The sequence below is a fragment of the Pradoshia sp. Z6_59 genome, assembly GCF_058267515.1.
In genome coordinates this window covers 57,672-115,342 of sequence record NZ_JBZCPP010000011.1, presented here as the reverse complement: position 1 = coordinate 115,342, position 57,671 = coordinate 57,672, and the positions used below count along the sequence as shown (strand labels likewise).

53 protein-coding genes, 1 pseudogene and 1 riboswitch are annotated in these 57,671 nt (G+C 38.7%); of the genes and pseudogenes, 6 read left to right on the top strand and 48 right to left on the bottom strand.

Annotated features, from left to right (window positions below; genetic code table 11):
- The first annotated feature begins 135 nt into the window (after positions 1-135).
- Entirely contained in the window at positions 136-1,083 is a 948-nt protein-coding gene (locus AC4D4B_RS12960; protein ID WP_491000116.1) for a cation diffusion facilitator family transporter, read from the top strand.
- Positions 1,084-1,249: 166 nt separating this feature from the next.
- A complete protein-coding gene (locus AC4D4B_RS12955; protein ID WP_491000115.1) occupies positions 1,250-1,576 on the top strand; it encodes a helix-turn-helix domain-containing protein in 327 nt (108 codons plus the stop codon).
- Between the two features lie 128 nt (positions 1,577-1,704).
- Here the strand turns inward: AC4D4B_RS12955 and AC4D4B_RS12950 are convergent, their stop codons facing one another.
- Positions 1,705-1,830, bottom strand: coding sequence for an anti-repressor SinI family protein (locus tag AC4D4B_RS12950; RefSeq protein WP_490995201.1), 126 nt, complete (start codon positions 1,828-1,830; stop codon positions 1,705-1,707).
- Positions 1,831-1,866: 36 nt separating this feature from the next.
- Positions 1,867-1,954, bottom strand: a riboswitch (cyclic di-GMP riboswitch).
- 626 nt (positions 1,955-2,580) lie between these two features.
- The gene (locus AC4D4B_RS12945; RefSeq protein ID WP_491000114.1) at positions 2,581-3,735 is read right to left on the bottom strand and encodes an FtsW/RodA/SpoVE family cell cycle protein; all 1,155 of its coding nucleotides are present in this window, start codon (positions 3,733-3,735) and stop codon (positions 2,581-2,583) included.
- A 269-nt stretch (positions 3,736-4,004) separates the two neighbouring features.
- Between AC4D4B_RS12945 and AC4D4B_RS12940 the strand changes: the two genes are divergently transcribed.
- The gene (locus tag AC4D4B_RS12940) at positions 4,005-4,616 is read left to right on the top strand and encodes a PH domain-containing protein (RefSeq protein ID WP_491000113.1); all 612 of its coding nucleotides are present in this window, start codon (positions 4,005-4,007) and stop codon (positions 4,614-4,616) included.
- 91 nt (positions 4,617-4,707) lie between these two features.
- On the opposite strand, the gene AC4D4B_RS12935 is transcribed toward AC4D4B_RS12940, so the two are convergent.
- From AC4D4B_RS12935 to AC4D4B_RS12840, 20 genes are all read right to left on the bottom strand, one after another.
- Positions 4,708-5,892: a PDZ domain-containing protein gene (locus AC4D4B_RS12935; protein WP_491000122.1), complete on the bottom strand. Its 1,185-nt coding sequence runs from the start codon at positions 5,890-5,892 to the stop codon at positions 4,708-4,710.
- Between the two features lie 367 nt (positions 5,893-6,259).
- Positions 6,260-7,696, bottom strand: coding sequence for a S41 family peptidase (locus AC4D4B_RS12930; RefSeq protein ID WP_491000112.1), 1,437 nt, complete (start codon positions 7,694-7,696; stop codon positions 6,260-6,262).
- Between the two features lie 106 nt (positions 7,697-7,802).
- Positions 7,803-7,928 (bottom strand): hypothetical protein, encoded by a 126-nt coding sequence (locus AC4D4B_RS12925; RefSeq protein ID WP_257469103.1) that lies wholly within the window; start codon positions 7,926-7,928, stop codon positions 7,803-7,805.
- A gap of 4 nt (positions 7,929-7,932) precedes the next feature.
- A complete protein-coding gene (locus tag AC4D4B_RS12920; RefSeq protein WP_491000111.1) occupies positions 7,933-9,039 on the bottom strand; it encodes an AimR family lysis-lysogeny pheromone receptor in 1,107 nt (368 codons plus the stop codon).
- 213 nt (positions 9,040-9,252) lie between these two features.
- Positions 9,253-10,509, bottom strand: a complete 1,257-nt coding sequence (locus AC4D4B_RS12915; protein WP_491000110.1) for a murein hydrolase activator EnvC family protein — start codon at positions 10,507-10,509, stop codon at positions 9,253-9,255.
- Between the two features lie 99 nt (positions 10,510-10,608).
- A complete protein-coding gene (gene ftsX / locus AC4D4B_RS12910; protein ID WP_490994922.1) occupies positions 10,609-11,502 on the bottom strand; it encodes a permease-like cell division protein FtsX in 894 nt (297 codons plus the stop codon).
- Positions 11,492-12,178 (bottom strand): cell division ATP-binding protein FtsE, encoded by a 687-nt coding sequence (gene ftsE, locus AC4D4B_RS12905; RefSeq protein WP_066106856.1) that lies wholly within the window; start codon positions 12,176-12,178, stop codon positions 11,492-11,494. The genes ftsX and ftsE overlap by 11 nt, the downstream gene beginning before the upstream one ends.
- A 337-nt stretch (positions 12,179-12,515) precedes the next feature.
- On the bottom strand, positions 12,516-12,857 hold the full coding sequence (locus AC4D4B_RS12900) for a c-type cytochrome (RefSeq protein WP_491000109.1): 342 nt from the start codon (positions 12,855-12,857) through the stop codon (positions 12,516-12,518).
- 55 nt (positions 12,858-12,912) lie between these two features.
- Positions 12,913-13,782 carry a YitT family protein gene (locus AC4D4B_RS12895; RefSeq protein ID WP_490994924.1) on the bottom strand — a complete coding sequence of 290 codons (870 nt, stop codon included), beginning with the start codon at positions 13,780-13,782 and terminating at the stop codon, positions 12,913-12,915.
- A 162-nt stretch (positions 13,783-13,944) separates the two neighbouring features.
- Entirely contained in the window at positions 13,945-14,895 is a 951-nt protein-coding gene (locus tag AC4D4B_RS12890) for an ABC transporter permease (RefSeq protein WP_491000108.1), read from the bottom strand.
- Entirely contained in the window at positions 14,892-15,821 is a 930-nt protein-coding gene (locus AC4D4B_RS12885; RefSeq protein ID WP_491000107.1) for an ABC transporter ATP-binding protein, read from the bottom strand. Before AC4D4B_RS12885 ends, AC4D4B_RS12890 begins: the two co-directional genes overlap by 4 nt.
- A 148-nt stretch (positions 15,822-15,969) precedes the next feature.
- A protein-coding gene (prfB, locus tag AC4D4B_RS12880; protein WP_455660673.1) for a peptide chain release factor 2 occupies positions 15,970-17,071 on the bottom strand; the annotation gives its coding sequence in 2 pieces (ribosomal slippage) (positions 15,970-16,998 and positions 17,000-17,071; 1,101 coding nt in all).
- Positions 17,072-17,228: 157 nt separating this feature from the next.
- Positions 17,229-19,733, bottom strand: coding sequence for a preprotein translocase subunit SecA (gene secA, locus AC4D4B_RS12875; RefSeq protein WP_490994927.1), 2,505 nt, complete (start codon positions 19,731-19,733; stop codon positions 17,229-17,231).
- A gap of 675 nt (positions 19,734-20,408) precedes the next feature.
- A complete protein-coding gene (gene hpf / locus AC4D4B_RS12870) occupies positions 20,409-20,957 on the bottom strand; it encodes a ribosome hibernation-promoting factor, HPF/YfiA family (RefSeq protein ID WP_066106072.1) in 549 nt (182 codons plus the stop codon).
- A 179-nt stretch (positions 20,958-21,136) separates the two neighbouring features.
- Complete coding sequence (gene fliT, locus AC4D4B_RS12865) at positions 21,137-21,490, bottom strand: flagellar protein FliT (RefSeq protein ID WP_491000106.1); 354 nt, start codon at positions 21,488-21,490, stop codon at positions 21,137-21,139.
- A 69-nt stretch (positions 21,491-21,559) separates the two neighbouring features.
- Positions 21,560-21,997, bottom strand: coding sequence for a YaaR family protein (locus tag AC4D4B_RS12860; protein ID WP_491000105.1), 438 nt, complete (start codon positions 21,995-21,997; stop codon positions 21,560-21,562).
- Positions 21,998-22,015: 18 nt separating this feature from the next.
- On the bottom strand, positions 22,016-22,840 hold the full coding sequence (locus tag AC4D4B_RS12855) for a flagellin N-terminal helical domain-containing protein (protein ID WP_490994930.1): 825 nt from the start codon (positions 22,838-22,840) through the stop codon (positions 22,016-22,018).
- A 20-nt stretch (positions 22,841-22,860) separates the two neighbouring features.
- On the bottom strand, positions 22,861-23,286 hold the full coding sequence (gene fliS, locus AC4D4B_RS12850; protein ID WP_491000104.1) for a flagellar export chaperone FliS: 426 nt from the start codon (positions 23,284-23,286) through the stop codon (positions 22,861-22,863).
- 42 nt (positions 23,287-23,328) lie between these two features.
- Positions 23,329-23,628 carry an EscU/YscU/HrcU family type III secretion system export apparatus switch protein gene (locus AC4D4B_RS12845; protein ID WP_491000103.1) on the bottom strand — a complete coding sequence of 100 codons (300 nt, stop codon included), beginning with the start codon at positions 23,626-23,628 and terminating at the stop codon, positions 23,329-23,331.
- On the bottom strand, positions 23,625-25,841 hold the full coding sequence (locus tag AC4D4B_RS12840; RefSeq protein ID WP_491000102.1) for a hypothetical protein: 2,217 nt from the start codon (positions 25,839-25,841) through the stop codon (positions 23,625-23,627). The genes AC4D4B_RS12845 and AC4D4B_RS12840 overlap by 4 nt, the downstream gene beginning before the upstream one ends.
- A gap of 236 nt (positions 25,842-26,077) precedes the next feature.
- Here AC4D4B_RS12840 and AC4D4B_RS12835 point away from each other — a divergent pair, with 236 nt between their 5' ends.
- Entirely contained in the window at positions 26,078-26,281 is a 204-nt protein-coding gene (locus tag AC4D4B_RS12835) for a hypothetical protein (RefSeq protein ID WP_139892176.1), read from the top strand.
- A 70-nt stretch (positions 26,282-26,351) separates the two neighbouring features.
- Here AC4D4B_RS12835 and fliS (AC4D4B_RS12830) read toward each other — a convergent pair whose 3' ends face one another.
- The 21 genes from fliS (AC4D4B_RS12830) to AC4D4B_RS12730 all read right to left on the bottom strand — a co-directional run bounded on the left by fliS (AC4D4B_RS12830) (position 26,352) and on the right by AC4D4B_RS12730 (position 44,217).
- Complete coding sequence (gene fliS, locus AC4D4B_RS12830) at positions 26,352-26,753, bottom strand: flagellar export chaperone FliS (protein ID WP_491000101.1); 402 nt, start codon at positions 26,751-26,753, stop codon at positions 26,352-26,354.
- A gap of 22 nt (positions 26,754-26,775) precedes the next feature.
- Positions 26,776-28,740, bottom strand: coding sequence for a flagellar filament capping protein FliD (gene fliD / locus AC4D4B_RS12825; protein ID WP_491000100.1), 1,965 nt, complete (start codon positions 28,738-28,740; stop codon positions 26,776-26,778).
- 12 nt (positions 28,741-28,752) lie between these two features.
- A complete protein-coding gene (gene flaG / locus AC4D4B_RS12820; protein ID WP_491000099.1) occupies positions 28,753-29,112 on the bottom strand; it encodes a flagellar protein FlaG in 360 nt (119 codons plus the stop codon).
- Positions 29,113-29,346: 234 nt separating this feature from the next.
- Positions 29,347-30,219, bottom strand: a complete 873-nt coding sequence (hag, locus tag AC4D4B_RS12815) for a flagellin Hag (RefSeq protein WP_491000098.1) — start codon at positions 30,217-30,219, stop codon at positions 29,347-29,349.
- A gap of 200 nt (positions 30,220-30,419) precedes the next feature.
- Positions 30,420-30,584, bottom strand: a complete 165-nt coding sequence (locus AC4D4B_RS12810; RefSeq protein WP_140461804.1) for a carbon storage regulator — start codon at positions 30,582-30,584, stop codon at positions 30,420-30,422.
- 306 nt (positions 30,585-30,890) lie between these two features.
- Entirely contained in the window at positions 30,891-31,718 is an 828-nt protein-coding gene (locus tag AC4D4B_RS12805) for a flagellin N-terminal helical domain-containing protein (RefSeq protein ID WP_491000097.1), read from the bottom strand.
- 124 nt (positions 31,719-31,842) lie between these two features.
- Positions 31,843-32,082, bottom strand: coding sequence for a carbon storage regulator CsrA (csrA, locus tag AC4D4B_RS12800; RefSeq protein ID WP_491000096.1), 240 nt, complete (start codon positions 32,080-32,082; stop codon positions 31,843-31,845).
- Positions 32,083-32,085: 3 nt separating this feature from the next.
- A complete protein-coding gene (fliW, locus tag AC4D4B_RS12795) occupies positions 32,086-32,526 on the bottom strand; it encodes a flagellar assembly protein FliW (protein ID WP_491000095.1) in 441 nt (146 codons plus the stop codon).
- A complete protein-coding gene (locus AC4D4B_RS12790; protein WP_490552636.1) occupies positions 32,523-32,645 on the bottom strand; it encodes a hypothetical protein in 123 nt (40 codons plus the stop codon). The genes fliW and AC4D4B_RS12790 overlap by 4 nt, the downstream gene beginning before the upstream one ends.
- 79 nt (positions 32,646-32,724) lie before the next feature.
- Positions 32,725-33,600 (bottom strand): flagellar hook-associated protein FlgL, encoded by an 876-nt coding sequence (gene flgL / locus AC4D4B_RS12785; protein ID WP_491000094.1) that lies wholly within the window; start codon positions 33,598-33,600, stop codon positions 32,725-32,727.
- Positions 33,601-33,610: 10 nt separating this feature from the next.
- Positions 33,611-35,215 carry a flagellar hook-associated protein FlgK gene (gene flgK, locus AC4D4B_RS12780; RefSeq protein ID WP_491000093.1) on the bottom strand — a complete coding sequence of 535 codons (1,605 nt, stop codon included), beginning with the start codon at positions 35,213-35,215 and terminating at the stop codon, positions 33,611-33,613.
- A gap of 21 nt (positions 35,216-35,236) precedes the next feature.
- Positions 35,237-35,731: a flagellar protein FlgN gene (locus AC4D4B_RS12775; protein ID WP_491000092.1), complete on the bottom strand. Its 495-nt coding sequence runs from the start codon at positions 35,729-35,731 to the stop codon at positions 35,237-35,239.
- Positions 35,732-35,791: 60 nt separating this feature from the next.
- Positions 35,792-36,055 carry a flagellar biosynthesis anti-sigma factor FlgM gene (flgM, locus tag AC4D4B_RS12770; RefSeq protein WP_490994944.1) on the bottom strand — a complete coding sequence of 88 codons (264 nt, stop codon included), beginning with the start codon at positions 36,053-36,055 and terminating at the stop codon, positions 35,792-35,794.
- A gap of 226 nt (positions 36,056-36,281) precedes the next feature.
- Positions 36,282-36,695 (bottom strand): TIGR03826 family flagellar region protein, encoded by a 414-nt coding sequence (locus AC4D4B_RS12765; RefSeq protein WP_491000091.1) that lies wholly within the window; start codon positions 36,693-36,695, stop codon positions 36,282-36,284.
- Between the two features lie 64 nt (positions 36,696-36,759).
- Positions 36,760-37,452 carry a ComFC family protein gene (locus AC4D4B_RS12760; protein WP_491000090.1) on the bottom strand — a complete coding sequence of 231 codons (693 nt, stop codon included), beginning with the start codon at positions 37,450-37,452 and terminating at the stop codon, positions 36,760-36,762.
- A 720-nt stretch (positions 37,453-38,172) separates the two neighbouring features.
- A complete protein-coding gene (locus AC4D4B_RS12755; protein WP_490994947.1) occupies positions 38,173-38,961 on the bottom strand; it encodes a DUF6270 domain-containing protein in 789 nt (262 codons plus the stop codon).
- A gap of 223 nt (positions 38,962-39,184) precedes the next feature.
- Entirely contained in the window at positions 39,185-40,567 is a 1,383-nt protein-coding gene (locus AC4D4B_RS12750) for an ATP-dependent helicase ComFA (protein ID WP_491000121.1), read from the bottom strand.
- A gap of 66 nt (positions 40,568-40,633) precedes the next feature.
- Entirely contained in the window at positions 40,634-41,482 is an 849-nt protein-coding gene (locus tag AC4D4B_RS12745; protein ID WP_490994948.1) for a DegV family protein, read from the bottom strand.
- Between the two features lie 113 nt (positions 41,483-41,595).
- A complete protein-coding gene (locus AC4D4B_RS12740; protein WP_491000089.1) occupies positions 41,596-42,096 on the bottom strand; it encodes a GNAT family N-acetyltransferase in 501 nt (166 codons plus the stop codon).
- Between the two features lie 160 nt (positions 42,097-42,256).
- The gene (locus AC4D4B_RS12735; protein ID WP_490994950.1) at positions 42,257-42,943 is read right to left on the bottom strand and encodes a response regulator; all 687 of its coding nucleotides are present in this window, start codon (positions 42,941-42,943) and stop codon (positions 42,257-42,259) included.
- A 119-nt stretch (positions 42,944-43,062) separates the two neighbouring features.
- Positions 43,063-44,217 (bottom strand): sensor histidine kinase, encoded by a 1,155-nt coding sequence (locus AC4D4B_RS12730; protein WP_490994951.1) that lies wholly within the window; start codon positions 44,215-44,217, stop codon positions 43,063-43,065.
- Positions 44,218-44,516: 299 nt separating this feature from the next.
- Here AC4D4B_RS12730 and AC4D4B_RS12725 point away from each other — a divergent pair, with 299 nt between their 5' ends.
- Positions 44,517-45,149, top strand: coding sequence for a YigZ family protein (locus AC4D4B_RS12725; protein WP_491000088.1), 633 nt, complete (start codon positions 44,517-44,519; stop codon positions 45,147-45,149).
- Positions 45,150-45,290: 141 nt separating this feature from the next.
- Entirely contained in the window at positions 45,291-47,738 is a 2,448-nt protein-coding gene (locus tag AC4D4B_RS12720; RefSeq protein ID WP_491000087.1) for a S8 family serine peptidase, read from the top strand.
- A 401-nt stretch (positions 47,739-48,139) separates the two neighbouring features.
- Here AC4D4B_RS12720 and tagH read toward each other — a convergent pair.
- The 5 genes and pseudogenes from tagH to AC4D4B_RS12695 form a co-directional block, all read right to left on the bottom strand.
- Positions 48,140-48,922: pseudogene (gene tagH, locus AC4D4B_RS12715) on the bottom strand (teichoic acids export ABC transporter ATP-binding subunit TagH); the annotation flags it as partial.
- A gap of 15 nt (positions 48,923-48,937) precedes the next feature.
- Positions 48,938-49,744 (bottom strand): ABC transporter permease, encoded by an 807-nt coding sequence (locus AC4D4B_RS12710; protein WP_490994955.1) that lies wholly within the window; start codon positions 49,742-49,744, stop codon positions 48,938-48,940.
- Between the two features lie 72 nt (positions 49,745-49,816).
- Positions 49,817-50,950, bottom strand: a complete 1,134-nt coding sequence (locus AC4D4B_RS12705) for a CDP-glycerol glycerophosphotransferase family protein (protein ID WP_491000086.1) — start codon at positions 50,948-50,950, stop codon at positions 49,817-49,819.
- A gap of 874 nt (positions 50,951-51,824) precedes the next feature.
- The gene (locus AC4D4B_RS12700) at positions 51,825-54,473 is read right to left on the bottom strand and encodes an SH3 domain-containing protein (RefSeq protein ID WP_491000085.1); all 2,649 of its coding nucleotides are present in this window, start codon (positions 54,471-54,473) and stop codon (positions 51,825-51,827) included.
- A gap of 309 nt (positions 54,474-54,782) precedes the next feature.
- On the bottom strand, positions 54,783-57,461 hold the full coding sequence (locus tag AC4D4B_RS12695; protein ID WP_491000084.1) for an SH3 domain-containing protein: 2,679 nt from the start codon (positions 57,459-57,461) through the stop codon (positions 54,783-54,785).
- Between the last annotated feature and the right edge of the window lie 210 nt (positions 57,462-57,671).

Here is a 57,671-nt window from a genome sequence, read left to right as displayed (position 1 = left end):
GGTATATATTTCATGATAGATATTCAATAAAGAGGGGGCATAACATATAGTATAGAATTTAATACGATTAAATAGTAAACAGAAAAAACAGGCTTATAAACATACTAGAAAACCCTGAGACTGGAGGAGTTTACAATGACTGATCATCATAAACATCACCATGGGCATCATCATAGTCACGGAGGCGAAGGCCATCACCACCATCATCATCATAATGCAAATAAAAAAGCTCTGGCAATTAGCTTTAGTTTAATATTCGCCTTCATGATTGTGGAAGTAATTGGAGGAATTTGGACCAACAGTCTTGCTCTCCTTTCCGATGCTGGACATATGCTCAGTGACGCTGCTGCTTTGGGATTAAGCTTATTTGCCTTTAAATTTTCAGAAAGAGCTGCTGATTACTCCAAAACCTATGGCTATAAGCGTTTCGAAATATTAGCTGCATTTATAAACGGCATGACTTTAATCATTATTTCCTTATTTATCTATTGGGAAGCAATTGAGCGTTTTAGAGTGCCGCCAGAGGTTAGCTCCAATATGCTTTGGATTGCTTTAATTGGATTGATCGTCAATTTAGCAGTTGCCTGGATCTTGATGAGAGGTGATACAGAGGAAAATCTGAATATGCGAGGAGCCTTTCTTCATGTATTAGGGGATTTACTTGGATCAGTGGGTGCAATCATTGCCGGAATCTTAATCATTCTGTACGGCTGGAAGTTGGCAGATCCGATTGCCAGCATGATTGTAGCAACTCTTGTCTTAATTAGTGGATGGCGTGTATTGAAGGACTCTTATCATATCCTAATGGAGGGGACTCCGACCGGCATCCAAATCGAGCAGGTTAGAAAAAGTCTAATGAGTATAGAGGGTGTTCTGGATGTGCATGATTTACATATTTGGACGATCACATCAGGTTTTCCTGCCCTGAGCTGCCATGTTGTCGTGGAGAAAAAAGTGGACCGTGATGAAATTCTTATTCAATTACAGAATTGGTTAAAGAACAATCATCAGATTGAACATTGTACATTTCAAATCGAAGGACAAATCATTCTGGAAAATAATTTACATGATACATGTAATTAATTTATTCTGCAACGAAAATCTAGCATCTGCAAGGTATTTGTCAACCTGTTTTCAAATCATTTAGAAAAAGCAATTGAATGTGAAGGTTCTAACTATTATAATAATTTTATCAGCTAAGGTAATGTTTACATATTTTGTAATCTTTTATCCGGAAAGGGAATCAAATATGATCGGTGATCGTGTTAAAAGAATTAGAAAAGAGAAAAAGATGTCTATGACGGAGCTAGCAGAGAAGGCGGGAGTAGCAAAGTCCTATTTAAGTTCACTCGAAAGAAATATACAGGTAAATCCCTCCATTCAATTCCTTGAAAAATTAGCAGCTGTACTAAATATCCCACTTGATGCTCTCTTACACGATGAACCGGACATGACCAACCTTGATGAGGACTGGGCAGAATTAATAAAAGAAGCAATGAATTCAGGGGTGTCCAAAGATCAGTTTAGAGAGTTTATTGAATTTAATAAATGGCGTATTAAAAAAGATGATGAATAGGAATTTAAAATGAATACTTGTTTTCCCCCAAAACACTTATATAGCTGTAAGTGTTTTTTCTTATTATGGAAGACAAACAAATACCCCGATCTTCAACTGAAACCGAGGCATTTTTTATTTATTCATTCTCATTCCTCTGCTTTTCCTTCTCTCTCTATAAAGTTCCTAATTTCCTCTTTGGTAAATCCCATTTGTCGGGCGATCAATATAAGATTTACCCACTCTTGATCCAATTCAGCTTTAACGGTACACATCAATTATATCTCCCCCCTAAAATACTCCTCTGTATTTCAGGCAGTCCAGCCATCATAGTAATATGAATACCTTAGATCTGTGACTTTGCGTCCTTATTTTTCAATAAGTTTGCCCTTTACTGACAGCTCTCCATAAGTATAATTGCTTACCAACTATTTTATTGCTACTTTTTGTAATTTTCAAACATTTTATTAGGTATATTTTCCTTCATTTTTCTACAAATATAGGTAAAAAGAATGATATATGCAAGTTCTAAGACATACTCATGTCGAAAACAAATGAAATTTGTCCTTTTCCCTCTGATATTTTTCATAATAGATTTGTTTATTTTGTGAATACTCTACGGCCCTTAACACCTGTTGTTTGGTTAAATCATTCCCACAGGAAGGACATAGCCATTCACCCATTTCACAGCTGCTATAAGAAGCTCGATGGCAGATATAGCAATTTTTACGATACATAAAGTCCTCCTTAAACGTTCGTTTTTAAGAACAATGACATTAAAAAAAATTGCATATAATTGATGTAATTAAGTCTCGAATAAGGACTAATGGTCTGAATCCTTAATATTATTTATTAATTATAATATCGTTCTTTTTTAAGAACATTTTACTATCTATTTATTTAACAGTCAAATAATTCCAGGACGAACTCTTATACTATTTATTTTTATAAATGAATCAATCTATATGGCACCCAGATGTCTGATTACGAAAAAATCCTCTCACAACAGAGAGGATTGACAATTATTATTTAGAAAACATATAGGTCTTTGTCTTTGCAGATATATTTAGCACAATACTTAAAGCAAGAAGAGTTCCCAATACAGAACTCCCTCCATAGCTTAGCAATGGCAAAGGGATGCCAGTAATCGGAACAAGTCCCATGACCATACCTATATTCTCAAAGATATGGAAGGTGAGCATAGAAACGATGCCTATGCAGATATACCGTTCATATTGTCCCTTATTTAATGTGGCAATTGCAATTATTTTATAAATCATCATGAAGTAAAGGGCAATGACCATACTGGCAACGATAAAGCCCCCCTCTTCTCCAATTACAGTAAAAATAAAATCCGAGTGAGCTTCCGGAACATACATAACACCATTGTTAAAGCCTCTACCTGAATCCATTCCTGATCCAATGGCAAGTATGGAATTTTTAAGCTGATAGCCTTCACTAAAATTAAATGGATCAACCCAAGCATGAATCCGATTTATTTGATATTCTCCTAAAAAGCTTAGTAATAGCTTTGTATGGTAGAGATAAATGTAAGCCAGCGTACCCACGGCAGATATCCCCATTAAGATCAAGGAGAAAATGATTTTCCAATTCACTCCGGACACAAAAATCATGCCTATTAAAATAGCTGCGATTACCATAGCCGTACCTGCATCAGGCTGCAAAAGAATCAATCCAAGGGGCGGAATTACAGCCAATCCTAATTTCAGCAATAAGATGAAATCAGATTTAAGAGATTTATTTCTCATAAATTTCTCATTATGGGAGACTATGATTTTTGCCAAAAAAAGAATGAGAAATACCTTCATAAACTCTGAAGGCTGCACAGAAAAACCCGGTAGTTGAAACCAGGATTTTGCCCCCTTTGTTTTCTCCGCGATACTTTCAGGAGCGACTAGAAGGAAAGCTAATATACTGACCCCGAAAAGATATAGATAGGTAGACATTCTCTTAATCTGGCTTGAATCAAAATAGTAAACAACCGATGTCAGGATTAGTCCTATACAAAAATAAATGGCCTGCTTTATTGCAAATGGATTTCCATACGGAAGATACTTCTGTGCACTATAAATATAGAAACAGCTGATGCCCATAAAAACAAAAATAATTAACAATAAGTCCAGATCAAAATAACTCTTACGAACCTTGTTTAAATTCATCAAATGACCCCTACTGTTTTTTCCATATTATAACATTCGCTCGGTGTGTATTACAAATATTACAAAAACCAATACTACTATTACAAAAAGAATTTATGATTAAACAAATGAACTTGGCAAAAAAATATGAATACTGATACTTCTCCCTAATCACATAAATTCTCAGGTTATCTTTGAAAATCTTTTAGAAATAGTTATAATGAGTCAAAGAAAGAGACAATAAGTTGGTCGGCAGAAGGATACAAAAAAGAATAGGTAAGAGGGCTGAAATGAATATTTATCAAACCATTTTTTATAAAATAGAAGATATGCTAATTAAATTATTTACAAAAAAAGAAAAATACGCCGAGGTTAAAGCTGAGGTTGAACAAAAGAGAATCGAAAAGAAACATGCTCGCCTTCAAAGGCAACAGGAAAAAGAGAGGCTAAAACGTGAACGAGAAGAACAGGAAAGAAGAGAAATTGAAGCCATCATCTCTAATTTAATGGAAAGTAACGTCCAAACATGTTCCCCTTATGAATATAATGAAATTAAGAGAAATAAAGTATTCTTTAAAACCCTTATCCAACGTGTTTTTGAACCTAATGAGAAGGCTTTGGCCTTCATTTTCTGTGAATATGATAAAAGCAGCAAGAAGGAAATCTTCGGATACTTAATTCCTACCAATAAAAGAATAATCTTTGTTAACAAGAGGTTCAGTGTAGTACAAAGATTCAGGTATCAGACCGTTAGAAACGTCAATTGGTTCAAGGATGGATTATTAGAAAGAGGATTAAAAATCCAATATGGTAAGCGTAGATTGGAATTTGATGAGATGTTTGATCAGGAACAGTTGATAAGAGTAGGAAATATGATTTTGAATAAGTCCAGGAATAGTTAAATAATATCATCACAATAAAACAGTGGTCACAATATAAGCCTGTGACCACTGTTTTATTCATTCTATTAAAATACCATTTAACTCGAAGCTTTTACCTCTTCAGTTCACTATCGACTGTCAAAATACCTAATTCATGATGGTCTCCCTCGTATAAGGCATTTTGAACAAGCCTGATTTGCTCATTCGTATCATAGACTTCCAGCTTACAATGAGCACGATTGATTTGTAAGGCTTCATAAAGTTGCTCAGAGTTGTAAACCTGTTGGCCATTCACACGGGTCAAACGCTCCCCTGCTTTTAACCCCATTCGCTCTGCCGGCGATTCCGGAAGGACACCCAGGATCATTAAGCCTTTTTTTCCTGAAGTGAAGAAAGCATTTGATTGATTTTCATTATTTTTATACACAAACTGTATGACTTCCCTGCCAATGATAGCAATAATGACAGCTGCCAAACTGACGATTGGGTACCACTTTCCAGCCACAGCCAGGGCTAATACCATAATTCCCAGGATCGCTACATGTTTTCCAAGCCTTCCAGCCACATTTCCCATCAAATTGCTTTTCGCTTTAAAGGAGAACCCTATAAAAAATGGCACCAGAATAGGACTCCAATCCGTTCCTCCAAAAGTAAAGACAGGCCAAAAATCGCCGCTAACATTCAACATACCATTAGGAATAAATAATAAAACCGGCACCAGCCAAACTCTTTTTGTTGTTTGCGTTCCAATATAGAGACCGCGTTTTCCTTTTTCAACTGAAGGAGAAACTTGAATAGCTCCCCTTTTCCGAATTAATACACCCTCTGTAATAATCAATAAACCTATTAAAACAGCTATTGAGGGATAAATCGCCTGCTCAAATACAAAATAACTATTATTCAGGATGCCCTCAAATCCAGTTCCATATAAAATATAGATGATAAGAAAGGCCAATCCAACTGTATAGGCCGGGGAAAGAAATCTAATTTGCATGCTTACACTAATCAGTAATGTGAAGATTCCTAAGATTACAATGAAATCAAACGGTACAGCTAAGCCGAGTAGCCCAGTGATGACCGAGAGTATGAGTCCCCATACTAAACTAGGAACAATATATTCCTTCATTTCAATCATAGAATCCTCTACACGGACATGAAACAGTTTTCTTTCCTGTTTGACCCTCATTGAGCCAAGTATATATGTAAGTATAAAACCCACATAGAAAAGCGGGTGTAAAAACAATTCACCTATTCCTTTAGCTATCTCAATTATCCACGTTTCCCACAAATTAATCACCAACCTCGCATACACTTACTTAATATTCTATCAAATCCCCCCCTCCTTTCCTATTAATTCTTTTCAAATTGTCACTATACTACAAAACTCACCAAGAACTTCTCTGATATCCTCCCAGTAGAAGAAACAAAAGAGTCGGTAACGAATTACGATAATATAGCAGTGTAAGCCTGTCGAAAATGATCCTGACCATTACATAGTGAAAGTTGGTTTTATCAGATTTTCTTTATATCGATTGGACAATGAACTTAGTTTATGGAATCAGCCATATAAAAAAGCGAAGACCCATAGCCCTCACTTTTTTATGCTATTCAATTAAAAACCAAGTCACTCCATATTTTCGGGAGGTATCCATAACACCCGAATACTATTGCTGGGCCAACCAACTTAATCCTGTTTGCAGCTGACGGTCATTTTTTTCATCCTTAATCTTATCCACAACTGCCTGCTGGAGCTTAGCTGCAACATCCTGATCAACACTCCCTGTAACCGGCAATTTATGCATCCGCTGAAAGGCTAGAACAGCCTTCTCTGTCTTACCGCTAAAATACCCATCTGTACGCCCTGGTGCATACCCCAATCCCTCTAACATCTGCTGCAGCGTCTTCACCTGTTTATTATTCATATCCTTCCGCAGGTCTTCCGTAACAACAAGGGGCTGTAAAGTATAGTAGCTATCTTGTTGGACAGACATCGTCGGATCAATACCCTTTTTATGAATCCATGTACCATCTGGTGTCAGCCATTTATAGAAAGTTAACTTAATGGTACTTCCATCTCCCATTGAAACCGGCTGCTGGACGGTCCCTTTTCCAAATGTTTTCTCACCAATCAATGGATAACCTTCTGCTTCCTGCATGGCACCGGCAAATATTTCTGAGGCTGAGGCGCTTCCCTTATTAATAAGCACAGCAATCGGGTACTCCTTCTCGCTTTTTAACGTAGAGAAAAATTTATTCTTTTTGCCATTCCTCTCTTGAATTTGAATATAAGGATGTTCATTCGTCACAAACACCTCCAGGATTTCCTGAACACTTGTTAACAGTCCCCCAGGATTTCCCCTTACATCAATCAAAAGTCCATCCACCTTATCCTCTTCCAGACCTTTTAGGTCATCCAGAAAATCCTCTGCAGTTTGTTCACTGAATGAGGTGATTTGGATATACCCAATTTTTTTATCCCTTACTTTTTTGACAGCCGTGTGAATCGTTTCAACCGGAATCTCATCCCGTTCCACTAAAAACGTGATTGGTTGTTCATTGCCGTTTCTTTTAATGTCTATCGTCACTTTAGTTCCAATCTTCCCACGAATCAAGGAAACCACATCATATAGCTCCAATCCCTTAACATCCTTACTATCAATACGGATAATCTCATCACCAGGTTTTATGCCGGATCGTTCAGCCGGGGAATTTTTAAATGGTGACACAATGATAAACTTCCCGTCCATAAAACTAATCTCAGCCCCAATCCCCTGAAACTTGGAATCCAATGTTTGTTGGAACTGAGAGGAGGTCTCTTCATCCATATATACCGAGTATGGATCATTGAGTTCCCCAAGCATCCCTTTAATAGCTCCTTCAGTCAGCTGCCCTTCATCTATACGCTCTACGTAATTAGACGTAATAATATCATATGCCTGTCGTACTTTTTCAAGCTGGGGCCAGGAATCAGCCTGATTCTCTTTTTGACTCTTCGATTCAAGCGTATTCTCCAACGTCTCATACTTCCACCACAAGCCAGCGATTGTAACAACTAATAGAAAGATGGCCACAGAAAATAACCAGTACCATTTATTTTTCATAGATTGCTCCTTTCATAGTTTTTAACAATTAAAAAAGCACTGCACGTATAAATGTGCAATGCTTAGTCCTACTATATACAGTATGAAAGGCTTGTACATAGTATGATTACTTATCTAATTTTTGACTGGCACCCGGAGCAATCGGTCCTGGATCTTTAGCAAATACTGCAGCACTGCCAAAAGCGCAAGTCAGTATGCATAACGTGATGACAAACCCAGCTATTCGCTTCATAAACCTATTCACCTCCCAATCTTGCTTTGTATCTATGTACATTCTCGGAGTTCAATAGTTGAAGATAAAAAAAGTTTGAGTTCGATGTAAAAACATCTCTGGCAACCTGCATTAATTTTTCATTATCAGTTGCGATACTATAAAAAAACAGTTGATAGGATGTTAAATACCCATTCTCTTTTTTCAGATTATCTAATATATGCAAAGCCTCTTCTAATCGTCCTGTTACAAGATAACGATGGGCTTTTTCTGCTTCATCCTTTGGTATTGAGTCTGTATCGACTCCCCAAAAAGAATTCAAAAACTCCATGGTATTTATTAAAAAATTCATCCTTTTGGATTGTATTTCGGCTGGCAGGGAACTCAAAGTCTCCATTGATTTTTTTAACCAGTATTTTGCCACCTGATAATTTTCAAACATAAAGGATTGACCCAATGTATGATAGAAAACGGAATAGATAACAGGAAAATACACTTCCAATTCGCGCCTTTCAATCACTTTCATGCATTTTTCTCTGCAGAGATCAATTTTATTCATATACAGATAGGTGAGAACTTCCATCTCAGCCAAACGGATTGAATATGATTCACGCAGGAAATCATTATCCATTAATTCTACCATTGGTACGATAACACGCCTGACTTTATGAAAAGGCTCATATAGGCCTGTCTCACTGATTCCATATAGATGAATAATTAATGAAAGAATAAGCGTTTCATTATTCGTATTCTTCACCTTAAAAATGGCATCAATTAAATCCGTACCAGTTAAAAGACCATCTCTTCGCTTACTTAGGATGGAATAGATAGAGATCCATGTTCTCATCTCGGGACTGTCGAATTCTCTCTCAGATTGAAGGAGGGATTCTACTTCTTTCGTATCCCCTTGCATCGTAAAGTATTCCATTAATATGTGAGGTTTTATAGCATCTCTGCAATTGATATAATATTCCTTCAGAAAATATTTCTGTTTTTCATAGTTATTAGGAAATAAATCATTCAGTGAAAATATAATACTATGTAAATCAATTTGTGCAGGATCATAGAGTTCTTTTTGTTTACTGATAAAATCTGTAAACTGTTGATCGTCCTTGATCAGAAAATCCTTCAAAATAACACCCTCCATGCCACACCTCACTATTTGTAAATTTTTATACTATAATACAAATTTTAGCAGGAGCTGTCTAAATAGTATACTTAAATTGTCCATCAAAATAGTGGGTAACCCGACATATTTCGGGTTTCTTTGCTAGCATATTCGCATTTATCCCACGAACAAAAAAACGCAGTTCAATATAGAACTGCGTTACGTGCATCTTTGATCTTACATACCAGTCAAATAATTCAATGGATCTACAGCATTCTTTTTAGAAGCAGTCCATTCACCTACGTATAATTCAAAATGTAAATGCTGTCCATATGAACGACCCGTATTCCCCATGATACCAATTTGTTGGCCCTTGCTTACTGTTTGACCCTCAGAAACATTTCTTGATCTCAAATGTGCATAGACTGTTGTATAAACTTGTCCATCTATATAGTGCGACAGGTAAATAACATTTCCATAGGAGCTTGAATAATTTGACCTTGTTACGACACCAGCTGCCGAAGCTACGACTGGAACTGTGCCTGACTTGGCAATATCAATCCCGTTATGATTTCTTCCCCATCTTCCGCCAAATCCGGAGGATACATATCCTGCAGCAGGACGCATAAATTTACCGGACGTAATGGCCGGTGCCGGTGCAGATACTGTATTACCATTTCCCCCGCCTGTGCTTGCAGAAACTTTTTTAGCTTCTTCTGCCTGACGGTCCTTTTCTTGTTGAATGGCTTTTTTCACAGCTTCTGCCTGACTCGCCAATAATTGCTTTTCCTCTTCCAGGCTTAGTTTTTCTTCCTCAATTTCAGCCTGTTCGGATTTCAGAATAGCCATTAATTTATTTTTTTCGACCTTCTGGCCATCGAGCTTTTCATTTATCGTTACAAGCTCTTGTTTCATTGCATTTAATTTACTGAGCTTATCTTCAACTTCTTCTTTTTTTGCAACCAAGTCAGCTTTATCATTTTCTTGTTCCGTTAAGATATCCTTATCCGCTTGCATAATAGTGGATACAGCACCTACACGTTCAACAAATTCACCAAAACTGCTGGCTCCAAAAACAACCTCTAAATAATTTACTCCTCCACCATTTTGCTGGTAGGAGCGAGCCCGTTCTTTCAAAATCTCATTACGAGTTTCAATTCTGGCCTCAATTTCTTTGATGCTTTCTTTTAAACTGGTAATTTTATCTTGTGTCGAAGTGATTTGGCTATTTTTCTCTTTAATTTTCTCTTGTGTTTCAGTTATCGATTTTTGTAATTTATTAAGTTCTGCTTTTACTTCAGCTTTTTGAGATTCGATCTGGTTGATCTTACCGTTTGCTTCTGAGATATCTGATTCAACCGCTGATTTCTTTTCTTGGATGTTATTCTTCTTTTGTTGTAAAGAATCAATGGATGCTGCTTGAACACTGCCTCCAAAAAGGCCAGCAAAACCCAGCACTAATGCCGTGTTTAATGCAACAATAGTCTTCTTCACGTGACTTTCCCCTTTCATACTAGGTAACACATTCTGTCTATTCTATGTAGGCCCCCTTATTCGGAGGGGGCATGATTGATACTATTAAACTTTGGATAGTTATATTTTCAAAAACTTACGAACTGACATTAAGCTTCCCCAAATACCAATCAAAGCTCCAAACAGGACAATCAATAGGGACACTTGATAAATAAATGGATTGTACGGAAGCAGGTTCATATAATCAATAGTTAAACCTGTTGCAAAATTATCGTAAAGGAACTTATAGCCTATAGCAATAATACCTATCGGGATAATAGATCCCATAATGCCGAGCCATAATCCTTCAAGGAAAAACGGCCAACGGATAAATCCGTTTGTGGCACCTACTAATCTCATAATCTCGATTTCACGTCTTCTTGCGAAGATGGTAATTTTAATCGTATTGGATATCAAGAACATAGCCGTAAACAGCAAGGCTGCGATTAAAACAATCCCTACATTCCGTGATGTATCGACTATTTTAAACATTTTTTCAACGAAGCCCTGTCCGTATTTGACAGTTTCAACATAATCCATTTTCCCTGCTTCTACCGCAACCTTTGCGACATCGCCAGGGCGATATGTTTTGATAATATATACATCGTTCAGAGGATTATCCTGCTCAAAGAGTTCAAAGGCACTTCCCTGATCACCCATATTTTCAATCAGGTTGTTTAATTCATCTTCTTTCGGGGAAAAAATAATAGAATCTACTTCCCCTAATTTTTCTAGATTACTCTCAAGTTGAATCCTTTGTTCTTCAGTAGCAGTGCGATCCACATGGACACGTACTTCAACATCACTCTCAATGCTGCTGGCAAAGTTATTTAAGTTCATCATAATAACAACAAATACACCAACTAAAGATAGTGTAACTGTTACGGCGCTGACAGAAGCAAATGTCATCCAGCCGTTTCTGCCAATGTTTTTGAAGCTTTCTTTTATATGTCGGAGGAAGGTTCTAAAGTTCATAGCCATATTCCCCCTTCTGTTCATCACGCACGATGTATCCATTCTCTATCGCAATAACTCTATGTTGCAGTGTATTAACAATCTCTTTATTATGGGTTGCCATCACAACCGTTGTACCGAGACTGTTGATTTCTTCAAAAATCTTCATGATCTCCCATGATGTTTCTGGATCCAGGTTACCAGTCGGCTCATCTGCAATTACCAGCTTAGGCGAGCGAACGATGGATCGGGCAATAGCTACCCTTTGTTGTTCTCCCCCGGACAATTCAGTCGGAATCATACGAACCTTATGCTTTAAACCAACCAAATCAAGTACGTCCATAACTTTTTGCTTAATGACCTGTGGTCTTTCCTCTGTTACTTCCAGAGCAAAAGCTACATTTTCATAGACTGTAAGATTATTTAACAGTTTATAATCCTGGAAGATTACCCCGATATCTCTTCTTAAAAGAGGTACCTTCGAGTTTTTGATATTGGCAATATTCCTGCCATTGATCATGATTGTACCACTTGTCGGTTTTTCTTCGCGGTACATCATCTTAATAAATGTAGACTTCCCTGCGCCACTTGGCCCAACAACGTAAACAAATTCTCCTGATTTGATTTTTACATTAAGGCCCTTGACTGCTGAAACGCCATTAGGATATGTCTTTTGAACATTAATCATTTCTATCATGTCGTTTTCACCTTTTCTACCTTCATGTTGTGTATAGTACCTCTATGCTTTATCGACAGGTGTCGTTATTTCTTGTTTTATGATGGAAAAATCCATCTTTTGTCACGATTTTATTATAACATCATAAAATGTCAGAAAAACCACGTTTATATTACATTTATATTTCAACTATATTACCTTTTTTGTCAGATACCGTTAATATAGTTTTAACAACCCTGTGGTTCATCGTACTCATGTTCCATTCTTAAAGAAAAGGTCATTTAACCTATTCAATTAAAGGACAAAGAGAAACCGGTAAGATGATCTCCTCCGGTTTGGTAAATTCTATTAAAATACTTCACTGCTTATTGCTAAGCCATTCAGCCACTTTTGTAGCATCATCCTCTGCAATCAAATCACCTGGCATGGCAGATGCTCCATCATTGATGATCGCTTCAATTTGCTGCACGGATAATTTTTCACCTACAGAAACCAACCCAGGACCGATCCGGCCTTCAAGTGTGTCTCCATGGCAATTTGAACATTTTTGTTCATAAATCTTTGCCGCTTCACTTCCATCATTTGCGATCGAAATGGGAGTCGATGAGGCTGTTTCATTTTTCTCAGTACCCGAATGAGTTGTACAACCAACAAGGGCAATGATAACAACTGCTATGCCAAAATGCAAATAGTTCTTCAAGGAAGTTCCCTCCCAATATTAGGAAAACATTTGTATGCCCTTATTTTAGCTGTATCTAGGCTTTTTTAAAACCCTCTCCAAGTACCTCAGCAGCATCCATAACGACGACAAATGCCTGATCATCAATACGTTGAACTACTTGTTTCAGTTTTGTGAAATCAGTTTGGTCAATTACACACATTAATACCGGACGTTCACTCTCTGTATAACCGCCATGGGCAGATATTCTTGTGACCCCGCGGTCCACTTCTTCCAATATAGCTCTTCTTACTTCCGTTTCATGATTGGTAATGATCATAACTGTTTTAGAGCGATTAATGCCAACTTGGACTAAATCAATAGTTTTACTCGTTACATATAACCCAATTAAAGCATAAAGGCCTTGCTCGATATCAAATACAAGACAAGCAGCCAATACGATCAAACCATCAATGGCAGCAACACAGGTTCCTAACGATAGCCCGGTGTATTTATTGACAATTTGTGCCGCTAAATCGGTACCACCTGTTGATGCTTTTCCAAGGAATACAATCCCAAGTCCCAACCCAACACCAATCCCGCCAAATAAAGCTCCCAATAAAGGATCCTGAGTCCATGGAGACCAGTCACTCGTCAGGAAAACTACGAACGGGAAAAAGATTGTCCCAACAGCCGTTTTGATTCCAAAATGTGTGCCGAGCAGTATAACCCCTGCTACAAAAAGCGGAATATTAAAGGCCCATTGTACAAAGGCCGGCTCCCATCCGAATACATTATACGTAATCGTACTGATTCCGCTGACCCCACCGGATGCAACTTTTGTCGGCAGTAAAAACATATTAAAGGAGATGGCCACAATGGCAGAGCCGATCAGAACATATAAATAATCCTTAATTAAATTAAAGTAAGGATGCGATTCCTTCTGTGCGTTTCTTTTTTTCTTCACGATTGCAAAAGCCTCCGTCTAAACATTTAATAAAGTATATTCATTCTATACGAAATTTCGACATGAAACAATGAAAGGCAACAGAAGATGAAAAAGTCAGACAATAAGCACACCCAAAAGGCAAAGAAAAAGGCACTCTTCTAAAGAGTACCTTCTCACCAATCAGATGGATATATCTTTCTTTTGGAAAACAAAAAACGTGATAGCCATAAACAGCAAGTAATAGACAGCCAATACACCGAGTGAGAAGCCTACCGTTGCTCCTTCAAACATAGGTGTCATTTCCATAATATATCGCCGCATGTCCAAATGCGGGAACAAAACAAATTTTAACCATCCGTATTTTTCAACAAGGGACGTGATTAAAAAATTTAACGTTGAAGAAGCAAACAGGATGAAAACAGACACCCCAACTGCGATTGCCTGGCTTTTAAACAAGGTACTCAGCATAAAAGCAATCGTCGTGATAATGAGGAAACCAGGTAACCAATAAACCACCATATCGATAAAATAGGAACCGACAAGGACTGTATTGTTTTCAAAACTCGTAGGATCAGCTACTTTCTCCGAAAAAGAACCATGATCAAAGAATAATAAACCTACCAGGTACCCTGCGACAAGTAAGGTGATAAGCATTAATCCTGCAAATAACAGGGAGGAAATATACTTCGATAAAAGGATTTTCCAACGGCGGTGCGGGCGGATTAATAATTGTTTAATCGTCCCATCAGAGAATTCAGCAGATACGGATGCACTGCATACAATCACCGCAAACAGCGTCACAAATGATGCAATCGAGGTCACCCACTCAGCCATAAATGTCCAGGTAGTCACCTTGTTTGGATCTACTCCGGCATCCAGTGTAGCTTGTGCTATTTCAATATCTTCAGCCGCATAGATTTTCGACTCTTCATCGCTATCCGGATCAGCAAGTATTTCCTTATTTGACTCAATGATTAATTCTTGCTCTTCCTGCCAATCTTCCTCGCTGGTAAAGAGTGTCTTGACAAGAGTAGCCGAACCAATCACGGCTATAATCAAAAAGCCTATAAAAATATACGAAGATACTTTAGAGAATATCTTCATCCATTCATTCCTGATTAATGAAATCATACACGCACCTCCTCTTGCTTCGTAATCTCAAAGAATCGATCTTCAAGCGTTTTCTTTACGACACTAATTTCATAAACATCTACTCCTGCTTCATTTAACTCGCGATTTACTTTGGCAACATCCTCGCGAGTTGCTTGGATGGTAATCACCTTTTCATCCTGTTTCACAATATCCAGAAGTGCAAAATGCTCTCTGATTATTTTGGCAGCTAACAGTACATTGCTTATGGAGAAGACTACTTCTCTTAAATCCTCTTCTTTTTCTTCAATACTATTATTCTCAATATGTATGAGCTTGCCTTTTTCAATAACTGCAAAACGATCGCACATTAATTGCATCTCTGATAATAAATGAGAGGAAATTAACACGCCTATTCCCTCATTTGCTAATTGGCGTAAATAATCACGGAATTCTCGTATACCTTGTGGATCTAATCCGTTGGTCGGTTCATCGAGGATCAATAACCTAGGACGATGTAAGACAGCCTGTGCAACACCCAGGCGCTGACGCATCCCCAATGAATATGTCTTTACTTTCTTATCCATCGCATGGTCAAGTTTTACTAAGCGAGCAACTTCATTTATGCGCTCTGCCGTAATCTTTTCTTTAGCCATTCGTGCATAGTGAATCATATTCTTTCGACCGGTCATATACTTGTAAAACTCTGGATTCTCTACAATCGCGCCTAAATCATGCATGGTACCTTCAAAATCCTTATCCAGATCATGGCCGTTAATCATAACCTGGCCATTCGAACGATTAATCAGACTGGCAATCATTCTAATAATCGTTGTCTTACCAGCACCGTTCGGACCAAGCAGCCCAAAAATTTCACCCTTTTTAACGCTAAAACTCACATCATTTACAATAACGGTGCTGCCAATCTTTTTCGTTAATGACTTTACTTCAAGAGCCGTATCATTCATGCCATCACTTCCTTTCAAAAATTCCACCTTTTAATAATATCGTATAAAATAGATAAAAGTTACAGAAATTACAAAATAATTAAATAATTTTAAAACAAAAAAGGACCAGCTAACTTTTTAGCTGATCCTTAAAAAAATTCTATATAAATTAGGATAATTTTGAACGTAAATAAGCATCGATGAACATATCTAAATCTCCATCCATGACAGCCTGAATATTCCCAGTTTCTGCATTTGTACGATGGTCCTTAACCATGGAATATGGATGGAATACATAGGAACGGATTTGACTTCCCCATCCAATTTCCTTTTGCTCTCCGCGAATTTCTGCCAATTCAGCTTCCTGTTGCTCAATTTCCAGCTGATAAAGCTTGGATTTCAGCATTTTCATAGCTGTTTCACGGTTCTTGATTTGGGAGCGCTCCGTTTGGCAGCTGACCACTGTATTGGTTGGTAAGTGCGTAATCCGAACAGCAGAATCTGTTGTATTGATATGCTGACCGCCGGCACCGCTCGCACGATACGTGTCAATTTTCAAATCCTCAGTGCGAATTTCGATATTAATCTCATCATTGAATTCAGGCATAACCTCACAGGATACGAAAGAGGTATGGCGACGGCCTGAGGAGTCAAACGGCGAGATACGTACTAGGCGGTGTACACCTTTTTCGGCTTTCAAATAACCATACGCATTGTGACCTCGAATGCCAAGAGTTACACTTTTAACGCCAGCTTCATCTCCAGGAAGATAATCAAGTGTTTCTACCTTGAAGCCTTTCTTTTCTGCCCATCTTGTATACATACGCAGCAGTAAGGAAGCCCAATCCTGAGATTCCGTTCCGCCTGCACCCGGATGAAGCTCTAAAATGGCATTATTCTTGTCATATTCTTCACTCAATAACAATTGAAGCTCAAATGCATTCAATCTCTCGGATAATTCCGTAAGCTCGCTCTCCAATTCTTCCTGGAGGTCTGCATCCGGCTCTTCCTTAATTAATTCAAAGGTTAAATCCAAATTCTCGTATGACTCATTTAATGCATTGAATTCGCCAACTTGATCCTTCAAGCCATTTGCTTCGTTAATAATTCCCTGTGCTTTCGCTTGGTCATTCCAAAATGATGGTTCGGACATGATTTCGTCCAATTCCATAATACGGGCTTCTTTTTCTTCTAAGTCAAAGAGACCCCCTAAAGTCCGCCAAACGCGTGGCTGTTTTTTCTAACTCATTACGAATTTCTGCTATTTCCATTTACGTTCACCTCATCTATTTTTACAAAGCTTGTTACTTACAATTAAAATCTCCTTTTCAGGAAAAAAGAGAGCCGGCCTATCTGAAGCCGTCCCTCTTTATTTAACATATCTTATTATACGCGTCAACGTCGTTTAAAGATACTGACATGTCTTATTTATCTTCCATGGCAATTCTTATATTTCTTGCCGCTTCCGCATGGACAAGGTGCATTACGCCCAACGGATTCTTCATTACGTTTTGGCTTTTTCTTAACTGTCTCTCCTTCATCACCCTTCGGATTAACAGCTTGTCCTTTCACAACCTCTTCACGCTCGAGATTATTGCGGATCTCAGCTTTCATGATGTATTTAGCCACATCATCCTCAATCGCAGAAACCATGGCTTCGAACATCGCAAAGCCTTCTTGCTGATATTCATTGAGCGGATTGATTTGAGCATAGGCACGTAAATGAATACCCTGTCTCAATTGTTCCATTGTATCAATGTGATCCATCCACTTGCTATCGACCGCACGCAGGACAATGACCTTTTCAAACTCACGCATTTGCTCAGAAGAAAGCTCTTCTTCCTTCTCATTATATTTTTCAATGATTTTGCCATAAATTAATTCAATTAATTCTTCCCCGTCAAGCTCTTTTAATTCCTCAGCATTAAAAGTACCTTCAGGCAGAAGATTGGCATAGACATAATCAAGCAAGCCTTCAATATTCCACTCTTCACTTTCCACATCAGGCGCAAAGGCATAGACATTGCGCTGCAGAGAGGAACGAATCATAGTCTCTACGATTTCACGCAGGTTCTCACTTGATAGTACATCAAAACGCTGCTTATAAATAATCTCACGTTGTTGACGAAGTACATCATCATATTCAAGCAATTGTTTACGGGCATCATAGTTATTACCTTCAACTCGTTTTTGCGCAGATTCAACTGCTTTGGATACCATTTTACTTTGAATCGGCTGGTCATCCTCCATACCGAGACGGGACATCATGCTCTTAATATTGTCAGATCCAAAACGGCGCATCAACTCATCTTCTAATGAAAGATAGAATTGTGTAACCCCAGGATCTCCCTGACGACCGGAACGTCCACGCAGCTGATTATCAATACGGCGGCTTTCATGACGCTCCGTACCGATGACCGCAAGACCCCCGACTTCCTTCACACCTTCACCAAGCTTGATATCTGTACCACGGCCCGCCATATTCGTAGCAATTGTTACGGCACCTGGCTGACCGGCATCAAGGATGATATTTCCTTCTCGTTCATGCTGCTTCGCATTCAGGACACTATGCGGAATTCCTTTTTTCTTCAATAATTCAGATACATATTCACTCGTTTCAATCGCTACTGTACCAACCAGGACTGGCTGACCCTTCGCATGGCGTTCAGCGATATCCTCAACGACCGCTTTGAATTTACCTTCCATAGAGCCAAAAATCAAATCTGCACGGTCATCACGCACGATGTCGCGGTTCGTTGGAATCGCAATAACATTCATATTATAAATATTACGGAATTCCTCTTCCTCAGTCTTCGCTGTACCAGTCATACCAGCAAGCTTTTCATACATACGGAAGTAGTTTTGGAACGTAATCGTCGCAAGTGTCATGCTTTCATTCTGGATATCGAGGTTTTCTTTCGCTTCGATCGCCTGATGCAAGCCATCGCTATAACGGCGACCTTTCATTAGACGTCCGGTAAATTGGTCAACGATGACAATCTCGCCATCCTGAACCACATAATCCACATCTAAATGCATGGAAACGTGCGCTTTTAACGCCTGGTTAATATGATGGTTCAAGGCAACATGGCTAATATCGAATAAGTTATCAATGCCGAATGCTTTCTCAGCACGGCTCATTCCTTCTTCAGTCAGCTGAACACCTTTTGTCTTTTCGTCATATGTGTAATCTCTTTCTTTTGATAACGTACGAACAAAAGCATTCGCCTGTATATATAGCTGAGTCGATTTTTGAGCGGAACCAGAGATAATCAATGGCGTACGTGCTTCATCAATCAGGATGGAGTCAACCTCATCTATTACAGCATAATGAAGCGGACGCTGTACCATCTGTTCCTTATACAGCACCATATTGTCACGTAAATAATCGAACCCAAACTCGTTATTTGTACCATAGGTAATATCGGCATTATACGCTTCCTGTTTCTCTTCACGACTCATACCAGTAAGGTTTAAACCGACTGAAAGTCCAAGGAAGTTAAATAATTGCCCCATCTCAGTGGCGTCACGGCTTGCTAAGTATTCATTGACTGTAATGACATGAACACCTTTACCAGTAATCGCATTTAGGTAAACAGGCATAGTGGAAGTCAATGTTTTACCTTCCCCTGTTTTCATCTCAGAAATATTACCTTCATGAAGGGCAATACCCCCCATTAATTGAACATGGAAAGGATATAAGCCAAGTACACGGCGTGATGCTTCTCTGACTACCGCAAATGCTTCAGGCAGTAGATCATCGAGTTTTTCTCCATTAGCATAACGTTCTTGAAATTCCACTGTTTTAGCAGACAGCTCTTCATCAGACAAAGCTTCCATGGCAGATGCCAAATCTTCTATTTTATTTGCAGCCTTATTCAGGCGTTTAAGCTCAGATTTATTAGGGTCAAACAATTTACTCAAAATCCCCATTAAGCAGTCTCTCCTCTTATTTGTACAGGGTTCATTAGCCCTAGAATGATATAGATTAATAATCGTTCATATTTTTAAATTTCACATTAATAGTAACACTTACAAATGGACAAAACAACAGAAGGAGTAAGTACACACATGATATTTTTGGGTTATTTTACCTCAAAATATACTTTATGCCATGTTCACACTCTTAAAATCTTAGAAGAGGAATCTAAATTGAACTTTTAAGAAATCAGGCATGGGAAATGTATTCGAATACGAGGGTGGAGTGGTAATGAAAGGAAAGATTGATCAAAAGCGGTTATTCTTTGTATAAAACAGCTTAATAACTCCAAACTATGAATAGACTCTCTGAAAGAGATTGAGTACATTATTGTGCAAATTTGGCTGTAATTGAGCGAAAAACGGGAACAATTGAGCGAAAATGAAATTATATGCGCGAATTACGAATTATTTGAGCGAATCAATAAATAATCGAGCGAAAGTCCACTTGATTGAGCGATATATTCGATGATTGAGCGAATATATGCATGATTGAGCGAGTTTCCTAGATTATAAGCAGAAAATACTTATAGAAGAACGATAGCAGCTGAACCATTTGCACACGCCATCCTCCAACTCTACGTAAAAAGGCAGCCCCCTTACAGGAGCTGCCCATTATCAAGTATAAAATTAGCTTTGTGCTTCAATTAAACCATATTTGCCATCTTTACGTTTGTAAACGATGTGAGTGCCGTCAGTTTCTGCATCAGTATAGATGAAGAAATTGTGTCCTAGCATGTCCATTTGAAGAATTGCTTCTTCGCTGTCCATTGGTTTAAGGTCAAAGCGTTTCACACGCACAACTTCTAATTTATCATCCTCTTCTTGCTCAACCCCGACTTCTCCAGCTGGGAATGTGAATAGCTCTTTACCGCTTTCGCGAGAACGACGGTTAACTTTTGTTTTATATTTACGAATTTGTCTTTCCAATTTATCGTTAATTAAATCGATACCTGCATACATATCTGTATTTGTTTCCTCTGCACGTAGCACTAGGTTAGGTAGCGGAATAGTGATTTCAACTTTTGTTGTTTTATCATTGTACACCTTCAGATTGACATGTACGTTTGCATCAGGTGTTTCTGTAAAGTATCTTTCCAATTTTCCGATTTTTTTCTCTACATATTCTCTGATTGCTGGAGTTACCTCAATGTTTTCACCACGAATGTTATAATTCATAAGTGAGTCCTCCTTTTCTACTCTATAACTATAATATTCTCTAATCCCTTTAAAAAATCCTGCCTATATCGACAATTTATTTAAGTTTAAATATTCAGGATTTTCAAGGAATTCATATATAGTATACCCTATTCAACAGAAAAAAAGCACTACTTCTCATGATAATTCATTTGAGGTAATCATTTCCTCTTATCGTAATAAACTCCATCTGTCAAAATCGCCTCATAGGGATTGGCATATTTTTGATTATGCTGCTTTTGCTTCCGTACCATTTTAAGGTTCCGAGCCACTTCCATTCTCCGTTTGGCCATTAATTTCGCCAGTTCTTCATTCAGCTTCACACATAACTCGCCAAGCTTTTTTTCCTCGTCAGTGAAAGGAGGCTGTATGTCTTTTTGCAGACTTTCCCGAATACGAATGATTTCATCCAACCTGGAAATAGCCATCTCGCGGTCTTTTTCCCAGCTCAAATCACTTAATACCTCTATCGCTTCCTTTGTCACCTGAAAATATTCCCGCAGTGCACTCATCATAAACCCGAGCTCCTCTGTCTCTCATTTAAAAAAGCCCTGACTTCTGTAAAAGCCAAGGCCAAACCCCCATTACGTATAAATATTAATGAGCATTCCTTGGATTTCGCCAATCATGCCTAATAAATGTATACGTTTATCTTCCTTATCCAGGACTGCATTTGTGAGGTCAACCAGCTTTTTATCCACTTCTTTGACAAGCTTATACACCTTTGCGGATCCACGATGATTAAAACCGCGATGCTCCTCTAATTGCAGCCCATTTTTTACGGCATCATCTAAAAATTCTTTTACAAGCTTCTTATATTTTCGTAAATGATCAATCGATTGAGTTTCACCGAGCCTTTTCCCCTGCTCCTCAATCTCCTGCATTTTCCGTGTCAATCGATCAAGAGTCAGATCATTGCGCCGTGTTCCCATAACCTCTTTAAAGGCAATGGAATCCTTCGCTATCTCTTCCTTAGAACTGATCTTTTGCAAACCAGTCCTGCCTACTCGTTGTACCTCCATGAGATCACCTCAACTTTGTTACTTCAATAATTGTAGCACACCCTGTGGAAGCTGGTTGGCTTGTGCTAACATGGCCTGCGCTGCCTGATTTAAAATGGTATTCTTTGTGAACTCAGTCATCTCAAGAGCCATGTCTACATCGCGAATCCGTGATTCTGCAGAGGTTACGTTTTCACTCATTGTTTGTAAATTCGTAATCGTATGCTCCAAACGATTCTGCATCGCACCTAAGTTGGAACGCTCTGCAGAAACGGCCGCGATTGCAGCATCAACTTTTGAAAGAGCAACATTGGCAGCATTTGCTGTTTTCACATTTAATGGTACATCGGCGGTTCCTAATCCAAGTTCTTCAGCATTCATTTTATTTATCGTTAACTCAATCGTTTGGCCTGCATTGGCTCCTATTTGAAAACTAAATTCTGATTGGCTTCCATCTAATAGCTTCGCACTATTAAACTCAGTCGTCTCACTCACACGATCAATTTCTGCTGTTAGCTGACTAAATTCCTCCTGGATTGCATCACGATCTTCATTCGTATACGTTCCATTCGCGCTTTGAACGGTTAATTCTCTCATACGCTGCAGCATTTCATGGACAGATGACAAAGATCCTTCTGCTGTTTGAATGAGAGAAACCCCATCAAGGGTATTTCGTTCCGCCATATTTAGACCGCGGATTTGTGAACGCATTTTCTCTGAAATAGCTAGTCCCGCTGCATCATCCGAAGCTTTATTAATACGAAGTCCGGATGATAGCTTTTCTAAGCTTTTATTTGTATTGGTTGTATTAGTTGATAGATTACGATAGGCATTCAAGGCAGATATATTATGATTAATTTTCATGGAAATGCTCCCTCATTCTATTAGAATTTTTTCCTCATCACGTTATTTTCATAGGCTGATACCATCTTAATTAACGAATCAGTCTTTGCATTATTTTTTAGTTGCATGGCATCATTCCAGGCTGTGGATAGAGTCTCAACGATTTTAATCAGGAATGAAATGCTATCCGTATTCTTAGTTAGATTTACCCGGATCAGCTCATCAGCGAGAAAATTATAGAGGGTATCCAAATTCTCCGTAATTAGGCCTGCTTCATACCGAAGTCCCACACCAAGACGATGAACGATATCACTGGCCCTTTGCAGGCTTTTATTAGCCTGGAACAAATCAGACTCATCTATTTGATCAATAGCTTCATATAAATTGGTTAATAATCCTTCATACAGCAAGGCCGTTAATTCCTGAGATGATTTTTGCACAATAAGTTCCTCTGTTAAAAATTCCATTCACAAAAACCTCCATATCCTCTTATTTACTATATCGACGGGCTAGTTATATTGTTTATCGAGCTCTTCTAATAAAAGGAGGATTTCAGCAATCACTGCATAAAGCTGCGGAGGAATCGAATCTCCAAGATCAATGTCTAAAAGATGGCTGACCAAAGACTCATCCTCCTGCAGATGAATATCATTTTTCTTAGCCGTTTCAATAATCCTTCTAGCTACTTCCCCAGTTCCCTGAGCAACTAGCTGCGGCGCCTCTCCATTTTGTTCATCGTATCTGATGACGGCTGCTGTCGGTCCATTCATTTTTTTACGGTTTATTTGATTGAAATATTGCTGTCTCATATCGTTATGTCATACCCCTTTTTCGTAAAGGCTGTTTGGGCTGTTGGACTTACCACTCGTTCTGAGTTCTTCGTTTCCACGGTCATCGGTTTAAATTGAACCGAGCCAATCGAATAACCAATTTCCTTGAACCGATCAAGCTCTGAATCCGATATCCGAGTCATCGATTGCTGCAAATCATCCTTATCACTTTTAAAGGTTAGAAATAAATTTCGATTGGTCGCCGTCAGCGAAATTCCAATCTCACCAAGACGCTTGGTCTCCATTACAAAATAAAGACTGCAGTTCTCCCAATCAATTTGATCCTTATCAGATTGAGAGTTTACAAAAACCTTCACATTCTCAACTTCCTTATGAAGTAAAAGCGGAATCTGCATAGCCAGATTTTGCATTCCGGATGAATCAGGCTTAGCTAGAAGCTGCTGACCGGTTAGATTTTGAACAGCCTGCTCCACCTGCTGAGCCAGCTTTGGATTAAGCTGGTCTGATTGCAAGATCGAAAGCAGAGAGGACTTTAAAGTTTGCGGCATTTCCGGCTGTTTTCCGTTCATAACAGATTTCGCCACCTCATGTTCATTCATCATCCCGAGTTTTCGTATCAGCTCCAACACATTCCGTCCCGACTGCTCAGGCTTTGCCGTTTGAGTAAATACATCTTCACCAACGTCACTCGTCATGCCTGCCACAAAATGCTTAACTTTAACATCAGATGGTTTAAACAAAAGCCCCTCTATAGATGCTTTAACTTCCTTCACAATCTGGTTCGCCTCAGGTAGCTTTCCACTCATAAGTAAAACCTTTGCCTCCTGCAATCTGCTGCTGGCCTGCAGGAGATTCTTCTCCGTCGACATATCGGTATACAGCATGAATTCACCCTTTAAAATAGCTTGATCTAACTGCTTAATGGTAGATTCCAAGACCTGCTTAACCTGGGGCTGTTTTTGCTCCATCATTTTGATAGACTGATCCAAATTTCTCGTAATCTCTCTTTTTATATGTTTAAAATCGATCGTAAGCTGGGAAAGCTTTTTACTAATTTCAGTAATAATTACATCTTTTGATGAGAGATTTAGCCCCTGTATGGTCTGATTGATTGCATTCTGCTCAGATTCGGATAATGAATTGGCCTGTTTTACATCTATTAATTGTGGATTTTCCTCCTGCAGGGTGGATAAAGCCGTCATCAGTTCTTTGCGTGCTGACAATTCTCTACCCTTGGTCACGAGCTCAGCAGCCTTCTCAACTGCTCCTGTTAAACGCTCTATACCTTCGAATAGTTTGGCAGATTCACCATTTAGAAATTCCGTTGCTTTCGCCAATACCATCGCCATGGAAGAATCCTTTTGAACACTTTTCATCAAATCCATTACTTCCTTGCCATGCACTGAAACCTCCATATTCACAGGATTGACCGCTCCCTTGCTTTTATCAATAATGGAAAGAGTTTGAAGTAAAGCTTCTTTACCAGTCTGCAGAGATTTTAAGATGGCACTTTTTTCAGCTTGAGAAAGATCCGGTGAATCCTTTATAAATTTCATCACCTGTTCAGTGATTTTGGCAGAATCCTGTTGGTGTAAAATGGCTGATTTTAAATCGCGGATTGTAGTTATCGGCACATGAATAGAAGGTGTAGAAACCCTCGAAATCCCTGGAAGCTCTTTGCCAATCTCACTAACCATCTTCCCAATCGATTCACCATGCAAGGCAGTGTGAATTGCTCTCAGCTCATGATTACGTACCTCTAACTGACGCTCCGCTAAAGCCGTAATGGTAGCTAATTTTTGCTCCACTGTCCCCGCCTCTGTATTCATAAAGCGCTGAATCGTCTGTAAGCTATCTTTAGAAAGCGGATACCCTTTTTCCTGCAGAATTTGCACTGCCTGACGTACGTCTTTATTAGATGGATTCACACCGGCAGCTTTCAAAATCTCTTCAACCTTGGTAGGCGCCTGACCATCTACTGCAGGCTGACTTGTTGAAAGAGTTTTAACCGTTAATTGATCATTTTCAATGGCCGTAATCTCAACTTGAGCCTTATTCTGTGCCGGCACTCCGTTTTCAAACGTCATGCTCATCTCTTTCCCTTTTAAAGAAACAACAGCTGTATTGGCGGAAACCCGTTCTTTAATGGTTACGGACTGGATCTGTCCAACTGAATATTGATTACTTTTTCCGTTTAAGCTATGCCCCGACTGGATTGCTTGAATCTGCATTGCGTTCACTCTCCGTCCAAATTCCTTATTCTTTTTATCGGTAAATTGCCTACAAACATTAGTTTGTGATAAAGAAATAGACATAATTTCCTAGATTATTTAAATACTAATATTCGTTAAAAAGAACAAAAAATTCCTAATATGCAACAAAACTCTTGCTTTGACAGAAATAATCGGCAATAATGGGTATAAATAACACATAAGGATTTTTAATCAAAATGGAAGAAGGATGAGAAATGAAAAGGGGTAAAAGTATCCATATACTAAATGGCTTACTAGTTGTATTAATCATATTTAACATCTATTCTTTCATAACTGGAAGATTGCAAGGATTGAACTTAGCCATTCTTGGATCTGTGCAAATTCTTATGATTGGTATTATTAATAGTGTGCATCACATGTGGATTACTCATATAGAAGATCAGGATATAGTCGAATAAATAGAAGAAAAGGGCCGAAAGATGAACATTCTACTTCATCTTTCGGCCCTTCTTTCGATATTGGATAGTATCAGGCTTGTCCGCCTGAGGTATATTGCTTTTGTCTATTGAGTTGAATAGCCTGCTTCCATGTATCACGGAAATCCAAAACCAATTCCTCGGCCTCGTCCAACATAGCTGGATCATTTTTAGTATTCGCCTCTATCAACCGACTGTTAATATAATCATACATCGCCATCATATTTTGAGAGATTGGCATATCCATATTTAAGGTGATTCGTAATTCACTAATGATATTTTGCGCCTTCAAAAGATTCTCATGTCTGGCTTGGATTTGTTTCGATTCCATCGCAACTCGTGCGGCTTTAATAAATTTCAGGCAGCCATTATACAGCATTAGCGTTAACTCTCCCGGAGAAGCGGTGGTAACAGTATTCGTTTGATAAGCCTGATACGGATTTTGTATTGCCATTTATACGTACACTCCTTTTTTATTAACCAGTCGCAAACATGGATGATAAATAGCCTGATTGGCTGTTTGCCTGTTGAATTGCTTTTTCCATCGCAGTGAATTGTTTATAGTAGCGATTCTCTACCTGGACTAGCCTGTCCTCAAATCGACTGATACGATCATCAATATTCGTTAAATCTCTGCCCATCGTAAACGTAGCATTGGTCGATAATGATGTTCCCGCTCTTGTCTTCAGCTGGTCAGTAGCAGCAGATATATTGTTTTGCAGCTTTGATAAAATCCCATCCTCCGAAGCAAATAAAGCTTCTACACTTTCAGGGTCATCCTCTAAAGCCTGTTTTAGTTTTGTTTCATTGATTTCGAGTTTACCACCTGCCATGTAATCTGAGGTGGTTGTGATTCCGATGCTGCTTAAAGAGGAATACATACCTGTTGATGTGTTAACTGAGCTATAAAAGCTCCCCCGCATGGAGTTTAAAGCTCCATTCAAAATAGAATCATTGCGCAGCATTCCTGTCTTCGCAATATTTTCCCATTTCTCAACCTCTTTTTCACTCAAGCTATCACGTTCATCATCAGTTAAAGGTAAATAATTTCGATTGCGTTCCTCGCTGACCTTGCCTTGAATTGTTGAAATTAATTCGTTGTATTTATCTACAAAGCCCTTTATGTTGTCGTACACTTTAGTCGTATCATTATTAATTCCGACCGTAACCGCTTCAGTAAATTCACTCTTAAGCGTGAATGTGACACCATTCATGGTGAAGGTATTGCTTGTCCGTTGAGTCTCTAGGCCATTAATTTTTAATAGCGCATTGGCACCCGCTTTGTAATCAGCTGAAGTCAATTGAAGGGCTTGAGCTAATGATGAATTATCTATTTGAATATCCTTCAAATCTGCGGCAAAGGTACCTGTTTCTTTTCTTGTCATAGATATTTTGTCTGTAAATGAATCATAGAACATGTTTAATCCAAGCTTTGATGAATTCACTTTACTGATTACGTTATCCAGAGATTGATCAGAAGTAATGAAGAATGTTTCACTCATCTCTCCACTTGAGGTTGTAGTCTTCATGTTCATGGCAGTATATTTTTTCGTATACTCAGCCTCTATTTCTATATCCTCACTTGCAGCAGTTTTAAGATCGACCTTACCTGTTTTGAAATTTACCGTACCAGATATAGTACCAGCACTAAACTCTCCATTTTCGTCAGGCGTAACAGATATTCCCCCAACTTTCAGGGTCATAGACCCTTCATTAATGGCTACTTTAGAAAGTTGAAAGCTTGAGGCATCTTTAGCTATAGAGATTTTTTCTACCTTTTTATCTGTCACATAGTTTACTTCGATGGCTAGCCCTGATGCAGGAATATTATTTTCGAATGTAACAATTCCTTTATCAATTGAGTAATTTCTAACGTCCTTACCATCGGCATCCTTCGAATATTGCTGCAACACTTTTCCTGCCACTTTAATTTGAACTTGATCATTCTGAATAGTTACAGTGTCGGGTAATTTAAGATCAATGGGTGACCCGTTGGTTGTAAACTTTTGTGTTTCGACCACACCTGTTTTCCATTCGATAGCTGAAGAAAAGCTGCCCGACATAGACTCCAGAGATTTACTGGAATCTAACTTTGGATTTGTACCGGACAATGCTTTAGTTGTAAGAGAAGCAGCTTTCGCCAGCTTAACATCGGATAATTGATAACTGGTTGCGCTCGCGCCAGATGTTGCGGTGGCTGTAACCGCTACATCATTGGTACTGCTTGTCGTTCTGGAACGATAGGAAGAACTCAGCTTCATGTTCAATACATCTTGGCGGAAATTTGTTAACAGTGTATTGATAGAACGGTAATCATCACGTTTCCACTCAAGTGTCTGTTTATTTTGTTTTAATTTATCTAAAGGGATTCTTTCAGCCTGCATTAGCTGTTTAACCATCGTGTCTGTATCTATGCCACTAGCTAAACCGGAAATACGCATTCTTTCACATCCTTAAACTTTTCTGTCTACAAACAAAGCCATGTTCTCTATCATAGCTGCATACATATCAAGCATCTTCTTAGGAGGAATTTCACGCAGCACATTGCCTGTTGTATCATCCACTACAGTTACAAAATATTCATTTAAATCCTCGTGAAGCTCGAATTTTAAAGACGCATGCATCGGTCCTATAAATTTATTCATAGCTTCCGTTGTTTCTGTAAGCTTCTCTTTCATTTGTACATCTGTCATAGGTGACTGTTCTTGTTGAGGAATAACGTTTTGAATCAAAGCCTGCTCTTTTATAGGGACAGAACTTTTAGTAAAAGACTGTGGAGCCAAAGGACCAACATCAGCCGAAATACCATTCACCATCTCGCACCTCCAACTATTCAGTTCACTGTTATAAGGTATATCGGTAGGATGGGGGAGATTTTAAGGAAGGAAGGGATAATTAATGAAGATACAAAGAAAAGGATTTCAAGCAATTCTCTTAGGACATTTAACTTTGAAGAATATGTCACAGTTCATTGGTTCATGATTTACTCTTTACTCTAAATAAAAAATTCCGGCTTTCCATTAGGAAAAACCGGACCTTTATGATAATTAACGAAGAAGTTGTAAAACTCCTTGTGGCTGTTGGTTAGCTTGCGCCAACATTGCTTGTGCAGCTTGAGAAAGAATAGAATTTTTAGTTTGTTCCATCATTTCTTTGGCCATGTCAACGTCACGAACACGAGATTCAGCTGCCGTTAAGTTTTCACTGGCGTTGTTTAAGTTGTTAATAGTGTGCTCTAGACGGTTTTGGTTTGCACCAAGTTTAGAACGTGCACCTGATACTAATTTAATAGCATTGTCTACTGCATCAATATCAGTATCAAAAGTACCAGATGTGCCATCAGGATCTAAACCTTTAACACCCAAGTCTTCTGCACTAAATCCTTTAGCTGCCTCGGTAACAACAGGAGGTTCAGCATCATTAAGCACAGCAGCTACAGAACTGATATCAATAGATAGAGACTGCCCAGCATTTGCCCCAATTTGGAAATCAGATTTGAATTCACCATTCAGTAATTTCTTGCCATTGAACTCAGTACGTTCAGCAATCCCATCAAGTTCTTTATTCAACTCTGCAATTTCATCTTTAATAGCTGTTAAATCTTCTGTTTCAAGTGAACCTCCATTACCTGCTTGTACAATCAATTCACGTTGACGTTGTAGGATAGAGTGAGTTTCACTTAAAGCACCTTCAGCTGTTTGAATCAAAGATATACCATCTTGGGCATTACGAGATGCCTGATCCAAACCGCGAATTTGCCCACGCATTTTTTCGGAGATTGAAAGACCCGCCGCATCATCCCCAGCCTTATTAATACGTTGTCCAGAAGCCAATTTCTCCATTGATCCTGCTTGTGCATTTGTCGCCGCACCCAACTGACGGTGTGTGTTTAACGCTGTGATATTGTGATTGATAATCATTTAATTTTCCTCCTTGGAATGTGTAGGTGGACTTCCTTTTCCACCTGTTAGATTTTTAAATTTATATATTAATGGAAACTGGCCCGTTGCCTAGGATGGGGGCTTCCAGTAATAACGAGATTAAAAAAGACGACCGGTTCTGAACTGGGATGCTTCCTGCATCGTAGTTTAGTACCGCTCGTCCATGAGCAAAGAGGAATCTATTTGTTTTGTTGGTTATCTAATAGTTCCCCACGCGTAATTTTTACGTGTTTGGGGGCATCAATAGCTAAGCGAAGGTGTCCATCTTCACTTTTAACGACCTTAACGATGATGTCATCACCAATTTTTATAAATTCACCAGGTCTTCTACCAAGTACTAGCATAGTTGTGGTCCTCCTCCTTGAGAAAAGTAATCAGTTTGTAAGACCCCCATAGAGAACATTACCCTCCTTATGCTTCAGTACACATAAAAAAAGTAAACATCCCCTATCTCACATTCGCGTCCTGCGAAGATTCAATAAGAAATATTTACTCGTCCTGAGTATTCAGTATGAAATTTTTTCGGGTTGTTTCTCTTACATAATCTATATCGGAAATTTATTTTAACATTTAATAGTTTTAATATAAAATTTTAACATATTTTTCAATAAAAAAATCGAAACCCATAGAGGATTCCGATTTCAGTAGAATTAACGCAGCAATTGAAGCACATTTTGCGGTGTTTGGTTAGCCTGCGCAAGCATCGCTTGAGCTGCTTGAGATAGAATGGAAGACCTTGTTTGCTCCATCATTTCTTTCGCCATATCCACATCACGGACACGGGATTCAGCAGCAGTCAAGTTCTCTGCAGCATTGTCTAAGTTTGCGATTGAATGCTCCAAACGGTTTTGGTATGCACCAAGCTTTGAACGTCCAGTAGAAATTTTAGCAATATTCTCATCTAAAGTAGCAATTGCTGCCTCCGCTCCAGTTTGAGTACTAATATCACCATCAGCAATTGCTTCATGAATATCATCTAATTTCACGCTAGTTAAATCAACTGCAATTACTTGGCCTTGGTTCGCGCCTATGTGAATAGATAGAACACCATTCGTACCAGCAGTACCATCAAGTAATTTTTGTTTATTGAATTCTGTATCTGTATTAATACGTCCGACTTCTGTAGCCAAAGCATCAAATTCATCTTTCAATGCTGCTCTGTCTTCAGCAACGTTTGTATCATTCGCAGATTGCACGGCCAATTCACGCATACGTTGAGTAATTGAATGTACCTCGTTAAGAGCACCTTCAGCTGTTTGGATTAAAGAAATACCATCTTGAGCGTTACGAGAAGATTGCTCTAGGCCGCGGATTTGTCCACGCATTTTTTCAGAGATAGATAGACCTGCTGCATCATCTCCAGCACGGTTTATACGAAGACCTGAAGACAATTTTTCCATTGAACTGGATTGTGCGTTGTTCGCTACACCAAATTGACGGTGTGTATTGATTGCTGCAATATTGTGATTAATAATCATAATAAAAAATCCTCCCTGATTTAACGGATCACGTCCATGTGGTCCTTTTTATGTACAAGAGAAGAAAAGCGGCCGTCTCTCCTTCTCTTGTACACTATTTGTATCGGGTGATTTTAATCGCTCTCTATGAGTCTTTCGTCCTATTTTTAGAGTTATTAATCAAATCTTCAATATTGACCGTTATCTCGGCTGCTTCTACATTTTCATGCTGGATTTCCTCAAATAGTTCCTTCCGATAGACGTCGATTTGCTTCGGGGCTTTTATGCCAAGCTTAACCTGATCGCCCTGTACCGAAACAACTGTGATTTCAATATCGGAACCTACTAATATAGATTCATCTTTTTTCCTCGATAGAATAAGCATACTTTATTCCCCCTTGCTTTCTACTTTTGGAAATAAAGGTGTTCTCGTTTGGTAGTTAGTTTGATTCAGAATGATTTGTTTCCCTTTACCCTTCAACGTATCAATAATAAGCGGAGCCTGAAGATTAATCGTTGACTCCTCGAAAGGATCCCTTGCTGTCACTATCGAAAACACCGTAATATGTTCCTCTGTTACTCCTAATGATTCTACAATATCATCATCTAATTTAAATTCATAATCGGGGTACGTTAAGAACGGACTTGTCACCACGAATACTAGATTCGGTGTCTTTGCAGATTGAAGCACAAAGAAGGATTGATCATCTGTTAAAAGAAGAATCACAAATTTCTGTTCGTTTGGAAAACCCGGAATCCCTTCATCAAAGGTAATGATATCTTTTTCGTCGATTACTTGCTCACCATGATATTTTGTTGTCAGCTTCACGTTAGCTTCACCCCTATATATTCATTTCGAATCTGTTGTTCAATCGATTGATTAATACGTTTGATTTGGTAGCCGAGCTGCGCTGATGTTGAGTTCATTTGCAATTGGGCAATAGGCATGGATTATCTCTCCTCCTCTTCACATACAAAAAAGTTGACCCAATTGGCCAATGGGCAACCAGAGTCAACTCATCTATATTTAGCGTAAGAAATCAACCAGACTTGGCTGAATGATGCTTGCCCCCATTTGCAAAGCAGCTCTGTGCACACTTTCCTGCGTAATATAATCCGTGTAGACCTTTTCCATGTCTACATCTTCATTTTCGCTCAGTACCTTTTTCGCCAATACCTCCTGGTTATCTATTCTCGATTCCAATAGCTCCAGGCGATTATAGCGGGCACCAAGGTCGGAGCGTTCGGCTGAAAAAGTAGTGACCAAACCATCGAATTTCTGGAGTAAAGAATCAAGATCCATATCATCCTCTGATAACTCGCTCTCAATCTCTCCAATTGTATTAAATAATTCCTGACTGAATAGCTGAGAAGGATCTGCATTTGCCTTCAATTGAATCCCTCTTGATACTTCCACCAGATAAGGATCATTCTCTGAATTGACCACGACTCCATTGGCATCGGAGGTAACAGGCGCTGTATTCACACTCGTTCCATTAAAAATATAACGGCCGGCAACCTGCGTATTCGCTACGGATACTAAGTCCTCTTTCAGCTGAGCAATTTCCTTTGCGATAGCTTCCCGGTCGGCGGTTTCGTTTGTATCATTTTTTGCCTGGAGCATCAATTCCCGGATACGTTGAAAGCTTTTGTTTCCCTGATCCATTGAAGCCTCCGAGTTGTCCATCCAAAGATAAACTTCCGATAAATTGCGCTTATATTGCTCTACTTCATTCAGGCTTGTCCGATAATACATCCCTTTTTGGGCAATCACTGGATCATCGGAGGCCTTTGTAATCTTTTTACCCGTTGATAGCTGTTCAAGATACTGTGCCATCGATCCATAGCTCTTATTGATATTCCGTAAAGAATTGGCTGCAACCATACTTTGCGTGACTCTCATACCTATTCACCTACCTGCCACCGACGCCAAGGCCGTTGATTATTTTATCGAGACATTCATCAATCATCGTAATCATTCGTGCGGATGCATTATATGCCTGCTGAAATTGAACCATATTGGTCATTTCTTCATCCAATGAAACAGCACTGACGGAAGAACGTCGGTCACTGACATTCTGCAGCAGGGTCGCACTGTTCGCAGATAATCGGTCCGCCTGTTCCGTTTTAACCGCCAATGTTCCGATAACACTTTGCAGGTAAGCGCCTAAACTTTCTTTTTCAGCAGCTGGAGAAGAGTCAGCTAACGCATCCTTATAATTGAGCTTTTCATAAAAGACATCCGCAAGCTTCAATAGATTGCTTGCATCACCATCATTAGGAGTAGCAACGGACGCATTAGCGATATAATCGTAGCTTTCTTTTATTTCATCAGATATTCGAATGCGGCTGGCAAAGCCCTTGACGTTCTGAGGCTCAGCATTATTCTCATCAGCAAAGAACAGAATATCTTCATTAAAATCTTCTATCTTCGCAGCTGGATCATTCTCGAGAGCTGTTTTCCAGGCTGCAAGCTCCTTCGCACTTAGACCGTCCTTATGAACCTTATTAAACTCTGTTGCAAAGGTATAGGCCATATGATCAAGTTCTTTGATCATATCCGGCAAATCTCCAGCCAGATTTCCTTCCGCATTTGTATATCCGAATGTTTGCAAAAGGGACAGCAGCTTACCCTCAGAGATAAAAGTAGCAGAAGGTACTGCATTCCCGCCAATTGATATGGTATCCACAGCACCATCTTCCCCATTAAACGTTAAAGTAATAGGATTAACTGCAGTAGAATCAACCAAAGTCATCGGTTCAGCAGTGCCATTGTTCAGCTTTATGACCGCCGAACCCATTGCCTGGGCCTCTGAATTGCCGCCGTTTTTCACATAATCGACCTTGATATTCATCATGGAGGAAAGCTCATCAATCAACAGATCACGGGAATCGTATAAATCATTCGGCAAATAGCCATGGGGTTCAATCGCTGCAATTTGTTTATTAAGCTGATCGATGCTTCCCAGTATGCTATTGGCCTTTTCAATTGTCACATTCAATTCATTCTTCAAATCGGTGCGGACCATTTTTAGGGAGCTATTCAGATAGGTAAATGTATCTGCCAGCGCGATTCCCCGCTCACGTACAACAGCTTTACCACCTGAGTTGACAGAATTGGTGGCCAAGTCCTGTATGGATTGCCAAAATGAATCAATGGAATCACTAAGTCCTGTTCCCTTAAGCTCGTCCATGACATCCTCTATTTTGCTTAACCCTTCCGCTCTCCCTGTCCAATATCCTAGCTTCGTACTTTCGCTTCTATATTGAACATCCAAAAAGCTTTCACGAACCCGCTGAATGGAGCCCGCTTTTACACCGGTACCCATTTGACCAGGAATTTGTTCGCGGTTCATACCCGGGTTTGGGTAAGCCGTTTCCGCCGCCATATTAACTCGTTGGCGTGAATACCCGAGTGTATTGGCATTGGCAACGTTTTGGCCCACTACATATAAAGCAGCCTGCTGAGTCGTCAGTCCGCGCCTGGCTGTTTCTAACCCATGAAAGGTTGATGTCATAAATGCTCCCCCTGTTTCTTTTTAGGCCTTTGAATCAAATAGCGATTGACTTTGTTTTCCCGCGCCCTCTGAATCCTGCGGCCTGTCGTATGTATAGCTCTCAGTCTCTGGTAACATAAGGTTTAAGTTCAGATTCACGAATTGCAAAGATTGATAGATTAACTGCTGATTTAATTCATTCCGTTCTTTTAAACTCATAATCTCTTCTCGCAATTCAGCGCCCAGCCTGATAAGCTCTGTTCGCTCATTTCCCGAAGCATATTGAATACATTCTGATAAGAGTGCGGTTCCATCCTGCACGCCCTTTTCTTTAAGAAAGGCATGTACATCACTCTGCCGCACATTCTCAAGCTGTTCAATCGCAACGACTAGCTTCCTCTCCTGAACAAGCAGGCTGCTTAACGACTTTAACTCTTCTGCTTTAATAGCCACTGTTTTTTCCTGAGCCATTTGGTTCAATTCTTTGTGCAGATCGACCAGCTGCTGAAGAGTTTGAATGATAGATTGAGCTGACATTAATTAGTTCACCCCATATAAAAAAAGAAAGCCAGTACAAGCCTCATACTGGCTTCAGGTTTAGTTTTTTGAGTAAAAATCCAATACGCCTTTTGCTGTTTCATTGACATTTACTTGATAGGTGCCGTTCTCTACCTGCTTTTTAATTGCGTCTATTTTAGCCTGACGCTCAACCTCTACACTCGATAGCTGCTGCAGTTCTTTCGCTTCACTGGAAATTTCTACTTTATCGGCAAGCTGAGAAGGCTTCATGGAGGTATCGGCTTTATTAACTGCCTTTTGGTACGGATTTACGCCATATTGATTAAGTTGATTAATTTTCATTTCGCGTTCCTCACTTTCCCTTCCGTCACATTAGCTTCCAAGGTCAATGGTGATCTTTTAATCTGAGTCAGATTACAAATGACTCAGGCAGATCAGCAAAAGACCTTCATGCTTATCTACTATTAGTATCGACAACAAGGGTGATTTGTTTACTGTCTATGATGAAAATTATGACATACAAAAAAGCAATATTCAAAAAGGACTTAACAGGTCTAAATACTTATTTTTAATGCGTTTTTCTGTAATAGGTCATTTGACGCTCACGTTCCTCTATCTCTTTTTGGAGCTCCTCGTCCCGTTCATGTCTCATAAGGTCGGCCTGCAGATTGTCGTTGCAATCTTCACAAAAGCGTCCCTCTCGAATGAGGGTACCGCAATGCCCGCAGCTATAACCCAAATTCGGGTTAGAGGTAATGCGCAGCTTTCCGCTCTTGATAAATTTCATTAATAAAGACTCATCCACCCCAGTTGCCTTTACCACCTGAACAATCGTAGCCGTGCGATTTTCTCGCTTACGGATATAATGGTACACCTCATTATAGATGGCCTCTTCTTTTTTATAGCAGCTCTCACATACATCTCGGAATTGATTTTTTACGAATAGTGCCTGGCAAGTCGGACAGTTGGTCAATTCATTCATATTCTTTACCCCCTCAGGAAATACTCTTAGATTACTTATCGGATATTCTCTTCGAAGATAAAGACTATCGTGCAATCGTCAAAGAAATGATACTTTTTGCCCCCGCCTCCTTTAAAAGGGCACCAGCATGCCTCAAGGTGGAGCCTGTCGTATAAATATCATCCAGTATAAGAATCATTTTTCCCTGAAAATCAGGGGCTTTAGGATTGATACGAAAGACCTGTTCAGTATGGATACGGTCATACCGACTCTTCTTAGACTGTTTTTCTCCATGTACACGAACCAGCCCATTTTCCAATACCATTCCAGCCATCATACCGATTGCTTCAGCTTGGTTAAACCCACGCTCGTTCAAGCGCTCGTCACTCAGCGGAATCGGAATGATAAGATTAACCTTCGGTGCTTTTTTACGCAGTTCGGCAGCAAATATACGTGCCAATTCATAATCACCCCGATATTTAAAACGGGCAATCAAATCCTTCATAAACGGATTATAGGCATATAAGGAAACATTATAATCAAGTGCTTGGCCAAACATTGAATCCATCAACCATCCCTCACAATCCGAGCATCTACCCGTTTTCTGAAGCGGTTTACAGCAAATCACACACGTATTCCCCTGAATTGGTATAAGCCTGGAGCGACAGGACGGACAGAGCAAATCAGCCTCCTCCAAAAAGAAGATATTCGCCCAGCCTGCACTCTCACGAATTGGGCTATGACAATAAAGACAAAGTGATGATTGAAAAATCTTCAATCCAGCAGCCCCCTTTTGACGGCTTCCCTATTCATTTGCTGAATTAACCGGTATAGAGGAAGCGTTCTTTCAATTGATACAATACTTGGGAAGAAAATAATAAATGTTTTTTGCACTCAATGGCATATTTCAGCCAATCTACAAGAGTCACTGAGGAGTTTATATTTTGAAATGAGACTACCCATTTCCAACCCATTTTATAATAGAGAATGGGATAGAGTGTCTGGGAAAACAAGTAGGGAGAAGAAGTCTGTTCCTTTCGCATATTGGACTAAGTGTTGCGAACGTTTCGAAGGAGTTACGGTTAGATAAATAACAGCGGCACCTTTCTTATATGCTTTCTACATGGAGTACAGGATTTTGAATAGCGCATCTGCTGGTGAGTAGTGGATAAAACAACTGGGGCAAAAAACTCCATAAAGGATTGTGAGTGGAATGTTTGAAAATACAACGCGAAGCCTAGGAGCCAGATCCATGATGACATCTGTATGGAGAATGGGCAGACAAATATCTTTCAAAAGGCTTCATTCAAAAAGAAAAACCAATCTTACTAAGCAAACAAGTGCTATCCATATGCATATTTTTAACTAGCCGATGAGTTATAGAAGATAGTTTTAACTCATCGGCAATGTTATTTTGCATATGTGACTAACTGTAATTTCCTTAGAGCTACGACGTTTGAATAACTCTGTGTATTATTGGTCGGAAAAGGATTAGGCTCTAATCCTTTTCATTCTCTACGAAATCAGTTAGAACAATTTTGTTTATTTCTTTCATAAAATTCTCTTGATAAGATTTTTCCAAATGCCACGGAGTTACACCATAAGGATGCTGCCCATCTCCAATATAATCAACATTAAGATTGTTGATTATTCTTAAATCATAATTTTCTTCAAGGAATGTCTCAATAACTTCGAAATTACTATTCTCCTTGTCTAGATAAGGATACTTGCTAAGGTCAAATTCGTATAACTTATTGCCTTTGGCATACTCTTTTGTAAATCTAAATTTATTAAGAACTAATTTAGTATTTGGTATGTTTTCTTTTTTCCATTCAATAAACTCTGCAAATTTCTCTTTAAATATCGGGAAGAACTCATTGAATTTATTATTTGAATGTATGTGATAATCGTGTTTTTTTTCTTTGTAAAATGATGTTTTGCGTAATGTTGAAGGATTATTTGTAATAAATGTTTCGCCTGTTTTCACTATACCATATCGCACATCTGCATAAAGGTCCAAAATTAGATAATCCGGTTGATAGTCCACTATTTCAGTTCTAGTCTTTTTGTATATATCAGTAGAAAGTACACCCTTTTTATATTCAGAGAGTTCGTTCGGAAAATCTATAGTCCCTTCTTTAACCTGAGTGCTTATAAAGCTTATAATAGATGTCTGAAATGAAACAGGACCTATTTCATATATTTTTTTATAATCAGGATTATTAATAGTAGTAAATGCTTCTCTTGAAACACAAGAGCCGATAATTGATACTTTGATTTTACCCATCTACATCCTCCTTTTATATGCAAGAATATAATAACATAAAAATCCTTTGACATATTAATATTTGACCCATCACTTTACTCCAATAATTACCTTTTAACCCATTTTAAATATATTTGTGATATCATCATAGCAAGTCGTCCTCCTCCAAAAAGAAGATATTCGCCCAGCCTGCACACACGAATTGGGCTGTGACAATATAGACAAAGTGATGATTGGAAAATCTTCAATCCAGCAGCCCCCTTTTGACAGCTTCCCTATTCATTTGGTTGATTTGCTGAATCGCATCAAGCATGGCATTGGTTTTTCCATAATGAAAAAATACACAATCACCGCGAGGATGGTCCTTGCTTCTGCCAACTCGTCCGGCTATTTGGACGAGTGCTGACTCGGTAAAGATGTCATCCTCAGCCCCAATCACCGCTACATTCAATTTAGGAATCGTAACGCCTCTTTCCAATATTGTGGTTGTCAGTAAGCCCTGAATCTCACCCCTGCGCAGCTTCATTATTTTATCCTTACGTTCCGAATCCTCTGCATGGACAGAAAGAATTTCAGGTGCATAGTCTTGAAAGAGAGGAAGGGCTTTTTCCATTAAGGCGATATTCGGGAAAAAAATAAGAAAGGGCTTCTTGCATCGGGTAGCAGCTTTGAGCCAATGCTCAAAAGGATGTGGGAATTTATTTTTTTGAATGGAGGATTGCCAATTACCAACCCATTTCATAGTAGGGACGGGGATGGGATGTCTGTGGAAGCGGGCAGGGAGGAGAATTCCGTTCCTTATACCCTTTTGTAATTCGAGCTGCCACTGTTTTGAAGGCGTTGCCGTCAAATAAATAACAGCAGCATCTTTCTTACACGCCTTTTGAACCGCATATTGGAGATGAGGATCAAAGGAATATGGGAATGCATCTACTTCATCAATAATCATCACATCGAAAGCACCGGCATAACGCATCAGCTGGTGAGTGGTCGATAAGACAAATGGAGCAAAAAGCTGTTTTTCTTGACTGTCTCCATAGAGGGCGACGATCGGAATATCTGGAAATACACTGCGAAGCCTTGGAGCAAGCTCAAGGATAACATCTGTACGAGGAGTCGCCAGGCAAACGCGTTTGCCTGAGACAAGAGCTTCTTCTATACCAGCAAAGATCATCTCTGTCTTCCCAGCTCCGCATACTGCCCAAATGAGTAAATCCGTTTGATTTCGGACAGCTTCTATGATTTTTTCTGAAGCCTCCTTTTGGGACGAGGAAAGCATACCATCCCAACGAAGCCGAGCGGACTCAGGACTCCAGCCAAGATTTTCCCCCTTCCACCCAAAAAGAGTAGAACAGGCGCTGATTCGGCCCATCATAATACAATGGCGGCAATATAGACAGTTTTCACCACAGGCACTGTGGGGGAATGTTGCAAACAAGCGAGAATCCGTATTGCCACAGCGTCTGCATATCCCATTCTCAATCCCTCTCACAGAATAAATTTGTTCAGTTGAATTCATTTGATCCTTTAATTCATTTGGAATTTCAGTTATGAGGAGTTCTTTACCAATGAGGAGCTGTTGCAGAGATATAGATGAGGATCCTGTTGAGGGTCTGGATGCTTTCATGTTCAAATTGAAAACCTCCTTTTAAGTAAAAAGGGCCGGCCAAACAGCCAAGCCCCATATTACTAGTTAATTATATCGTTTTGTCCAGCCAAGTCCCATAGCTCCCTGGCCTAAGTGAGTACCAATAACTGCACCAAAATAGCTTAGTCTAAATTCCGCTTCAGGGAATTTTTCTTTCAGCTCATTTAACACTTCAGTCGCTTCCTCTTCAATATTTCCATGAATTAAAACAGCCTGAAGAGGCTCACCTTTTTGATATTCCTGTTCAAAAAGATCGATTATACGCTTTAATGCCTTTTTCTTTGTACGGATTTTTTCAAAAGGGACAATCACTTTGTTTTCAAAATGTAAGATTGGCTTTACTTGAAGCAAGCTGCCAATTAAAGCTGCAGCGCCATTTAAACGGCCGCCCCTTTGCAGATTGGAAAGATCGTCCACCATGAAGTAAGCATTAGTGGATTCGCGGAGTTCATGCAAGCGTGCGATGATTTCCTCAGGGTGTTTGCCTTCCTTCGCCATTTTGGCTGCTTCAAGTACAAATAATCCCTGAATCATACAAGTGATCTCGGAGTCGAAAGCATATACCTTAAGGTTATCTACCATCTCTCCAGCTGTAATTGCACCTTGATAGGTACCGCTAATTCCACTCGATAAATGGATACTGATCACAGCATCATAGTCCTTCGCAAGTTCTTCATATTTTTCAACGAATTTACCGGTTGATGGCTGGGAGGTCGTTGGCAGCATATCCAAACGCTCAACCATTTCATAAAAATCAGAAGCAGTTATTTCATTCTCCTCCTGATACACTTCATCTCCAAACACTACACTTAGCGGAATCATATGTATATCATATTGCGTTCGCAGGTCTTTTGGTATATAAGCAGTACTATCTGTAATTATTGCAGTTCTCATTATTGAAAACCATCCTTATTATTGAGATTTTCCTTATTATCTTCTCCATTTTAAATCATAATCAGTCTGTTTGCATTATAATGGTCAAAATGATAATTTTTAAACTTTTCAATCTATAGTTTTTTACCCAAAATCAGCAAATCTCTTTTTACTCCATCCAATTCTGCTACACCAGGCAAGTGAGCCCATTGTTCAAATCCAAATTGCTTAAATAGGCGTATGCTTGGCTCATTATGGGCAAAAATAAATCCTAGCAACGTATCAATCCTGAGGGTCGGAGCATTTTTAATCGCATAATCTAAAAATTTTGCTCCTATTCCTTTTTTTCGATAAGCCGGGTCAATATAGATACTGATTTCAGCAGTAGCTTGATAAGCAGGTCGTCCATAGAAATCCTGAAAACTGAGCCACCCTATAACCATACCATCATCTTCCATAACCCATAAAGGCCTTTTCTCAGAGGTATGATTCAAAAACCATTCCAGGCGACTTCCTATATCCACCATTTCCGTATCAGCCGTCACCATTCTGCTTTGAATCGTAGAATTATAGATTTCAACGATGCGTGCTAAATCCTTCTCATTAGCATCTCTAATTGTATACGGATGATTCATAATTTCTCCTCTCCTACCCTAATCTTTATTAAAAACTTTAACAAAATATGAAAAATGTATATACACTATTGTAAAAAAATAGACAAACTGATGGTTTGACAGAATCCATCCCGATTAAAAAAGCACCAACCAATTGGTCGGCGCTTAACTCTATCATCTATTATAATCTAACTTCAACCCAGCCGTTTTTAATTGCATATACAACCGCCTGAGTACGATCATTTACGTTCATTTTTTGAAGAATATTACTTACATGGTTTTTAACAGTCTTTTCGCTGATAAATAAAGTCTCACCGATTCCTCTGTTACTCTTACCATCAGCCAATAATTGAAGGACCTCGCACTCACGTCTTGTCAGCAAATGCAATGGACGGCGAATCTCGACATTCATAACATTATCGCCATTTGCTGCTTCATCCGTTGCCAATCTTCTGTAATCACGCACTAGATTATGAGTAACCTTCGGATGCAGGTAGGAGCCCCCATCTGCAACGACTTTAACAGCGTCAATTAGGGCATCCGCATCCATTTCCTTTAATAAATAGCCGCGGGCACCTGTTTTTAAAGCATGGGTTACGTAGTTTTCATCGTCATGGATTGAAAGCATAATTACTCTGGAATCCGGAAATTTCTCAATCAACTGGCCTGTTGCCTCAACCCCGTTTACGTTTGGCATATTGATATCCATGATGATAACATCCGGATGATATGTATCAACAATCGTGATCGCCTCGCTGCCATCGTCCCCCTCAGCGATTACCGAGAAAGAAGATTCGAAATCGAGAATCCGTTTAACCCCTTCGCGAAATAACTGATGATCATCTATGATTGCAATTGTAGTTGTCATTTATTTCTCATCCCCCATCTTTTTACAGTAAGTAGTCATTATCTTAATTATATTCTTGACTACCAGTAAACTCCAAACATTTACAATAAATATAACTAAAAAACTATTTTATAAAAAATTTACACAATTATTGATGCCTTTAATGGAATTTGAATATAGACAAGCGTACCTCCACCCACACTTGATTGAATAGTCATTTCTCCTTCAAGTGTCTCAACACGCTCATTCATTCCCATGATTCCAAAGGAACCTTCCTTCTGTTTATGCGGCTCAAATCCACGGCCATTATCCCGTACAGTCAATGTCCCTTTATCGTTCAAAAGTTCCAATTTAACCTGAATCAGGCTGGCATTCGCATGTTTGATTGCATTTTGGACCGCTTCCTGAGCAAGCCTGAATAACGCAACTTCATAATTTGGCTCAAGTCTTTTTTCCTGCCCATAAATCTGAAATTTAAAATCAATCTCTGAATTGTATTCACCAATGGTTTGCAAATACTTACGCAGAGTCGGGATAAGCCCGAGGTCATCTAAAGCCATAGGCCGCAGGTCATAGATAATTCGCCTAACCTCAGCCAGCGCACTTCGAACCATCTGCTTCAAGGATTTTATTTCCAGTAATGCTTCCTCCGGACCGCGTTCCCTGAATATCCGCTCCGTTAAATCCGAACGGACCATCACATTGGCAAGCATTTGTGCAGGACCATCATGGATTTCACGAGAAAGCTTTTTGCGCTCGGCTTCCTGGGCCTCAATAATTTTAAAGCCAAAGTCCTGTTTCTGTTTATACATATCGAGAACCTCAGACATGTCCCGCAGGTCACTTGTTAAATAATGCAGAACAACCGTGATCTGCGAAACGAGATTCTCAGCTCTATCAATAGTTTCCTTTAGATTAATGAGCCTTCTTTCAAGGTCATCTCGACGTTTACGGAGCTGTTTTTCCAGTTCTCTGTTCATGGTCAGGTCGACCTGATACGTATGTGCCTGTTCATAGGCTGCCCTCACTTGTTCCTCCGTAAATTCCTTGAAACGGGAAGAAACATCTGATAAGCGTTTACGGGATTCACGCGCCTTTCGATCAAGCTCATCCCCATCACTAATTACCTTCAGCACCATTGATTTAACAGATTCCAATTCAGAAGAAAGTTGAGCAAATTCATGCTGACAGTGTTCCCCTATTTCATATATTTCTCCCTTACTATTGTCCACGGTACTGATCATATGATTAAGGATGTTATCGAGTGCCTTTCCATCCAGCTTAGGTACCCGCATAGTCTTACCTCCTGTTTGACGCAAAAGAATCCTACGCTTCTTCTGTACCAATTCATATAAAATAGTTCGTACTTTACGAAGGTCCTTTGTGGGTGTTTTTAGAAATTATTGGGTAAATAAATTAGATATCAGTGAAATACTACATAATAGTTAAATTATAGCACGATTACCAGTATTTTTTTACTTTTTACTATTTTACATCTCCATCACAACATAATATTCTTCTGTAATAAAGATGTCGTACGAACCAAATAATAAAGTATACTAAAAGGGATATAGAGAGAAAGGCGGCAGTCTAAATGCTGAATTCATATAAAACAGTAAAGGGATATGGCGAAACTGAACAAATCATCCAAAAGTCACGCTTTATTGCCTATGTGAACCGCGTGGAATCAGAGGAAGAAGCCATACAATTTATTCAATCAATCAAGAAAAAGCACTGGGATGCAACCCATAATTGTTCAGCCTACATGATTGGTGAAAACGACCTCATCCAAAAAGCCAATGATGATGGTGAACCAAGCGGAACAGCCGGCGTCCCCATACTCGAAGTAATTAAGAAAAAAGGCTTGAAGGACACCGCGGTGGTTGTGACACGCTATTTCGGAGGAATTAAACTCGGGGCTGGCGGATTAATTCGCGCGTACGGCGGAGCCGCTTCGGAAGGAATTAACGCAACCGGTGTGGTGGAAAGAAGATTAATGCGCATCATGAAATCCACGTTCGACTATACCCTTCTCGGGAAAATTGAAAATGAACTTCGAAATTCGCACTATTCCATTAAAGAAATTCATTATCTGGATCGAGTCATGATTGAATCCTACGCAGAGGAAGACGCAAAGGAAGCCTTCATAGACTGGATGACGGATTTATCCAATGGACAGGCATCCATAGAAGAAGGCGAAATGCTATACCTCGAGCATGACCTCTAATTCTAAAGGAACTCCATCCTCCCCTTCTTTGTCTAAAATCTCTAGGAAAAAAGTTGAATTTATCGACAAAATACAGCAGGAATTATAGTTCCAATTAGGTAAAATGAATCAATACGATATTGGACAAAGAAGGGGTAATTTATGAAAAGAGTATACCAGGTTCTATTCAGCCTCACGGCACTCGTTGCCTGTCTATTGGCAACCTCCTTATCGGCAGAGGCACATGTAAAAAAAGTTTCCAAGCCTGTTTCAACTCAAAAATCCACCAACATCTTCAACACAGATTCTTCAAACTACAAACCTCAAGAAATGCTCGTTAAATTTAAAAGTAAAGTCAGCGAGAAATCCCGTATCGAGACCATTCAATCTGTAAACGGGAAAGAACTATCTTATTCAAAGCTAGGGAACTATTCTCTCATCTCTGTTCCAAGCAGCAAAAATATAAAAGGATTGGCCAAAAAGCTAACTACCTCTAACAACGTTGAATTAGTCGAGCCCAATATTACCTACAAAAAGCAATTCACCCCCAAGGATCCATACTACTCCAAGCAATGGTACTTACCTAAGATTGGGATGGCAAAAGCATGGGATAAGTCGAAGGGATCCTCCTCTATCATCGTAGCTGTTATAGATGATGGCATGCAGACCAAACATCCGGAGTTAAAGGGAAAAATAACTAAACAAAAAAATATTCCAAAGAATTCGTCTGCGATTTCTTCAACAGACCACGGAACTCACGTTGCCGGAATCATCGCCGCTTCGATGAATAAAACAGGCATCTCAGGGATTTCACCCAATGTAAAAATTATGCCTGTGCAGGTTTTCAATGGCCAACAGGCTGATAGTTATTCAATTGGGAAAGGAATCATCTATGCAGCTGACCAGGGTGCCAAAGTCATTAATATGAGCTTTGGAAGCTACTATTATAGCAGCTATGTCCATGATGCCATCAATTATGCACATTCAAAGGGCGCAGTCATGGTTGCGGCTGCCGGAAATGATAATACGTATCAGCTCGTTTATCCAGCTGCACTGCAATATGTATTAGCTGTATCAGCTACCAATCAGGATGACCAAAGCGTAAACTTTTCCAACTACGGGCAATACATTAATTATTCAGCGCCTGGCACCGATATTTTATCGACCGTAAAAGACAATAAATATCAATCTATGAGTGGCACTTCTATGTCATCACCTATCGTCAGTGGAGTCGCTGCCTTACTATTATCCCAGAATTCCTGGCTGACACCGGCACAGGTAGAGTCCATTTTAACGAAGTCGGTTAAAGACCTGGGCAGCAGAGGCTGGGATTATTATTATGGCTACGGAAGAGTAGATGCCAAACAAGCAATCAGCAAGACACCTGCGCCGCTTTCGTCCATAAGTTCTGCCGGGACATTCAAGGCGACAGGCAAGAATAAAGTAGCCATATCCGTTAACTCCTATGGAAATTCAAGAATCACAGTAGAAGTCCAAAACTCCAAAGGGAAAAAAGTACGAACTCTTGTCTCCAATAAAACATGGAATTGGGGAAAAGTCTCAACTAGCTGGGATGGCAAAACGGGCACCTATAGCTACGCTCCATCTGGGACCTATAAAATAGTAGCTAAAATGACCAAGGGCAAAAAGACCATTACAAAATCAAAAACGATTAAATACACAGATAAAGTTGCTCCTGATTTAAAATGGACCAAAACTACATTCTACTTTTCACCGAAAATCACAAAGTCTACTAAGCTACCGTTTGTTTTGAATACCAAATCAAAAGTGACCGCCAAGCTACTCAATAAAGATGGAAAAGTTCTTAAAACACTCTGGAACAAGAAAACAGTAAATGGCGGAAAAGGGTCAATTTCGTGGGATGGCAAGCTTAATGGGAAAAAGGTCAAGGACGGAATCTACAAAATTCGGTTCGAAAAAGTGTCTATGACAAAAGTGAAGGGTGCTAATCAAACCGTGACTGTTCATGTGGATTCATCCGTTAACGGCAAAGTTGCCGGTGTACCTTCTATTTATAAATATACCGGAGAAAATAAACAAATCGCCCATTTAAATTCAAATGAAAGTCTGTACATGACGGTAAATATCCTGGATAGCAAGGGTAAAAAAGTAAAAACACTTTCCACCAACAAATTATACAAAGCTAAGCAAGCAAAATTAAATTGGAATGGCAAGGATACAAATAATAAAATGCTTCCAGAGGGAAAATACTATGTATCCTTTGAGCTTAAGGATTTAGCCGGCAATAAAAAAAGTCTAAAAAGCAAGGCATTCACTCTCCAGGATTGGCGTAAACCAACCGTAACCGGAAAAGGAAACCTGATCTTATCTGATTCCGCTAAAGGGGTGACCATCCCTTATACAACAAGTAAAGCCGGAAAGGTCACGATTGCTATTTATCAGGGAAACACATTGGTCAGTTCGTTACAATCCGGCAAGCAACAAGCAGCCGGGAATAATCAGCTGAACTGGAATGGGAAGGTCAATGAAGGAGTCGGTTTGCCAGTCGGTTCGTACATCTATAAAATAACGGTGATTGATAAGTATAATCAATCGGGAGTCTATACTGCCCAGCTTCAGGTGCAATGAGTGGAAGCAGTTCCAGTACCATAGTTTACCAAATAAAACCAAAAATAAAGGTGAAGAAAACGAGTTAGTTTTCTTCACCTTTAATCTGCCTCTATACAGAAAGTGAATAAATTATTTGGAGTCTCTCAATTACACCCTAAGTCTTTTAAATTTGCCCATTTTTATGGCTATTAACCTTATTGAATTAATGGAATGCCTCAAAGGTATGCCTTCCCTTCAGCCGAAAATCCACATTATGAGTATCACAATAAGCTATTCGACTTCGTGGAATCACATACTACTTAGTCAAAAAGAAAAAGGCGCCCGCAAAGCCATTAAATGACTATACAGGCATCCTCTATTTGTTTCACATATTTGATACCGCTAACTTCTTTGGATTATTTCACTGCTTCAATTAGCTTGCTTTGCTTTTCAATCGCTTGCTGTTTAAATTTCTTTCGCTCTTCATTGGACATAGCTTTATATTCTTTAAGGAACTTTTCATACTTTGGAACAACCTCTTCAATCGTTCCATAGTCTTTTAATTCTCCATATTCAAGCCATAGCGCTTTATTGCAAAAATCTTTAATTTGCTTAATGGAATGGCTGACAAAGAAAATGGTTTTCCCACTATCCCTGAAGCTGTACATCTTATTTTTAGATTTCTCAGCGAATGCTTGGTCACCAACTGATAAAGCTTCATCGATAATTAAAATATCCGGATCCACTGTAACAGAAATCGCAAATCCCAGCCTGGATTTCATCCCACTTGAGTATTTTTTAACAGGTTGATCAATAAATTTTCCGATTTCGGCAAACTCAATAATATCTGGCTCAAGTTCTTTGATCTCTTTCTTGCTAAAACCTAGCATCAAACATTTCAGTTCAATATTCTCACGGCCTGTCAATTGATTATTCAATCCCGAAGCAATGGCAATTAAAGAAGTTTGCCCTATTGTTTCTACCGTGCCAGTTGTTGGCGGAATAATACCTGCAATAATATTGGACAATGTAGATTTACCTGATCCGTTGACACCAATTAAGCCAATGACATCACCTTTTTTTGCGGTGAAACTAATATTCTGTAGGGCATAGAAGTCTTCTCCACGGCCGCCCGGCAAAATAATATCTAGTAATTTATCAGTGGTTTTACTATGCATCCGGTATTTCTTATATACGTTCTTTACAATTACGGTTTCTTCCATTACATTCACTCCATTTTACAAATAATCTACAAAATGATTCCGGAATTTTAAATGAAGCGATGAACCAATCATTAATAAGACAATGGTCAGTCCCCAAAAATATAATGTGTAGTCAATATTCTCAATAAAATGCCAGGACTGGCCGAGTATGGACGCCCGATATCCTTCTACCAAATACGTTAATGGATTTGCTTTTATTAAATTTAATAATGGGCCGGGCAAATCAGGACTGTACCATATTAATGGCGTAATATAAAAAACCATCCTCATTATGGCTTGTACAAACATTTGTACGTCTCTGATGATCATAGCCAAGGTAGATGTAATTAGTGTTAATGCAACCATAAATACAACAGCACTTGCTATATAGTATGGCAGTTGCAAATAATATATCGATATCGGATACCCGTTAAATTGCATAATAACTAATACTGCAGCAAGGATCAATAAATGTTGATACAATTTCGAAAATATAACATACGTTGGTATGGTGCTCATTGGAAAGCTCATTTTTGCAATCATATTAATTCGCTTATGAATGGATTTGGTACCATCTAAAATGGCTGGATTGGCAAAAAACCAAAGACTGATACCTGAAATCATCCATAGAATAAATGGTACATCATCAATATCCTGCCCTCCACGAATCCCAATACCAAAAATAATCCAATACGTGGCTATTTGTATCATGGGATTAATAAATTCCCATGCAATTCCAAGGTAATTATTATTGTTATTGCTCTTCATTTCGAAAGCAGACAATCGGCGAATCAAATAGAAAGAGCTAATTTGTTCCTTTATAACTGTAAACATTGACTTCATAAATAGAATATCCTTCCCCATAATTTACAATCAACTTATATAGTATAGCGTATTTACTTGTGTCTTTCTATTTTATAGAGCCCTATGCTTAGATGAATAAACAGGGGGGTTATCAAATAAATAAGATATCAAATTTTCACTCGAATTTCCTTTAGAATACTTATTCCATTTTTGGGCAAATTCATCAATCTTATTCATATCAAACTGATCTTCTAAAATCAGATTTATAATCTCTTCGGTATCTTTCGCTATCGGTCCTGGCACTGTCTCTTCATAAGAAGCCCATAAACCTCTGTCTACCTTATAAGTTTCCAAATCATAAGGATAGAATATCATTGGTTTTTTTAGCAATGCATATTCATAGATAACCGATGAATAATCCGTAATAAGATAGTCCGATATTAGCATAAGCTCTTTAATATCATGAATCCCAGAGGAATAGTCCACTACAAATCCAGGATACAACTTACTATATTCAGTATTTATTTCAATAGATGGGTGAAGACGCAATACAACAATATAGTCATCCCCAAGCTTTTCTTTCATTTTTTCCAATTCTAATTGTAAAGTTAACGCGTTAATGTCATGGTCTCTGTAGGTCGGTGCATATAATATAACCTTTTTATTCCACAGAAGCTCATTTCCCTGCTCAACCTGATTAAACACACGTTCTTTAAGGGCTGTATCATAAAAAAAGTCTGTTCTGGGAATACCCGTCCTAAGGATACTTTCTCCCTTCACATTAAAAGCATTAGTAAAATACTTGGCCATGCTATCAGAACCAACCACTACTTTATTAAAACGGCTACATCCTTTAAGAAAATGTTTCTTTGACCTGCCTGAACACACCTTTATAGAGGCCTCTTCCAGTCCGAATCGCTTAATTGATCCGGATGCATGCCATAATTGAATACACACTACCTCTTCTTTAAATTTAGTAGATGGTAAAAACTCATAATAATCATCAACCATGATGTATTTGGATGTCGCTAAATGGTAGAAGGAACGAAAAAAATAAAGTGCGTTCCAGCAATCTAGAGGCAATGTGCAAGTATCTTCATATTTTAAAAAATGATTTATACTTTGACCTTTACATAAAAAAACAGCTTCACACTTCACATTATTTTTCCGCATTTCTTCATATACATACTGAGCATTATCGCCATAGGAAACAACGAAGGTTACTTTATCTTTAAGTGGTAACATTCCGCAAACAGAAAAAACAACCTTTACTATGAGTAAATAGAACTCTATTAACCATTCTCTAACCATATTCACCTGTCATGCACTAATTTATATTTTTGCCGTAAAAATCGGATTGGGAGTAAATTTAAACACTCTTTAGTTATCAAGCAACCCTCTCCAACCACACGTATGACAAATATAGGCATATCACTATTACGGATCTTTATTCGATATGAAACAATGGATTACTTATTTATTAGTAAATAACTTTATATCCAATCTTCACTATATCGATCACACTAGGTGGCTGCTTTTTGTTCATCCATTCTTAACACGCTATTTTAAACGGACAGTCCCGGATACCGAACCACTATATTGTGCGCAAAATCTCCTATTTATTATATATCTCTGCTTAATAACTTTCAAATAACCTTTTTATTGTACTACATATCTAATCAGATTTCGTTAGTGAATACAAGGAAACATGGATTCACGCATATATAAAAGAATGAATCCGATAAGCTTCAACAATGTCTCTTCATAGAATAGAATCTTCCATAATACACTTCCAGACTTGAATAAGGTTCATCTCTAAGATCTTTCTTAGAAACAATTCATTCTTATTGAGCGATTTAAACCCCGATTGAGCCAATTATGCAGGACTAAGCTAGCAACTTCTTTATTAATAAAATTCATTAAGATCTTACATAATAAAAATTATCATTATCCAAATATAATTAACAGATTCCCATTTTCTACTTTAAATCATTTCACCTATAGCATTCCACATACTTCATTAAACTTCCAAACCCCTTTCTCTCACTACAAACTCCTCTAAAAAAGACTGTCCGAAAAAGCCACTAAGTGACTTGTCGGACAGCCTATTTCCATAATTCTATTTATTTAATTCTCTTATTAAATAAGAACCTGATACCCAGCCAACTGTGCCATTTGATAGTTTAACCTTATACCAACCACCACTAGTAACCGGATTATTGCTTGAGTCTACCACAAGCTCGACATATTGATGATTTGACAGTGATCCCAATATAGCGCCCGCAGTACTCGCTGTTGCCCGTACATTCAGGGTACTCGAACCACTGACACTCACACGAGCTAAGTTTTTAACAGTCATATACTGATTATATTTACTTAGACTAACTGTATTTGTATAATATTTTTTTCCCTTATAGCTGACTGTCAACCAGTAATCATTCCATTTTTCCACTAGGTTAAAGGTTTCACCTTCCTGAATCGTGGCTGCCACAGCCGCAGAGCTGATTGTCTCATTTTTTAGACTAATAGTTGAATTGGCAACAGCAATTGTACCTGCCGGGAATACATCCTTGCCAATTGGATAGCTCGGTTTATTTGGTACTATTGTATTTGGACTTTGGCTGACTGCCCCTTCCTGACTATAAGCTAAAATCTCGGACATATGGCTGGCAATCTTACTTCCCCAATTGGAATCACTGGCATAGTAAAAGTTCATTCCTTTACTTAAATCCTCAACCCGATTTCCATTAGTATTTTTAATGGTGTAACCAAGTGTTGCACCCTTGTACTTCCAGTTAGACGGATTTAAATAGGTGGCTTTCATTTCCTGTGCAATAAAGAAAATATTCTCATCAATAGTAGTAAATTTTACAGAACCTACAAATGGAGCAAGATCATAGGATCCAAAACCAAACAAATTATTTTTTGCCATAGAAATAGTTGATTTACCAAAATCACTTTCATGAATAGCATGTGCTGCTAAATACAGGGCATTTACACCATACTTATTGGCTGCAGTGATAAACACCGATCCTTTATTATAGAGGACACTGTTACTGGACGTTGCATTCTTCGCAATATAAGCATTGATTTGGGCAGCCGTAACAGAGGATTTCGTGCGTAAATCCAAATGTATATAGGAATTCTTATTGTTTTCATAAGAGTTCATTTTATCGTAGTTCGCTTTTGTAATTAAGTAATCGCCTGATACATAGCCTGTTACCCCACTATATGTTACCCGATACCAGCTATTACTGGTTCTATAGGTAGATTTCAATTGTGTATATTTAGGAATTAAACCAATCTTGGTAGATGATGTCGTATCAGAAGCACGGATATTCAAATCAGCAACCGGAAAATAGATTGTTTCAGTAATAGTAGAACCGCTCGGAGTGTTGCTTGAGGTACTACTATATACAACTAAATAAGTGCCGCTAACCCAACCATTTTGACCATCATAGCTCACTTTATACCAATCTCCTGATTTTGCTGTGGCCGTCACGATTGTATTTACAGGAATAGTGTCCAATTTTTCTCCGGAAGTGGACGCTGTCTTTCGTAAATTCAGATTGGCCGTCGTCTTATACTTTTTAGCTGTAATTGACATGTCTGTTGATGATACCGTTTTCGAGAATTTAGCTATGTTGATATAACCCGTTTTTCCTCTATACGTTGTTTTATACCAATCCCCAATTCTATAAGTGGTTGTTATTTTAACTCCCTTAGGAATAGCAACCAATGTTCCATGTTTCTCCCCAGCAAAGGAATATAAATACGTCGCTTCTTTTGTCGTATAGGAAGTACTAGTAACCTTAGCTGCAGACACCTTACTTACAGACCCAGATTTAATGAAATAATTCTTCCCTTTATAGGAAACTCGATACCAGGTTTCTCCTATACTATTAACTACCTTTTGAGTAGATGTAAATATATTATTCTTTGGTATAGAATAGACCGCAGCTTTTTTTGTATTGGCAGCGCTATACAAGGAGCTTGTCGCATTCGTCTTATAGTAAGTGGTACTTGTAGTCGTAGTTTGATTATATTCTTTTATATACGAACTGCTTACCCAGCCTGTTTTACCACTATAAGAGACCTTATACCATGAGCCTGATTTTGCCGTAGCCGTGATAATTTTATTCTTTGGTATAGTAAGGAGTCGAGTACCACTTGTTGATGCTTTTGACCTCATGTTTAAATTTGCTGTCGTTTTAAATTTAGTCGACTTAATCGAAACAGAGGCAGAGGAACTCGTTTTTTTAGTGACCTTGATATATTTTGAGCTTACATATCCTGTTTTCGTTCCATATTTTACTTTATACCAGCTGCCGCTCTTTGATAGATACGAGACCGTTTTCCCTTTTGGGATGGTCGTTAAGATGGCGGCACTGGTTGAAGCTGTTTTGCGTAAATTCAAATTAGCTTTCGTTGTGTATACTGATGTACTTGTTTGAGAAGCTGCTTTTAAATAACTAGAACTGACATATCCCGTTTTTGTTCCATATTTAACTTTAAACCAGCTGCCACTTTTCGATATGTATGTAACTTGTTTCCCTTTTGGAATCGTTGTAATAATTGATGCAGTTTTACTTGCGGACTTTCGCAAGTTTAAATTAGCTGTTGTCTTATAATATGTCTCCGCAGCTGCTTCTACTTTTACCTCCCAAAAACGATCCTTCAATCCAATTTCAGGTCCAAAAATCAGGCCAGAAGATAGAAGAACGGATGTTGCCATAACTCTAATTGGTTGTTTATACCTTTTATTCATTGAACTCTCCCTTTTTAGTAATTGAGACGCACCGTACTAAACTATTATTTAGATATGCATTTTTATTCTAATTCTCGTATAAGCATGCACCCCAATAATAGAATTACGAATAAGAGAGCGGTTTTCTATGGGTAAACACTGAATTAATTCATTCATTCATCAATTTTCTTGTAAAAATGCACACTTTCTTCATTAACATTTCATTCTTTTTCCATAAAATTTTTACATATTCGTACCCACTTTCATGTTTTTATCTGATGACCAACAAAAAGAGGCGGTTGATCATGCAACCGCCTCTTTTTCTTAAGCCTATTTATTTAACTCTCTGATTAAATAATCATCTGATGCCCAGCCAACTGTGTCATTTGATAGTTTAACCTTATACCAACCGCCACTAGTAACCAGATTATTACTTGAGTCTACCACAAGCTCGACATATTGATTGTTGGATAAAGATCCCACCTTAGCCGCTGCCGTACTAGCGGATGCGCGGACATTCAAGGAGCTCGTACCACTGACACTTACACGGGCCAAGTTTTTAACAGTCATATACGTATCATATGTGCTTAAGCTAACCGTATTTGTATAGTAGGTTTTGCCCTTATAACTAACCTTTAACCAGTAATCATTCCATTTTTCGAGTAGATTAAAGGTCTCACCCTTCTTAATTGTGGCGGCTACAGTCGCTGAGCTGCTTTTTGAGTTTCTTAGACTAATAGATGAATTGGCAACAGCGATTGTACCTGTCGGGAATACATCCTTCCCGCTTGGATAGCTTGGTTTGGCTGGTATTGTCGTATTTGGACGTTGACTGACAGCTCCTTCCTTGCTATAAGCCAATATATTGGACATATGGGTGGCAATCCTTTTTCCCCAATCGGAATCACTGGCATAGTAAAAGTTTATTCCTTTACTTAAATCAGTAATTCGATTACCATTTGCATCCTTAATCGTATAGCCTAGCGTTGCACCCTTATACTTCCAGTTGGATGGATTTAAAAAGGAAGATTTCATTTCCTGTGCAATAAAAGCAATGTTCTCTTCAATAGAAGCAAATTTGACGGAACCTACAAATGGCGTACTGTCATAGGATCCAAAGCCAAACAAATTATTTTTCGCTAATGCGATTGCAGCTTTTCCATAGTTACTTTCATGAATCGCATGCGCTGCTAAATAGAGGGCATTCACGCCATATTTATTGGCCGCTGTAATAAATGCCGAGCCTTTATTATAGAGGACACTATTAGTCGATGTTGCACGCTTTGCAATATAGGCATTAATTTGCGCTGCCGTCACTGAGGATTTTGTACGTAGATCCATATGTATATAGGAATTCTTATTATTTTCATAAGAGTTCATTTTATCGTAATTCGCTTTTGTAATTAGGTAATCTCCTGAGACATAGCCTGTTACTCCACCATATGTAACCCGATACCAACCCTTGCTAGTTTTATAGGTAGATTTCACCTGTGTATATTTAGGGATTGAGCCAACTTTAGCCGTTGTTGTCGAATCTGAGGCACGAATATTTAACTTAGCAATTGGAACGTATATGTTTTCCGTAACACTAGAACCGCTCGGGCTGCTGCTAGTATTGTTGCTTGAACTACTATACGCAGCCAAATACGTACCGCTGACCCAGCCTGTTTTACCATTGTAACTCACTTTATACCAATCTCCCGATTTCGCAGTAGCTGTGACAATTGTATTTTTGGGTATTGTGTCTAATTTCTCTCCAGAAGTAGAAGCTGTCTTCCGTAAATTCAGATTGGCCGTCGTCTTAAACGTTGTAGCCGTAATAGACGTGCTAGATGATGTTACCGTTTTTGAAAATTTATCCATATTGATATACCCTGTTTTTCCACCATACGTTGTTTTATACCAATCTCCAATGCGATAACTGGTTACTATTTTAGCTCCCTTTGGAATAGAAACCAAAGTTCCGTGTTTTTCCCCAGCAAATGAATATAAGTAAGTATTTTGGTTTGCCGTATAGGAGGTACTTGTAACATTTGCTGCAGATACCTGACTTACTGATCCAGCTTTAATATAATAATTTTTCCCTTTAAAAGAAACTCGATACCAGGTTTCTCCTATACTATTGACGATCTTTTGGGTAGAAGAAAATATATTATTCTTAGGAATTGAATAAACAGCTGCTTTATTTGTATTGGCAGCACTATACAGGGAGCTTGTCGCATTCGTCTTATAGTAAGCAGTACTTGTCGTTGTAGTTTGATTGTACTCCTTTATATACGAGCCGCTGACCCAACCGGTCTGACCACTATAAGAGACCTTATACCACGAGCTGGATTTTGCTGTAGCTGTAATAACTTTATCCTTTGGTATAGTTAAAAGCCGACTGCTGCTCGTTGTTGCTTTAGACCTCATATTTAAATAGGATGTTGTTTTATATTTAGTCGACTTAATCGTTGTTGACTCAGACGTAGATGCACTTGCTTTGTTTGTAACCTTTATATAGCTGGAACTGACATAACCGGTTTTTGTTCCGTATTTCACCTTATACCAACTGCCACTCTTCGATAGATACGAGACTTTTTTTCCCTTTGGGATGGTCGTTAAGATTACCGAACGGGTTGAAGCTGTTTTGCGTAAATTCAAATTGGCTGTCGTTGTATATACAGATGTACTTGTTGCCTGAGCGGTCGAACTCGATACAATATTCAGATAGCTGGGGCTGACATAGCCTGTCTTCAATCCATATTTCACCTTGTACCAGCTGCCACTTTTAGATATATATGTGACTTGTTTTCCTTTAGGAATGGTTATAATTATTTTTGCTGTTTTACTCGCTGTCTTTCTCAAATTCAGATTGGCTGTCGTCTTATAATATGTTCCAGCAGTTGCTTCAACTTTAGTACCTGTAAAACTCTCATTGGGTTCAAGAGCAGGTCCAAAGATCAAACCAGTAGATAGAAGAACGGATGTTGCCATAACCTTAAGCGGTTGATTATACCTAATATTCATTGCATTGAAATCTCCCTCTTTAGTAAATAAGACACCGAACTAAATTACTATTTTTATATATCTTAATTTTCTTATATAGCTTTGAAATTATCAAATAATTTGCTAGATATAGAGATATCACAGAATCCAACTTCCGAGTTAATATTATGTTTAAATAATATTAAGACCAATCTCTCATTATTTATCACATTTATAGTTAAATACTTTCTA

What these genes read in the sequence shown, in the direction of transcription:
- flgM (WP_490994944.1), bottom strand. Translation starts at nt 36,055, where the DNA reads ATGAAAATTAATCAACTTAATCAATATGGCGTAAATCCGTACCAAAAG.
- AC4D4B_RS12730 (WP_490994951.1), bottom strand. Translation starts at nt 44,217, where the DNA reads ATGCGGGTACCTAAGCTGGATGGAAAGGCACTCGATAACATCCTTAAT.
- AC4D4B_RS12955 (WP_491000115.1), top strand. Translation starts at nt 1,250, where the DNA reads ATGATCGGTGATCGTGTTAAAAGAATTAGAAAAGAGAAAAAGATGTCT.
- AC4D4B_RS12940 (WP_491000113.1), top strand. Translation starts at nt 4,005, where the DNA reads ATGAATATTTATCAAACCATTTTTTATAAAATAGAAGATATGCTAATT.
- AC4D4B_RS12945 (WP_491000114.1), bottom strand. Translation starts at nt 3,735, where the DNA reads ATGAATTTAAACAAGGTTCGTAAGAGTTATTTTGATCTGGACTTATTG.
- fliS (WP_491000101.1), bottom strand. Translation starts at nt 26,753, where the DNA reads ATGGCAATACAAAATCCGTATCAGGCTTATCAAACGAATACTGTTACC.
- AC4D4B_RS12835 (WP_139892176.1), top strand. Translation starts at nt 26,078, where the DNA reads ATGAAAAGGGGTAAAAGTATCCATATACTAAATGGCTTACTAGTTGTA.
- AC4D4B_RS12720 (WP_491000087.1), top strand. Translation starts at nt 45,291, where the DNA reads ATGAAAAGAGTATACCAGGTTCTATTCAGCCTCACGGCACTCGTTGCC.
- AC4D4B_RS12705 (WP_491000086.1), bottom strand. Translation starts at nt 50,950, where the DNA reads ATGTTACCACTTAAAGATAAAGTAACCTTCGTTGTTTCCTATGGCGAT.
- ftsE (WP_066106856.1), bottom strand. Translation starts at nt 12,178, where the DNA reads ATGATAGAAATGATTAATGTTCAAAAGACATATCCTAATGGCGTTTCA.
- AC4D4B_RS12790 (WP_490552636.1), bottom strand. Translation starts at nt 32,645, where the DNA reads ATGCCTATTGCCCAATTGCAAATGAACTCAACATCAGCGCAGCTCGGC.
- AC4D4B_RS12740 (WP_491000089.1), bottom strand. Translation starts at nt 42,096, where the DNA reads ATGAATCATCCGTATACAATTAGAGATGCTAATGAGAAGGATTTAGCA.
- AC4D4B_RS12930 (WP_491000112.1), bottom strand. Translation starts at nt 7,696, where the DNA reads ATGAAAAATAAATGGTACTGGTTATTTTCTGTGGCCATCTTTCTATTA.
- AC4D4B_RS12925 (WP_257469103.1), bottom strand. Translation starts at nt 7,928, where the DNA reads ATGAAGCGAATAGCTGGGTTTGTCATCACGTTATGCATACTGACTTGC.
- AC4D4B_RS12700 (WP_491000085.1), bottom strand. Translation starts at nt 54,473, where the DNA reads ATGAATAAAAGGTATAAACAACCAATTAGAGTTATGGCAACATCCGTT.
- AC4D4B_RS12805 (WP_491000097.1), bottom strand. Translation starts at nt 31,718, where the DNA reads ATGATTATTAATCACAATATTGCAGCAATCAATACACACCGTCAATTT.
- AC4D4B_RS12885 (WP_491000107.1), bottom strand. Translation starts at nt 15,821, where the DNA reads ATGAATGATACGGCTCTTGAAGTAAAGTCATTAACGAAAAAGATTGGC.
- AC4D4B_RS12750 (WP_491000121.1), bottom strand. Translation starts at nt 40,567, where the DNA reads ATGAAAGCATCCAGACCCTCAACAGGATCCTCATCTATATCTCTGCAA.
- AC4D4B_RS12860 (WP_491000105.1), bottom strand. Translation starts at nt 21,997, where the DNA reads ATGGAGGTACAACGAGTAGGCAGGACTGGTTTGCAAAAGATCAGTTCT.
- AC4D4B_RS12735 (WP_490994950.1), bottom strand. Translation starts at nt 42,943, where the DNA reads ATGACAACTACAATTGCAATCATAGATGATCATCAGTTATTTCGCGAA.
- AC4D4B_RS12775 (WP_491000092.1), bottom strand. Translation starts at nt 35,731, where the DNA reads ATGTCAGCTCAATCTATCATTCAAACTCTTCAGCAGCTGGTCGATCTG.
- AC4D4B_RS12755 (WP_490994947.1), bottom strand. Translation starts at nt 38,961, where the DNA reads ATGGGTAAAATCAAAGTATCAATTATCGGCTCTTGTGTTTCAAGAGAA.
- AC4D4B_RS12725 (WP_491000088.1), top strand. Translation starts at nt 44,517, where the DNA reads ATGCTGAATTCATATAAAACAGTAAAGGGATATGGCGAAACTGAACAA.
- AC4D4B_RS12810 (WP_140461804.1), bottom strand. Translation starts at nt 30,584, where the DNA reads ATGCTAGTACTTGGTAGAAGACCTGGTGAATTTATAAAAATTGGTGAT.
- hag (WP_491000098.1), bottom strand. Translation starts at nt 30,219, where the DNA reads ATGATTATCAATCACAATATCACAGCGTTAAACACACACCGTCAGTTG.
- AC4D4B_RS12695 (WP_491000084.1), bottom strand. Translation starts at nt 57,461, where the DNA reads ATGAATATTAGGTATAATCAACCGCTTAAGGTTATGGCAACATCCGTT.
- AC4D4B_RS12960 (WP_491000116.1), top strand. Translation starts at nt 136, where the DNA reads ATGACTGATCATCATAAACATCACCATGGGCATCATCATAGTCACGGA.
- AC4D4B_RS12745 (WP_490994948.1), bottom strand. Translation starts at nt 41,482, where the DNA reads ATGAGAACTGCAATAATTACAGATAGTACTGCTTATATACCAAAAGAC.
- AC4D4B_RS12765 (WP_491000091.1), bottom strand. Translation starts at nt 36,695, where the DNA reads ATGAATGAATTGACCAACTGTCCGACTTGCCAGGCACTATTCGTAAAA.
- AC4D4B_RS12845 (WP_491000103.1), bottom strand. Translation starts at nt 23,628, where the DNA reads ATGAGACAGCAATATTTCAATCAAATAAACCGTAAAAAAATGAATGGA.
- AC4D4B_RS12710 (WP_490994955.1), bottom strand. Translation starts at nt 49,744, where the DNA reads ATGAAGTCAATGTTTACAGTTATAAAGGAACAAATTAGCTCTTTCTAT.
- flgK (WP_491000093.1), bottom strand. Translation starts at nt 35,215, where the DNA reads ATGACATCAACCTTTCATGGGTTAGAAACAGCCAGGCGCGGACTGACG.
- AC4D4B_RS12890 (WP_491000108.1), bottom strand. Translation starts at nt 14,895, where the DNA reads ATGATTTCATTAATCAGGAATGAATGGATGAAGATATTCTCTAAAGTA.
- ftsX (WP_490994922.1), bottom strand. Translation starts at nt 11,502, where the DNA reads ATGAACTTTAGAACCTTCCTCCGACATATAAAAGAAAGCTTCAAAAAC.
- fliD (WP_491000100.1), bottom strand. Translation starts at nt 28,740, where the DNA reads ATGCGTATTTCCGGTTTAGCTAGTGGCATAGATACAGACACGATGGTT.
- AC4D4B_RS12840 (WP_491000102.1), bottom strand. Translation starts at nt 25,841, where the DNA reads ATGCAGATTCAAGCAATCCAGTCGGGGCATAGCTTAAACGGAAAAAGT.
- secA (WP_490994927.1), bottom strand. Translation starts at nt 19,733, where the DNA reads ATGGGGATTTTGAGTAAATTGTTTGACCCTAATAAATCTGAGCTTAAA.
- AC4D4B_RS12950 (WP_490995201.1), bottom strand. Translation starts at nt 1,830, where the DNA reads ATGTGTACCGTTAAAGCTGAATTGGATCAAGAGTGGGTAAATCTTATA.
- hpf (WP_066106072.1), bottom strand. Translation starts at nt 20,957, where the DNA reads ATGAATTATAACATTCGTGGTGAAAACATTGAGGTAACTCCAGCAATC.
- fliS (WP_491000104.1), bottom strand. Translation starts at nt 23,286, where the DNA reads ATGGAATTTTTAACAGAGGAACTTATTGTGCAAAAATCATCTCAGGAA.
- csrA (WP_491000096.1), bottom strand. Translation starts at nt 32,082, where the DNA reads ATGCTTATTCTATCGAGGAAAAAAGATGAATCTATATTAGTAGGTTCC.
- flgL (WP_491000094.1), bottom strand. Translation starts at nt 33,600, where the DNA reads ATGAGAGTCACGCAAAGTATGGTTGCAGCCAATTCTTTACGGAATATC.
- fliT (WP_491000106.1), bottom strand. Translation starts at nt 21,490, where the DNA reads ATGATGAGTGCACTGCGGGAATATTTTCAGGTGACAAAGGAAGCGATA.
- AC4D4B_RS12855 (WP_490994930.1), bottom strand. Translation starts at nt 22,840, where the DNA reads ATGAAAATTAATCATAATATATCTGCCTTGAATGCCTATCGTAATCTA.